This window comes from Pseudomonas sp. 8(2025) (genome assembly GCF_052665325.1).
On sequence record NZ_JBQOIE010000002.1, the window covers coordinates 342,141 to 399,149 of the forward strand.

The following is a 57,009-nucleotide window of genomic DNA, read 5'->3' on the forward strand; positions in this document are numbered from 1 at the left end:
ATGGCCAACACCGCGGTCCATGAAGGCCTGATGACCTACGACCAGCGCCACGGCTATCGCGGCCCGGAATCGCGCCTGCCAGGCAAGACCCAGGCGGCCTGGGCCAGCGAACTGACCAAGCAGCGGACCATCAGCGGCCTGGAACCGGCGATCGTCACCCTGGTAGAGAAGAATGGCCTCCAGGTGCTGACCCGCAACGGCGAAGAACATGTGGCCTGGGACAGCATGAAATGGGCCCGGCCGTTCCTCAATACCAACAGCATGGGCCCGGTCCCGCGCCAACCGGCGGACGTGGCCCAGGTCGGCGACCTGATCCGCGTGCAGCGCCAGGCGGACAACTCGTTGAAGTTCAGCCAGATCCCGGTCGCCCAGGGCGCCCTGGTGACGCTGGACCCGCAGAACGGTGCGATCCGCGCCCTGGTGGGCGGCTTCGCCTTCGAGCAGAGCAATTACAACCGTGCGATGCAGGCCAAGCGCCAGCCCGGCTCCAGCTTCAAGCCGTTCATCTATAGCGCCGCCCTGGATAACGGCTACACCCCGGCCAGCCTGGTGAACGACGCACCTATCGTGTTCGTCGACGAATACCTGGACAAGGTCTGGCGCCCGAAGAACGACACCAACACCTTCCTCGGCCCGATCCGCATGCGCGAGGCGCTGTACAAGTCGCGCAACCTGGTGTCGATCCGCCTGCTGCAGAGCATGGGCGTGGACCGCACCATCGACTACATCAGCAAGTTCGGCTTCAACAAGCAGGACCTGCCGCGCAACCTGTCCCTGGCCCTGGGTACTGCAACCCTGACGCCGATGGAAATCGCCACCGGCTGGAGCACCTTTGCCAACGGCGGCTACAAGATCACCCCGTACATCATCGACAAGATCGAAAGCCGCAACGGAGAGCTGCTGTTCAGCGCCAACCCGCCAAGCGCCCCCACCGGCAATACGGCCACCAGCGGCATCGCCGCCCCTGAGCACAACTTCACGATCAACAACGTGGCCGGTGAAACCTCAGCTCCGGCAGCGACGCAAGCCCCGGCGGTTGCCGAGCGGATCATCGATGGCCGTACCACCTACATCCTCAACAGCATGCTCCAGGACGTGATCAAGCTGGGTACCGGACGCCGCGCACTGGCCTTGGGCCGTACCGACCTGGCGGGCAAGACCGGTACCACCAACGAGTCCAAGGATGCCTGGTTCTCCGGCTACAACGCCGACTACGTGACCACCGTATGGACCGGTTTCGACCAGCCGGAAAGCCTGGGGCGCCGCGAATACGGCGGCACCGTGGCACTACCGATCTGGATGAGCTTCATGGGCGCCGCCCTCAAGGACAAGCCGCCACACACCCAGCCAGAGCCGGAAGGCATTCTCAGCCTGCGGGTAGACCCGGTCAGCGGCCGCGCCGCCACACCCGGCACGCCCAATGCCTACTTCGAACTGTTCAAGAGCGAAGACACTCCGCCCTCGGTCAATGAACTGGGCAATGGCGCCGTACCAGGCAGCCCGCTGCCGGCGGACGAAGCGGCGCCGATCGATCTGTTCTAGCGCCAGGGGAGCCGCGAACGCGGCAACCTTCGCCGGCGTGCCCGATCCTACAGCGGACAAGCGCCCACAAAAAAGCCCCGGCTCTCGCGAGCCGGGGCTTTTTGCATGACGCTACGAACGCTTAACCGTTGAACACATCATCCACGCTCTTGAGCGGGTAGTTCTTCGGGTACGGCAGGGTAGCCACGCCGGTCTCGATGGCGGCCTTGGCCACGGCATCGGAGATCACGGTGATCAGGCGGGCATCCATTGGCTTGGGAATGATGTACTCACGGCCGAATTCCAGCTTGATGCCACCGTAGGCGTCGCACACTTCCTGAGGAACCGGCAGCTTGGCCAGGTCACGCAGGGCGTTGGCCGCGGCGATCTTCATTTCTTCGTTGATGCGCTTGGCGCGTACGTCCAGGGCACCACGGAAGATGAACGGGAAGCCCAGGACGTTGTTCACCTGGTTCGGGTAGTCCGAACGGCCGGTAGCCATGATCACGTCGTCGCGGGTGGCGTGCGCCAGTTCCGGGGCGATTTCCGGATCAGGGTTGGAGCAGGCGAACACGATCGGGTTCGGCGCCATGGATTTCAGGCCTTCAGCACTCAGCAGGTTCGGGCCGGACAGACCGACGAACACGTCGGCGCCTTGCAGGGCGTCGGCCAGGGTGCGCTTGTCGGTGGCGTGGGCGAACACCGCCTTGTACTGGTTCAGATCATCGCGGCCGGAGTGGATCACGCCGGTACGGTCGACCATGAAGATGTTTTCGATCTGTGCACCCATGCTCACCAGCAACTTCATGCAGGAGATGGCGGCAGCACCGGCACCCAGGCAGACGATCTTGGCGTCGGCCAGGGTTTTGCCAGCGATTTCCAGGGCGTTGATCATGCCGGCGGCGGTAACGATCGCGGTGCCGTGCTGGTCATCGTGGAACACCGGAATGTCGCACTGCTCGATCAGAGCGCGCTCGATCTCAAAGCACTCGGGTGCCTTGATGTCTTCCAGGTTGATGCCACCGAAGGTGATGGAAATGCGCTTGACGGTGTCGATGAAAGCCTGCGGGCTTTCGGAGTCGACTTCGATGTCGAATACATCGATGCCGGCGAAACGCTTGAACAGCACGCCCTTGCCTTCCATCACTGGCTTGGAGGCCAGTGGGCCGAGGTTACCCAGGCCGAGAATCGCGGTGCCATCGGAAATGACGGCAACCAGGTTGCCTTTGCCGGTGTACTTGTAGGCCAGTTCCGGATCGCGAGCGATTTCGCGTACCGGCTCGGCTACGCCGGGGCTGTAGGCCAACGCCAGATCACGAGCGGTAGCAGTGGCCTTGGTGAGCTCGACACTCAGCTTTCCTGGACGAGGATTGGCATGGTATTCGAGAGCGGCAGTTTTCAAATCAGACATGTGGGCATTCCGCTTTTTGCTGTTGGACAGACGGACCGCCGAGGATACTCGTGTCGCATAGTCCCCACAAGACTGCCCAGTCACCCCTGTCAAGGCCCCTAGCGTACGACTTTGGGCCAAGAGCCACGGGGTACAAGGCTTTCAACTGTTCACAATCCATTAAAAAAATGTCTACAATTTTTCTTTATCAGATAAGTCCGAGCATGGAAGGGTCTGTCACGGACAACATCCAGCGCGGATGTGCAGATTGCCGGCCAAGCTGACGCGAGCGATCGACAACCCAGCCCCGAGCCTCGATCCGGCGCCCTGAAAGGCCACTGAGCAGCCGGCGATCGAAGCGCCGCAGGACATTGGGTGCAATGCGCAATACAACCTGCCCCTGCAATGTGATCCAAAGACCACCGCGATTGCGCTGCACCTTGCTCACTCGCCCTTCGAACAGGGCAAAGCCCGCGCGATGGATCTGCTGCGCCTTGAGTACAGGTGAACGTCGCCAAAGCCCCAGCCCGGCTCGGCGCGCATGGTTCTCGGCAGCCTTCTGGCAGCTCGCCAGGGCGACGTTTGGCAGCACGGCAATCCGATAGGCCAAGCCTTCCGCGATCAACCGGGCTTCGAAGTTGATACCAGTGACGCCATAGACATGGGCCAGGACACGACCGTAGCGATCCTGCCTTTCACGCCCCGGCAGCAGGCCGACCCGCCCACCACTCTGTGCCACCAGTTGTCGCAGGCGCTGCCGCGCCGCCTCGGCGAAGGGCTCGGCAGGGCGCCCCTTGCCCGCCAGCTCCGGGGCATTGAGGCCGATCATGCGCAACCTGCGGCCATCCTTGAGGTGCAGGGTGTCGCCGTCCACCACGCGGAGCACCGTTGCCGGCAACAGCCCCTTGGGCGCCGGGCAAAACGCCTCGGCCGCTGTCAGCCAAATCGCGCCCACAAAAAAGGCGCCCACTAGGGACGCCTTTTTCATCAGCGAGGAAAGTCGGTATCGGCTTTCCAGAACGATCAGCCTCAGGCCTTCTTCGTTGCGCCGAAAGCACCGAAGCGCGACTTGAACTTGTCGACACGACCGCCAACGTCCAGAGTCTTTTGCTTGCCGGTGTAGAACGGGTGGCACTCGTTGCACACGTCCAGGCTCAGAGGCTTGGCCAGGGTGGAGCGAGTTTCGATGACGTTACCGCAGCTGCAGGTAGCGGTAATGGCTTCGTATACTGGATGGATATCGGCTTTCATGGTGTATTCCTCAGGCTAGCGTGCCGCCACCCAACACTATTGTTGAATACCGCACGAATTAGGGCGCGAATTCTACCAGACCGCGTCAAACGCGCAAGCGATCCTGAGTGCAGCCCATCAGAAAAAGCCGGTGCAACCTTGACAGCCCAGGCTTTGCCACCCCCTGAACTGAAGAAACGGCTTCATGCCCGGGCAGACCCCGCAGGTACAGGGGCCACGCACGCTTATACAGGACACTCCACCGCTGCTCTGTTAGGCTCCGGGGCCTATTTACCCTCTGCTCAACGAGATTGTCCCGCGTGCCCGACGCCATCCTGCGCCTCGCCCTGCCCTCGCCTCTGCGCCGCCTGTTCGACTACCGTGCTCCGGCCGGGGTGCTGCGTGCCCAGTTGCACCCCGGCATGCGCCTGCGGGTGCCATTCGGCCGCCGGGAAATGATCGGCATCCTGGTGGAGGTGGCGGATCACAGCGAGGTCCCGGCGGAAAAACTCAAGCCGGCCCTGGCCCTGCTGGATCCCACGCCTCCGCTACCGCCGGCCCTGTTCAAGCTGTGCCTGTGGACCGCCCAGTACTACCAGCACAGCCTGGGAGACACCCTGAGCTGGGCATTGCCAGTGCTGTTGCGCCAGGGCGAGCTGGCCGAGGCCCGCCAGGAACGCTTCTGGTCGATCGCCCCCGGGGCCCGGCTCGACGACCCGCGCATCGCTCGCGCCCCACGCCAGCGCGAAGCCCTGGCAACCCTGGCCCAGCACCCACACGGCGTGCCCCATACCCTGCTGAGCAAGTTGATGCTGAGCAAGGACAGCCTCGACCTGCTGCTGGCCAAGGACCTGGTGCAGGTGGAGGTGCGCAAGCACGCGCCGGGCGTGCGCCACGAACACTGGCTGGCCCAGCCCGAACTGCCGCTCAACAGCGAGCAGCGCGCCGCCTATGAAGCCATCCGCGCCGGGTTCGACAGCTATCACGCGTTTCTCCTGGCCGGGGTCACCGGCAGCGGCAAGACCGAGGTCTACCTGCAACTGATCCGCGAAACCCTGGAAGCCGGCAAGCAGGCCCTGGTGCTGATTCCGGAGATCAACCTCGGCCCGCAGACCCTGGCGCGCTTCGAGCAACGCTTCAACGCCCGCATCGCCCTGCTGCACTCGGCGGTCAATGACCGCGAACGCCTGGACGCCTGGCTGGCTGCCCGGGACGGCGAGGCCGACATCATCATCGGCACCCGCTCGGCCCTGTTCACGCCGATGAAGAACCCTGGCCTGATCATCATCGACGAGGAGCACGACGGGTCCTATAAACAGCAGGAAGGCCTGCGTTACCACGCCCGCGACCTGGCTCTGGTACGTGCGCGCCAAGAAAACATTCCCATCGTCCTGGGCTCGGCCACGCCGTCCCTGGAAAGCCTGCACAACGCCTACACCGGCCGCTACGGCCTGCTGCGCCTGAACGAGCGGGCCGGCGGCGCCAAGCAGCCGCGTTTCCTGCGCCTGGACGTGAAGAGCCGCCCGCTGGACAGCGGCATTTCCGGCCCCATGCAGCAAGCCATCGGCCAGACCCTGGCCGCCGGCCAGCAGGTCCTGGTGTTCCTCAACCGCCGCGGCTTCGCCCCGACCCTGCTCTGCCACGACTGCGGCTGGATGTCCGAGTGCAAGCGCTGCGATGCACGCATGACCGTGCACCAGCGTTCCGGCGAGCTGCGCTGCCACCACTGCGGCCATGTGGAGCGGGTTCCGCGCCATTGCCCGCAATGCGGCAAGGTCGACCTGCGCCCCGTGGGCGCCGGCACCGAGCGGGCGGAAGAGCGCCTGGGCATCCTGTTCCCCGATTACCCGGTGCTGCGGGTGGACCGCGACAGCACCTCGCGCAAGGATGCGATGAACCAGCTGTTCGCCACTATCCAGAAAGGCCAGCCGTGTATCCTCGTGGGCACCCAGATGCTGGCCAAGGGTCATCACTTTCCCCGGGTGACCCTGGTGTCGATCCTCGATGCCGATGGCGGCCTGTTCTCCGGCGACTTCCGCGCCAGCGAGCGCATGGCGCAACTGATTGTCCAGGTCGCCGGGCGGGCCGGCCGGGCCGAAGAGCCGGGCAAGGTGATCATCCAGACCCACCTCGCCGACCACCCGTTGCTGGTGCAGTTGACCGAGCAGGGCTACTTCGCCTTCGCCGAACAGGCCCTGAGCGAGCGCCGCGCCGCCGGCCTTCCACCTTTCGCCCACCTGGCGCTGCTGCGGGCCGAAGCCCACAAACCGGGCCAGGCCGAGGGGTTCCTCGATGAAGCCTGCAGCGAGGCCGAGCGCCTGCTGGCGGAACAGAACCTGGGGGGCATCGAACTATTGGGCCCGGTGCCGGCTCCGATGGAGCGGCGCGCCGGACGTTATCGCGCGCAATTGCTGCTGCAGGCCAATGCCCGAGCGCCCTTGCATCGGTTGCTCAGCAGTTGGCTGCTGGTGCTGGAACAGATGCCCAGCGGGCGGCAGGTCCGCTGGTCGCTGGATGTGGATCCCGTGGATCTGTATTGATCGAGGTCGTGCTTTCGCGGGCAAGCCCGCTCCTACAATGGGCAGCATCAAACCCGCAAGAGCGGGCTTGCCGGCGAAGGCAATCGAATGCCGCCATCGATCCCCAAGCAGTCCTCTATAGTTGGCAAGCCCGTTCCAGCAACGGATAATGCCCAGTTTTTCCACCTGCGCACTGAAGCGCCGCCGCACCAGCGGTCGAAAGAGAAGACCATGAAAGACACCATTCGCCAGCTCATCCAGCAAGCCATCACCCAACTCGTCACCGAAGGTGTGTTGCCAGAAGGCCTGACGCCGGCGATCCAGGTCGAAAACACCCGCGACAAGACCCACGGCGACTTCGCCAGCAACATCGCCATGATGCTGGCCAAGCCGGCCGGCATGAAGCCGCGCGACCTGGCGGAGAAAATCATCGCCGCCCTGCCGGCCCATGAAGACCTGAGCAAGGCGGAAATCGCCGGCCCCGGCTTCATCAACTTCTTCCAGAACACCCAGGCCCTGGCCGCGCGCCTGGACGCCGCTCTTGGCGACGACCACCTGGGTGTACGCAAGGCCGGCCCGGCGCAGCGCACCGTGATCGACATGTCGGCGCCCAACCTGGCCAAGGAAATGCACGTTGGCCACCTGCGCTCCACCATCATTGGCGACGGCGTGGCCCGGGTCCTGGAGTTCCTCGGCGACACCGTGATCCGCCAGAACCACGTGGGCGACTGGGGCACCCAGTTCGGCATGCTGATGGCCTACCTGGAAGAAAACCCCATCACCAGTGACGAGCTGTCGGACCTGGAGAACTTCTACCGCGCCGCCAAGCAGCGCTTCGACGAGTCCGAAGCCTTCGCCGACCGCGCCCGCGGCCTGGTGGTCAAACTGCAGGCCGGCGACCCGGACTGCCTGGAGCTGTGGACCAAGTTCAAGGACATCTCCCTGTCCCACTGCCAGAAGATCTACGAGCTGCTCAACGTCAAGCTGACCATGGCCGACGTGATGGGCGAGAGCGCCTACAACGACGACCTGATCAACGTGGTCAACGACCTCAAGGCCCAGGGCCTGCTGGTGGAGAGCAACGGCGCCCAGTGCGTGTTCCTCGACGAGTTCAAGAACGCCGAAGGCGAGCCGCTGCCGGTGATCATCGTCAAGGCTGACGGCGGCTACCTGTACGCCACCACCGACCTGGCGGCCGTGCGCTACCGCAGCGGCAAGCTCAAGGCCGATCGCGCCCTGTACTTCGTCGACCAGCGCCAGGCCCTGCACTTCCAGCAAGTGTTCGCCGTGGCCCGCAAGGCCGGTTTCGTGACCCATCCGATGGAAATGGAGCACATGGGCTTCGGCACCATGAACGGCGCCGACGGCCGTCCGTTCAAGACCCGCGACGGCGGCACCGTGAAGCTCATCGACCTGCTGACCGAAGCCGAAGAGCGTGCCTACGCCCTGGTGAAGGAAAAGAACCCGCAACTGCCGGAAGCCGACCTGCGCAGCATCGCCAAGGTGGTGGGCATCGACTCGGTGAAGTACGCCGACCTGTCCAAGCACCGCACCAGCGACTACAGCTTCAACTTCGACCTGATGCTCAACTTCGAAGGCAACACCGCGCCGTACCTGCTGTACGCCTACACCCGCGCCGCCGGTGTGTTCCGCAAGCTGGGCAAGGACTTCAGCGAAGTCGGCGGGCAGATCGAACTGCACGCGGCCCAGGAACTGGAGCTGGCGGCCAAGCTGGCGCAGTTCGGCGAGATTCTCAACAACGTCGCCGAGAAGGGCACGCCACACATCCTCTGCACCTACCTGTACGACGTGGCCGGGCTGTTCTCCAGCTTCTATGAAAACTGCCCGATCCTGGCAGCCGAGACGCCGACCCAGATGCACAGCCGTCTGCGCCTCACCGAGCTGACCCGGCGCACCCTCAAGCAAGGTCTGGAACTGCTGGGCCTCAAAGTCCTGGAGCAAATGTAAGTTGGCTGCCAAGAAAAAACCTGCACCCAAGCGTGGCGCCAGCCGTTACCAGGCCCCGGCCAAGAAGCCGATTCCGGGCTGGTTGTGGCTGGCCATCGGCCTGACCATCGGTGCCTTCATCGTGTTCCTGATGAAGCTCGAGCCCGGCAAGGGCGGCGACAGCGTCAAGCGCGAGAAGATCGAACAGCAGAAAGCCACCAAGATCGCCGAGGCCAACAAGACCCCGCCGAGCCCCCAGCAACCGGTGAAGCCGAAATACGACTTCTACACCCTGCTGCCGGAATCGGAGGTCATCGTGCCGCCGGAAGCGGTGCCGGAAAAAACCCTGCCGACGCCACAGGTGCCACCAGTGCCGACCACCCCGGTAACCCCGGCGGAAGCGGCCAAGATCGACACTGCCCGTGCCCAGGCAGCCCTGGCCGGGATCACCCCGCCACCAGCGCCACCCGTGGCCAAGGCGGCGCCGGTGACCAAGTTCTTCCTCCAGGCCGGTTCGTTCCGCAAGGAAGCCGATGCCGACAAGGTCCGGGCGCAGATCATCCTGCTGGGCCAGTCGGTCTCGGTGGAATCCGGCACGGTGAAGGATGAAACCTGGTACCGGGTATTGGTAGGCCCGTTCAGCAACCGCGAACAGCTGACCGTGGCGCAGAAACAATTGGCCGGCGCCGGCTTCAGCAACCTGCTGTTACAACAGCGCCAGAGCCGCTAAGCCGACCGCTACGCGATTGATCGCGGGCAAGCCCACTCCTACATGGCCCCCCGTAGGAGCGGGCCTGCCCGCGAAGCGCTTGCAGCATGCAACAATGACCGCCGGTCCCTCGCTGCAGCCTCCGGTTGAAAAACGCCCGACCACCCCCATATGAGTTTCCATCAGGGCACTTTCGCCCCGCTGTGTGGAGACTCCCCCCTTGACCACCATCGTTTCAGTCCGCCGCCACGGCAAAGTCGTCATGGGCGGCGACGGCCAGGTTTCTCTCGGCAACACCGTGATGAAAGGCAACGCGAAAAAAGTCCGCCGCCTCTATCACGGCCAGGTCATCGCCGGCTTTGCCGGGGCCACCGCCGACGCTTTCACCCTGTTCGAGCGCTTTGAAGGCCAACTGGAGAAACACCAGGGCCATCTGGTCCGTGCCGCCGTAGAGTTGGCCAAGGAATGGCGCACCGATCGCTCCCTGAGCCGCCTGGAAGCCATGCTGGCCGTGGCCAACAAGGATGCGTCCTTGATCATCACCGGCAATGGCGACGTGGTTGAACCCGAGGACGGGCTGATCGCCATGGGCTCCGGTGGCGCCTACGCCCAGGCCGCTGCCAGCGCCCTGCTGAAAAAGACCGACCTGTCGGCCCGTGAAATCGTCGAGACCGCACTCGGCATCGCCGGCGACATCTGTGTATTCACCAACCACACTCAAACCATCGAGGAGCAGGATCTCGCGGAATAAGCCTGTTGCGGCGCTTGCGCCACGGCATTCATTCTTGCTTGAGGACCGCCAACTACTATGTCCATGACACCCCGCGAAATCGTCCACGAACTCAACCGCCATATCATCGGCCAGGACGATGCCAAGCGCGCCGTCGCTATCGCCCTGCGCAACCGCTGGCGCCGCATGCAGCTGCCTGCCGAGCTGCGCGTTGAAGTGACCCCCAAGAACATCCTGATGATCGGCCCGACCGGTGTCGGCAAGACCGAGATCGCCCGCCGCCTGGCCAAGCTGGCCAATGCGCCCTTCATCAAGGTCGAGGCCACCAAGTTCACCGAAGTCGGCTATGTGGGCCGCGACGTTGAATCCATCATCCGCGACCTGGCCGACGCGGCGATCAAGATGTTCCGCGAACAGGAAATGATCCGGGTTCGCCATCGCGCCGAAGACGCCGCCGAAGAACGCATCCTCGATGCCCTGCTGCCCCAGGCACGCACCGGTTTCAACAGCGACGACGCGGCTCCGGCCCAGGACTCCAACACCCGCCAGCTGTTCCGCAAGCGCCTGCGCGAAGGCCAGCTGGATGACAAGGAAATCGAGATCGAAGTGGCGGAAGCTGCAGGCGTCGACATTTCCGCGCCACCGGGCATGGAAGAAATGACCAACCAGCTGCAGAGCCTGTTCGCCAACATGGGCAAGGGCAAGCGCAAGAACCGCAAGCTCAAGGTCAAGGAAGCGCTGAAACTGGTACGCGACGAAGAAGCCAGCCGCCTGGTCAACGACGAAGAACTCAAGGCCAAGGCCCTGGAAGCCGTCGAGCAGCACGGCATCGTGTTCATCGACGAGATCGACAAGGTGGCCAAGCGCGGCAACGCCGGCGGTGTGGACGTCTCCCGCGAGGGCGTGCAGCGTGACCTGCTGCCGCTGATCGAAGGCTGCACCGTCAACACCAAGCTGGGCATGGTCAAGACCGACCACATCCTGTTCATCGCCTCCGGTGCCTTCCACCTGAGCAAGCCCAGCGACCTGGTACCGGAGCTGCAAGGCCGTCTGCCGATCCGCGTGGAACTCAAGGCGCTGTCGCCGCAAGACTTCGAGCGCATCCTCAGCGAGCCGCACGCTTCGCTGACCGAGCAATATCGCGAGCTGCTGAAGACCGAAGGCCTGAACATCGAGTTCCTGCCCGAAGGCATCAAGCGCCTGGCGGAAATCGCCTGGCAGGTCAACGAGAAGACCGAGAACATCGGTGCCCGTCGCCTGCATACCCTGCTCGAGCGCCTGCTGGAAGAGGTGTCGTTCAGTGCCGGTGACCTGGCCAGCGCCCACAGCGAAGAGCCGATCCGCATCGACGCCGCCTACGTCAACAGCCACCTGGGCGAATTGGCGCAGAACGAAGACCTTTCCCGTTATATCCTGTAAACCTTCGCCACCCATGCAGGGACTGGCTTGCCAGCGATAGGGCCTCCCCCGATCGCCGGCAAGCCGGCTCCTGCCGGAAGGACTACAGGTCATGAGCAAACTTCCCACCGGTATCAACCTGCACAAAGCCTCGAAAACCCTGACCCTGACTTACGGGCCGGACGAGGTCTATCACCTGCCTGCAGAACTCCTGCGGGTGCATTCTCCCTCCGCCGAGGTCCAGGGCCACGGCAAACCCATCCTGCAATTCGGCAAGCTCGGCGTCGGTCTGACCAAGGTTGAACCGGCGGGCCAGTACGCACTGAAATTGACCTTCGACGACGGTCATGACAGCGGATTGTTCACCTGGGACTACCTCTACCAACTGGCGCTGCGCCAGGACGAGCTGTGGAACGACTATCTGGCGGAGCTCAAGGCTGCCGGAAAATCCCGCGATCCGAACGAGTCCATCGTCAAGCTGATGCTCTAGCTCAAGGCTCCGATGGTTTAGAGGGCATTTTCTAATTTCATCTGTTTGAATGCTTGGCTGTATGGCCAATGAATGGCCTGCTTGCGGAAAAAATTAAACTCGGGTAACCAATGGAGCTGGCAAGTTCCCTGCAGAGCTTTCGGAACAAAAAGCAGCGGTGCGCAATCAACGGTCACCCGAGCAGTAGTACCTGGCATCGTGCTGTGTGACTGCACAGCAGGTCCGGTACTCGTCTCAGGACAATGGAGCGTCGTAGATGAGTAACAAGAATAACGATGACCTGAAACGCCAAGCCTCGGAAAACACCCTGGGGCTCAATCCGGTCATTGGCTTGCGTAGAAAGGACCTGCTTACTTCCGCTCGAATGGTGCTTGCCCAGGCCATCAAACAACCCATCCACAGCGTCAAGCACGTCGCCCATTTCGGCATCGAACTTAAGAACGTGATGTTCGGCAAATCCACCCTGCAGCCGGAGAGCGACGACCGTCGCTTCAACGACCCCGCGTGGAGCCAGAACCCGTTGTACAAACGCTACCTGCAAACCTACCTGGCGTGGCGCAAGGAGCTCCACGACTGGATCGACGACAGCAGCCTGTCCGAGCAAGACATCAGCCGCGGCCACTTCGTGATCAACCTGATGACCGAAGCCATGGCCCCGACCAACAGCGCGGCCAACCCCGCAGCGGTCAAGCGCTTCTTCGAAACCGGCGGCAAGAGCCTGCTGGACGGCCTGTCCCATCTGGCCAAGGACCTGGTGCACAACGGCGGCATGCCCAGCCAGGTCAACATGGACGCCTTCGAAGTGGGCAAGAACCTGGGCACCAGTGAAGGCGCGGTGGTGTTTCGCAATGACGTGCTGGAGCTGATCCAGTACCGGCCGATCACCGAGCAGGTGCATGAGCGCCCGCTGCTGGTGGTGCCACCGCAGATCAACAAGTTCTATGTCTTCGACCTCAGCCCGGACAAGAGCCTGGCGCGCTTCTGCCTGCGCAACAACGTGCAGACCTTTATCGTCAGCTGGCGCAACCCCACCAAGGCCCAGCGCGAATGGGGCCTGTCCACCTACATCGAAGCCCTGAAAGAAGCGGTCGACGTAGTGACCGCGATCACCGGCAGCAAGGACGTGAACATGCTCGGTGCCTGCTCCGGCGGCATCACCTGCACCGCGCTGCTGGGCCACTACGCGGCGCTGGGGCAGAAGAAGGTCAACGCCCTGACCCTCCTGGTCAGCGTACTGGACACCACCCTGGACACCCAGGTAGCGCTGTTCGTCGACGAGCAGACCCTGGAAGCGGCCAAGCGCCACTCCTATCAGGCCGGAGTCCTGGAAGGCCGCGACATGGCCAAGGTGTTCGCCTGGATGCGCCCCAACGACCTGATCTGGAACTACTGGGTCAACAACTACCTGCTGGGCAACGAGCCGCCGGTGTTCGACATCCTGTTCTGGAACAACGACACCACCCGCCTGCCCGCCGCCTTCCACGGCGACCTGATCGAAATGTTCAAGAACAACCCGCTGGTGCGCGCCAATGCACTGGAAGTGTGCGGCACGCCGATCGACCTCAAGCAGGTGACCGCCGATATCTTCTCCCTGGCCGGCACCAACGACCACATCACCCCGTGGAAGTCCTGCTACAAGTCGGCGCAGCTGTTTGGCGGCAACGTCGAGTTCGTGCTCTCCAGCAGCGGCCATATCCAGAGCATCCTCAACCCGCCTGGCAACCCCAAGGCGCGCTACATGACCAGCACCGACATTCCGGCCTGCCCCGACCAGTGGCAGGAAAACTCGATCAAGCACACCGATTCCTGGTGGCTGCATTGGCAGGCCTGGCAGGCGGAACGCTCAGGTGACCTGAAGCCGGCGCCCACCAGCCTGGGTAACAAGAAGTTCGCAGCCGCCGAGGCGGCGCCCGGGACCTACGTCCACGAGCGCTGAGCCCCGGCCATCGACACGGCGGCGCCAGGAGGCTCCGCCAAGCCCTATTCTTGACAAGAGGCTCGGCCTCAGGAAATCCGCAGGACGCCCGGGATGGCGGCTGCGACGGTTTAATTCACAGGGCTACGGCATGCCACACTCATTCATATTCCGCACCGTCGACCTGGATGGCCAGACCATCCGCACCGCGGTACGCCCAGGCAAGCCGCACTTGACGCCGCTGCTGATCTTCAACGGCATCGGCGCCAACCTGGAGCTGGTGTTTCCCTTTGTCCAGGCCCTGGATCCGGACCTCGAGGTGATCGCCTTCGATGTCCCCGGTGTCGGCGGCTCCTCCACGCCGAGCCGGCCCTACCGCTTTCCCGGGCTGGCCAAGCTGACCGCGCGGATGCTCGACTACCTGGACTACGGCCAGGTCAATGCAGTGGGTGTGTCCTGGGGCGGCGCGCTGGCCCAGCAGTTCGCCTACGACTACCCCGAGCGCTGCAAGAAGCTGGTGCTGGCCGCCACCGCGGCCGGGGCGTTCATGGTCCCAGGCAAACCCAAGGTGCTGTGGATGATGGCCAGCCCACGGCGCTACGTGCAGCCCTCCCATGTGATGCGCATCGCGCCGCTGATCTATGGCGGCTCCTTCCGCCGCGACCCGAGCCTGGCAGCGGAACACGCAGCCAAGGTGCGCTCGGCCGGCAAGCTCGGCTATTACTGGCAGCTGTTCGCGGGCCTGGGCTGGACCAGCATTCACTGGCTGCACAAGATCCATCAGCCGACCCTGGTGCTGGCCGGCGATGACGACCCGCTGATTCCCCTGATCAACATGCGCATGCTGGCCTGGCGCATACCCAATGCCCAGTTGCACATCATCGATGATGGCCACCTGTTCCTGATCACCCGGGCCGAGGCCGTCGCCCCGATCATCATGAAGTTCCTCCAGGAAGAACGCCAAAGGGCGGTGATGCACCCGCATCCCGAACCTGTGCGCCCTACCAAGTAAAAGATACCTGTCGACAGGATCGTCGCGCGCAAGAAGGGCCAGGACCGACTATGTTGTCTGTCTTGGATTGGTCTGCTTGTTAGTGGTTTGACGAAGGAGTGTTGACTCATGCAAGACAAACCTGCGACGGGCTCATTGCCGTCACCCGCCGCGTATATCAATGCGCAGAGCGCGATCACCGGCCTGCGCGGCCGGGATCTGTTCTCCACCTTGCGCAGCCTGGCGGCCCACAGCCTGCGCAATCCGTTGCACAGTGCCCGGCATACCCTGGCCCTGGGCGGCCAGCTGGGGCGTGTGCTGCTGGGGGAAACCCTGCACAAGACCAACCCCAAGGACAACCGCTTCGCCGACCCGGCCTGGAGCCTCAACCCCTTCTACCGGCGCGGCCTGCAGGCCTACCTGAGCTGGCAGAAGCAGGTGCGCCACTGGATCGACGACAGCGGCATGAGCGAAGACGACCGGGCCCGGGCACACTTTGCCTTTTCCCTGCTCAATGATGCCGTTGCGCCTTCCAATACCCTGCTCAACCCCCTGGCCCTCAAGGAGATCTTCAACACCGGGGGCAACAGCGTGGTGCGGGGCATCGGCAACCTGCTGGATGACCTGCTGCACAACAACGGGTTGCCCAGCCAGGTGACCAAGCACGCCTTCGAGGTGGGCAAGAACCTGGCGGTCACCCCGGGCTCAGTGGTGTTTCGCAATGAATTGCTGGAGCTGATCCAGTACAGCCCCATGAGCGAAAAACAGTACGCCAAGCCGCTGCTGATCGTGCCGCCGCAAATCAACAAGTACTACATTTTCGACCTGAGCCCGACCAACAGCTTCGTCCAGTACGCGCTGAAAAACGGCCTGCAGGTGTTCATGGTCAGCTGGCGCAACCCGGATGTGCGGCACCGCGAGTGGGGCCTGTCGACCTACGTCGAGGCGGCCGAAGAAGCGCTGAACGTCACCCGGGCGATTACCGGCAGTCGCGAAGTCAACCTGGTGGGAGCCTGTGCCGGAGGGCTGACCATCGCCGCCCTGCAAGGCCACCTGCAGGCCAAGCGCCAGCTGCGCCGGGTATCCAGCGCGACCTACATGGTGAGCCTGCTGGACAGCCAGATGGACAGCCCGGCAACGCTGTTCGCCGACGAGAAGACCCTCGAAGCGGCCAAGCGTCGCTCCTATCAGCAAGGGGTACTGGACGGTCGCGACATGGCCAAGGTGTTCGCCTGGATGCGCCCCAACGACCTGATCTGGAACTACTGGGTCAACAACTACCTGCTGGGCAAGGAGCCGCCGGTCTTCGACATTCTCTACTGGAACAACGACAGCACCCGGTTGCCGGCCGCACTGCACGGCGATCTGCTGGACTTCTTCAAGCACAACCCCCTGAGCCATGTCGGCGGGCTGGAAGTCTGCGGCACGCCGATCGACTTGCAGAAGGTCACGGTGGACAGCTTCAGCGTGGCCGGGATCAACGACCACATCACGCCCTGGGACGCGGTCTACCGCTCGACCCTGCTGCTGGGCGGCGAACGGCGCTTCGTGCTGTCCAACAGCGGCCACGTGCAGAGCATCCTCAACCCGCCGAGCAATCCCAAGGCCAACTACGTGGAGAACCGCAAGCTCAGCAGCGACCCGCGGGCCTGGTACTACGATGCCGAGCATGTGGACGGCAGCTGGTGGAGCCAGTGGCTGACCTGGGTCCAGGAGCGTTCGGGGGCGCAGCGGGAAACCCTCACCACCCTGGGCAACCAGAACTATCCGCCGATGGAGGCTGCGCCCGGCACCTACGTGCGCGTGCGCTGAAGACACTTTGCACCACGGTTCCACGCCGGAGCCGTGCCCCTTCAATGGACCGACAAGAAGTCAGGATGAAGACCCGCGACCGGATACTCGAATGTGCCCTGCAACTGTTCAATCAAAAGGGCGAGCCCAATGTCTCCACCATGGAGGTGGCCAATGAAATGGGGATCAGCCCCGGCAACCTCTACTACCACTTCCATGGCAAGGAGCCGCTGGTGCTCGGCCTGTTCGAGCGCTTTCAGAACGAACTGACGCCGTTGCTGGACCCACCGTCCGACGTCCAGCTGGCGGCGGAAGACTACTGGTTGTTCCTGCACCTGATCGTCGAGCGCCTGGCCCACTACCGCTTTCTGTTTCAGGACCTGTCCAACCTGGCCGGGCGCCTGCCAAAACTGGCCAAGGGCATTCGCAACCTGCTCAATGCCTTGAAACGCACCCTGGCCTCGTTGCTGGCCCGGCTCAAGGCTCAGGGGCAACTGGTCAGCGGCACCCAGGCCCTGGGGCAGCTGGTGGAACAGATCACCATGACCCTGCTGTTCTCTCTGGATTACCAGCGGATTCTCGATCGCGAAGGCGAAGTCCGACTGGTGGTCTACCAGATCATGATGCTGGTGGCGCCACACCTGCTGCCGCCGGCAAAGATGGCCACCGAACAGATGGCGCTGCGCTACCTGGATGAGCAGGGCTAGAACGCCTCAATAAAAAACGCCCGGCCTTCCCAGGCCGGGCGTTTTTTATTCCTGATGCGATCAGGACTGGCTGCTTGGCGTCGCTGGAGCTGGCGCGGCAGTCGGGGTTGCAGCCGGGCTCGGGGCTGCGGCGGAGTTCGCCGAGCTGGCCGGGGCCGGGGCTGCAGGCTTGGCCGCAACAGCGGGCTTGGCTGCTGGTTTGGCCGCTGGCTTGGCAGCCACAGGCTTCTTGGCCACAGGCTTTTTCGCCACTGCAGGCTTGGCGGCCGGTTTGGCCGCTGGCTTGGCCGCTGCGGTTTTCGCCGCGGGCTTGGCTGCTGGCTTGGCAGTGGGCTTGGCCGCTACAGGCTTGGCAGCCGGTTTGGCCGCTGGTTTGGCGGCTGCGGTTTTCGCGGCCGGCTTGGCTGCGGGTTTAGCGGCGGCCTTGGCGACAGGCTTAGCGGCAGGCTTGGCCAGAGGCTTGGCTGCGGGTTTTGCAGCAGGCTTGGCAGCTGCAGTTTTGGCTGCAACCGGCGCAACCTTGGCACCTGTGAGTTTTTCAATCTGCTTGGTCAGGGTATCGACCTTGTCGTGCAGGGCCTTGACTTCGTTGCGGCTAGGCACGCCCAGACGCGAGATGGCGCTGTTCAAGCGCTTGTCGAAAGCGCCTTCCAGTTCATCCCACTTACCCAGGGCGCGATCCTTGACGTCGCTGATACGCGACTTGGCCGAAGTTGCGGAATCTTTGGCCGCATCAACTTTCTTGCCGACTACGCTCTTAGTCAGTTTCTCGGCTTTCTCACCATCTTTGACCAATGTCTCGAAAAGCTTGCTGCCGTCAGAGTCGATTTTCGAGTACACGCCTAAACCAGCAAGCCAAATTTTACGGGAGTACTCTTCGACTTTCCCGATCCACGAGCTGCCTTCTTTTTCAGTATTCTTTTTACCAGCCATCCCGTTCTCCTTAATGTTTACGCGCGACACGTTCGAGCAACGCCGTCAGCTCATCGAGCTTAGCAGAGAGTGTCTCAACGTCATGTTTAGACGGAATGCCGATACGATTCAAGGCACTGGCGACGCGCGTGTCAAAAGCCTTCTCGACCTTGTCCAGCTGCACTTCGACTTTGCCTTTAAGAGTGCTGACATCCCCTTTAACGCCATCTATCTGACTGTTGGCTGCTTCAAGTTGTTCAGTGACAACTTTTTTGCCTTTCTTTTCAACGGATTGACCAGCCTTGATCAACTCCTGGAAGTACTCGCTGCCTTCCTGACCGACTTTGGCGTAGGCCCCCAGGCCTGCCAGCCAGATCTTGCGGGCATAGGATTTGACTTCACTCAGAGCAGTCGATTGGGCATCAACTTTTTTCTTCAGAATTACTTTGGCCATGGTGCACCTCACGCGCAGAAGGTTTGAGGAACTGCCCTCGGAAAGAGGACCTGAGGCACAACCTAGAGAGAAAAATTAGAATCGGCACCCTAACGACTGTCATGAATTCATGTAGGAGCCGGTTCAGACCAGAGCCTTGTCCAGAGCCTTTTCGATTTCCGACTTGATGGTGCCGCTCATGGCCGACATCAACATCCCCAGTTCCACGTCGATGCGGATCGACTCTTCACCCACATGCACCGCGCCTTTGACGCCCGAGCGCTTGAGGTTCAGGGTATCGCCTGCCCACTGTGGCTCCAGGCCATATTGATCGGCGAGTTTCTGCGCCAGTTTGTCGGCCTTTTCACGGGCTGCCTGCTTGCCCAGGCCATGGGCACGTTCAACACTAATACGGGCCATTGAAGGTCTCCTGCTGTTTCGGGACTTGCCTGAAGCATCTTGACCCTGCGTGCGTCAAAACGTCCCGGCGGATCGCTATCTTACATTCAGCCTTGCCAAGACAAAGACCGCCACCGGCATTAGAATGTCCCGCATTCTCTTTTGGTGACAGCGATATGACTGATCAGCGCAAAGGCAGCGATGCCGAACCCACCACTCACTTCGGCTTCAAGAATGTTCCTGAAAGCCAGAAAGCGGAAAAAGTCGCTGAGGTGTTCCACTCGGTAGCGGCCAAGTACGACTTGATGAACGACGTGCTGTCCGGTGGCATGCACCGCCTGTGGAAACGCTTCACGATCGAGCTGTCCGGCGTGCGCGCCGGCAATCGCGTACTGGACATCGCCGGCGGCACGGGTGACTTGACCAAGCGTTTCTCCCACCTGGTGGGCCCGACCGGCCAAGTGGTACTGGCCGACATCAACGAATCCATGCTCAAGGTCGGTCGTGACCGCCTGCTGGACCTGGGTGTGGCCGGCAACGTCGAGTTCGTCCAGGCCGATGCGGAAAAACTGCCGTTCCCGGACAACCATTTCGACTGCGTGACCATTGCCTTCGGCCTGCGCAACGTGACCCACAAGGAAGACGCCCTGCGCTCCATGCTGCGGGTGCTCAAGCCCGGCGGTCGCCTGCTGGTGCTGGAGTTCTCCAAGCCCACCAACGCGCTGATGTCCAAGGTCTACGACGCCTACTCGTTCGCCTTCATGCCCCTGGCCGGCAAGCTGATCACCAACGACTCGGAAAGCTACCGCTACCTGGCCGAATCGATCCGCATGCACCCCAACCAGGAAACCCTGAAGTCGATGATGGTCGAGGCCGGTTTCGACCGCGTGACCTATCACAACATGACCGCAGGCATCGTCGCCCTGCACCGCGGCATCAAGCCCTGATGTTGCTCAGCGGCCTGCTCGCCAGCGTCGAGACCGGCATCAATCGGGTGCTGCGTCTGGACAGCACGGCGCTGCCGCGCCTGCAGCACCTCAATGGCAAGGTGATCGCCGTGGAATGCCGCAACCCGGCGCTGCAGCTGTTCATCCTGCCCAGCGATGAAGGCCTGATGCTCGCCAGCCAGTGGGCCGCGGACCCGGACTGCACCCTGCGCGCACCGGCCTCGAGCCTGCTGCGCCTGGCCCTGAGCAAGGACAAGACCGCGGTCCTGCACGGCCCCGAAGTGGAGCTGGAAGGCGATAGCGGCGTGCTGCTGGACCTGGCAGCAACCCTTCAGGACCTGGAGCTGGACTGGGAATACGAACTCTCGCGCTGGCTGGGCCCCGTGGCCACCCAGCTGTTCAGTGGCCATGTGCGCAGCCGCGCCCGCTGGTATCAGCAAGGATTTGCCAGCCTCAACCAGAACCTCGCCGAATTCCTCGCCGAAGAATCGCGGACCCTGGTGGGTCAGCGTGAAGCCGAAGCGCGCTTTCGCGAGCTGGATCAGGCCAAACTCGACCTGGAACGTCTCGAGGCGCGCTTGGAGCGCCTTTCCCGATCCCTTGACCCAAGCGATAACGCATGAAGCTGCTTGCCGTCCGCCGTCTGTTGCGCATCCAGCGCGTCGTGATCCGCTACCGCCTCGATGACCTGCTGTTCGACCTGCCCCTGCCCTGGTTCCTCCTGGCCCTGCGCTTCGCCCTGCCCTGGCGCTGGTTCCCGCGCAAGCCGCTGGACCTGAGCCGCGGTGCACGCCTGCGCCTGGCGTTGCAGGACCTGGGGCCGATCTTCATCAAGTTCGGGCAGATCCTCTCGACCCGCCGCGACCTGCTGCCGGAAGACATTGCCGACGAGCTGATGCTGCTGCAGGACCGGGTGCCGCCGTTCGACTCGCAAAAGTCCGTGGCCCTGATCGAAGCGCAGCTGGGCAAGAAGATCAGCGACGTGTTCAGCCGCTTCGACATCGAGCCCCTGGCGTCGGCGTCGGTGGCCCAGGTGCACGCCGCCAAGCTCAAGACCGGCGAAGAAGTGGTGGTCAAGGTGATCCGCCCAGGGCTCAAGCCGATCATCGCCCAGGACCTGGCGTGGCTGTTCATCCTCGCCCGGGCCGCGGAAAAGCTCTCAGCCGACGCGCGCCTGCTGCACCCGGTGGACGTGGTCAGCGACTACGAAAAAACCATCTACGACGAGCTCGACCTGCTGCGCGAGGCGGCCAACGCCAGCCAGCTCAAGCGCAACTTCGAAGGCTCGCCGCTGCTCTACGTGCCCCAGGTCTACTGGGACTGGTGCCGGCCCAAAGTGCTGGTGATGGAGCGCATCTACGGCATTCAGGTCACCGACCTGGCCACCCTGGCCGACCAGCGTACCGACATGAAGATGCTCGCCGAGCGTGGCGTGGAGATCTTCTTCACCCAGGTGTTCCGCGACAGCTTCTTCCACGCCGACATGCACCCGGGCAACATCTTCGTCAGCACCGTGCAGCCCTGGAGCCCGCAGTACATCGCCATCGACTGCGGCATCGTCGGCAGCCTGACCCCGGAAGACCAGGACTACCTGGCCCGCAACCTGTTTGCCTTCTTCAAGCGCGACTACCGCCGCGTGGCCCAGTTGCACATTGATTCCGGCTGGGTCCCGGCGGAAACCAAGCTCAACGAATTCGAGGCGGCGATTCGCACCGTGTGCGAGCCGATCTTCGAAAAACCGCTGAAGGACATTTCCTTCGGCCAGGTGCTGATGCGCCTGTTCCAGACCGCTCGGCGCTTCAACATGGAAGTGCAGCCGCAACTGGTGCTGCTGCAGAAGACCCTGCTCAACATCGAGGGCCTGGGCCGCCAGCTGTACCCGGACTTGGACCTGTGGAACACCGCGCAACCCTTCCTCGAACGCTGGATGCGCGAACGGGTCAGCCCCAAGGCCGTGCTCGGCAACATCCACAGCCAGATCGAACAGTTGCCGCACCTGGCCAACATGACCCGCGACCTGCTGGAGCGCATGTCCCAGCCCCATGCCGCCGATCCGCCGGCGCCCTGGCACAAGCGCAAGGACGACTGGTTCCTGCGCCTGCTGGGCACTGCCCACCTGGGCGGTGGCGCGGTCCTGGCCGCCGGCGGTCCATTGCATGAGCTGGGGCACTGGCCTGCTGGCATCATGATTGCGGTCGGTTTGTATCTGATCGTTCGCCGATAGCCAGTGGCGCGACCTGCTGGCAAACTGTCGAAATCGCCGAGGCGTCACCAGCGGGTTGAGCCCGGTTGTCGGAGTCGAAAATGAAAGATTGGCTGGACCAGATCAAATGGGATGCGGACGGCCTGGTGCCGGCCATCGCCCAGGATCACAAGACCGGGCGCGTACTGATGATGGCCTGGATGAACCGCGAGGCCCTGAGCCTGACCGCTGCCGAGAATCGCGCCATCTACTGGTCACGTTCCCGTGGCAAGCTGTGGCGCAAGGGCGAAGAATCCGGGCACGTGCAGAAGCTTCATGAAATGCGCCTGGACTGCGACGCCGATGTGATCATCCTGATGGTTGAGCAGATCGGCGACATCGCCTGCCATACCGGCCGCCACAGCTGTTTCTACCGCGTCTATGAAGATGGCGAGTGGAAAACCGTCGAACCGGTCCTCAAGGACCCGCACGCGATCTATTCTGCAGGACACTGACATGAGCGATACCCTCACCCGTCTGGCCCAGGTGCTGGAAGAGCGTAAAGACGCCGCAGCCGACAGCTCCTACGTCGCCAGCCTGTACCACAAGGGCCTGAACAAGATTCTGGAAAAAGTCGGCGAAGAATCGGTGGAAACCATCATCGCCGCCAAGGACGCCGCCATCAGCGGCGACTGCAGCGATGTGATCTACGAAACCGCGGACCTGTGGTTCCACACCCTGGTCATGCTGGCGCAGCTGGGGCAGCATCCCCAGGCCGTGCTCGATGAGCTGGACCGCCGCTTCGGTTTGTCCGGACACGCCGAGAAAGCCTCGCGTCCGTCCGCCTGAACAACTTTCTAAGAGGAAACGCAGCATGGGCATTTTTGACTGGAAACACTGGATCGTCATCCTGGTGGTCGTGGTACTGGTATTCGGCACCAAGAAGCTCAAGAACCTGGGCACCGACGTCGGCGAGTCGATCAAGGGCTTTCGCAAGGCCATGAATGACGACGAAAAGCCTGCCGAACCCGTGGTCCCGCCAGCGGCGCAGCCTGTGCCACCGGTTCAGCCGCAGCAGAGCGCGCCGTTGAACCAGCCGCACACCATCGACGTGCAGGCGCAGAAAGTCGAAGAGCCGACCCGCAAAGACTCGTGAGCACTGACTAATGTTTGGTATCAGCTTCTCTGAACTGCTGCTGGTGGGCCTGGTGGCCCTGCTGGTGCTCGGCCCCGAGCGCCTGCCCGGCGCTGCGCGCACCGCCGGCCTGTGGGTCGGGCGCCTCAAGCGCAGCTTCAACGCGATAAAACAGGAAGTTGAACGTGAAATCGGTGCCGACGAGATCCGCCGGCAACTGCACAACGAGCACATTCTGTCCCTGGAGCAGGAAGCGCGGAAAATCCTCGCCCCGACCCAGCAGCAACCGACTCCGGTAGAGCCTGTGGCCGAGCAGACGATTCACGCGCCAGGCGCCGCTACGGTCGCCGAAGCGCCGCCAGCCAGCGAAGTGCCCGCGCCTCTGCCATCGACACCAGCACCGGCACCGACCGCAGAGCCCGCAGCCCCAGTGGCAACACCCGCCACCACGGCCCCCCACGACTCCACCTTGCCGCCGCGAGCACCATGAGCGATATCCCAGAGAACGACCAACACATGCCGCTGGTGTCGCACCTCACCGAGCTGCGCACCCGCCTGCTGCGCTGCGTAGCGGCGATCTTCATCATCTTCGCCGGGCTGTTCGCCTTCACCCAGCAGATCTACACCATCGTCTCCACACCGCTGCGCCAGTACCTGCCGGTCGGCGCGACGATGATCGCCACCGACGTCGCCTCGCCGTTCCTCACGCCGCTGAAGCTGACCATGATGGTCTCGCTGTTCCTGGCGATCCCGGTGATCCTGCACCAGATCTGGGGCTTTATCGCACCCGGCCTGTACAAGCATGAAAAGCGCATTGCCGTGCCCTTGCTGGTGTCGAGCATCCTGCTGTTCTACATCGGCATGGCGTTCGCCTACTTCCTGGTGTTCCCGCTGATCTTCAAGTTCTTCGCCGCCGCCACCCCGGCCGGCGTGGAGATGATGACCGATATCACCAGCTACCTCGATTTCGTCATGACCCTGTTCTTCGCCTTCGGCGTGGCCTTCGAGATCCCGGTGGCCGTGGTCCTGCTGGTGTGGATAGGCGTGGTCAACGTGGCGTACCTGCGCAAGATCCGCCCTTACGTGATCATCGGCTGCTTCGTGGTGGGCATGATCCTCACCCCGCCGGACATTTTCTCCCAGACCCTGCTGGCCGTGCCCATGTGGCTGCTGTTCGAGATCGGCGTGCTGTTCGGCGGGCTGATCAGCAAACGTGGCGAGCACCCGGACGATGAACCGGCCGACGACCACAACGACCAGCCGCCAGCGACTCAAGCGTGAACCTGCTGCTTCTGGAAGAGGCCGACTTCATTGCGGCCGACCGGGTAGTGCTGCGCGACCGACGCCTGACCCACATGCAGGACGTGCATCGGGTGGCGGTCGGCGACAGCCTGCGGGTCGGGCGCATTGGCGGCTTGATGGGCAGTGCCCAGGTACTGCGCCTGGAGCCTGCTGAAGCCGAACTGCAAGTGACCCTCGATCAGCCGCCACCGGCCAAGCTGCCGTTGACCCTGGTGCTGGCCCTGCCGCGCCCGAAAATGCTTCGCCGGGTGTTCCAGACCATAGCGACCATGGGCGTGCCGCGGCTGGTGCTGGTGAACAGCTACCGGGTAGAAAAGAGCTTCTGGCAGACCCCGTTCCTGGAGCCCGAAACGATTCGCGAACACCTGGTGCTCGGCCTGGAACAGGCCCGTGACACCGTGCTGCCCGACGTCCTGATCGAAAAACGCTTCAAGCCCTTCGTCGAAGACCGCCTGCCGGCCCTCAGCGCTGGCACCCTGGGGCTGGTGGGCCACCCTGGCCCATATCCGCCCTGCCCTCGCGGGCTGGACCAGGCCGTCACCCTGGCCATTGGCCCGGAAGGCGGCTGGATTCCCTACGAGATCGATCTTCTGGGCAAGGCCGGCCTGCAACCGGTGCAACTGGGCGAACGCATCCTGCGGGTCGAAACCGCGGTCACCGCACTGCTTTCGCGCCTGTTCTGAGCCCCCATGTGCGTGCTGGCCAAGTGGCCAGCCGGACCTCACGGTCGTAATGGCAACTAGCCAGTCAAGCTACAGAATCCCCCACTCCCGCCGATAGCCTATGGTTAAGCGCACATTGCTAAAAGGGAGTTCGCAGAATGTACCGTTGGCTAGCCAGAAACCTGGGAAACGTAAGCGTCAGCCTCAAGCTGGGTATCGGCTTCGGCCTGGTACTGCTCCTCACCCTGCTGATCACCGCCACCGGCTGGACCGGCCTGGGCCGGGTGATCGACCGGGGCGACAAACTGGGCAATATTTCCGTTATCTACGCCCTGACCAAGGACCTGCGCATCGCCCGCCTCAACTACGAGATGAGCCGCGGTGAACACGGCCCGGCCGCGGTCAACGACTTCCTCAAGCAACTCAACGACGGCCTGCAGGACGCTCGCGCGCAACTGCAGCAACCGGAAAGCATCACCATGGTCGACCAGCAACTGGACGCCGTGGCCGAATACCAGAAAGCCTTTGCCGACATGACTCGCGCCACCGCCAACCGCGAGGCCGCGAGGTCCCAGCTTGGCGCCACCGCGGACAATGCCGTGGCCCGGGTCGCGGAGGTTGAGAACTCACTGCTGCAAGGCGACAGCGTGGCGCAGTTCAATAGCGTGATCGACCTGTCCAAGCTGATCCAGCAGGCACGCTTCCAGGTACGCGGCTACACCTACAGCGCCAAGCCCGAGGCCAAGCAGCCGGCGCTGGACGCCATCGACAACGCCCTGAACAACCTCACCAGCCTGCCTTCACGCCTGCCCGAGCAGCACGTTGCCAACCTGCAACAAGCCAGCGACTCGCTGAAGGCCTACCGGATGGCCGTCAGCGCCTACAGCGACGCCGAAGAAGCCAGCGCGGCTGCGCTCAAGCGCATGGCCGCCCAGGGCGACCGGCTGATGGACCTGAGCAAGCAGCTGACCGTGGCCCAGACCACCAAGCGTGACAGCGACGCCGCGCAGGCCAAGAGCACCCTGCTGATCGCCACCTTGCTGGCCATGCTGTTCGGCCTGATCGCCGCCTGGGCCATCACCCGGCAGATCACCCAGCCGCTGCAGCAGACCCTCAAGGCCGCCGAGCGCGTGGCTTCCGGGGACCTGAGCCAGAACCTCGCCGTGGAGCGCCGCGACGAACTGGGCCAACTGCAGAAAGCCATGCAGCGCATGACGGTGAGCCTGCGGGAACTGATCGGCGGCATCAGCGACGGGGTGACCCAGATCGCCAGCGCCGCCGAGCAACTGTCCGCGGTGACCGAGCAGACCAGCGCCGGGGTCAACAGCCAGAAAGTCGAAACCGACCAGGTGGCCACGGCCATGAACGAAATGGCCGCCACCGTGCAGGAAGTGGCGCGCAACGCCGAGGAGGCCTCAGAGGCCGCTGTGGCGGCCGACCAGCAGGCCCGCGAGGGTGACCGGGTGGTGAACGAAGCCATCGCCCAGATCGAGCGCCTGGCCAGCGAGGTGGGCCATTCCACCGAGGCCATGGGCCATCTCAAGCAGGAAAGCGACAAGATCGGCAGCGTCCTGGATGTGATCAAGTCGGTGGCCCAGCAGACCAACCTGCTGGCCCTGAACGCCGCCATCGAGGCCGCCCGGGCCGGTGAAGCCGGGCGGGGTTTTGCCGTGGTGGCGGATGAAGTCCGCAGCCTGGCGCAACGTACCCAGCAATCCACCGAAGAAATCGCTGAACTCATCGTTGGCCTGCAAAGCGGCACCCAGCAGGTGGCCAGTACCCTGGATACCAGCCGCAGCCTGACCGACAGCAGTGTCGAGCTGACACGCCGGGCTGGTGGTTCCCTGGAAAACATCACCCGTACCGTGTCGGCGATCCAGGCGATGAACCAGCAGATCGCCGCGGCAGCAGAGCAGCAGAGCGCGGTGGCGGAAGAGATCAACCGCAGCGTGTTGAATGTGCGGGATGTGTCTGAACAGACGTCATCGGCCAGCGAGGAAACCGCCGCGTCCAGCGCCGAGCTGGCGCGGCTGGGGATTCACCTGCAAAGCCTGGTGGGGCGTTTCCGGGTCTGAGCCGCTTCGCCGGCAAGCCGGCTCCTACCGGGAAATGCAGGAGCCGGCCTTACAGCACCTGGCGCAGGAAAGCCTGGGCCCGCGGGTCTTGCGGCGCGTCGAAGAACACCTGCGGCGCCGCGTCTTCCAGCAATTTGCCGTGATCGAAGAACAGCACCCGATCCGCCACTTCCCGGGCAAAGCCCATCTCGTGGGTCACGCAGACCATGGTCATGCCTTCCAGGGCCAGGGTCTTCATCACATCCAGCACCTCGCCGACCATTTCCGGGTCCAGGGCCGAGGTCGGCTCGTCGAACAGCATCACCTTGGGTTCCATGGCCAGGGCCCGGGCGATGGCCACACGCTGCTGCTGGCCACCGGAAAGCCGCGAAGGAAACTCGTGGGCCTTCTGGGCGATCCCGACCTTTTCCAGCAACGCCAGGGCCTTGGCCTCGCGCTCCTGCTTGCCGCGCTTGCGTACCACCTTCTGCGCCAGGCAGAGGTTTTCCAGCACGGTCATGTGCGGGAACAGGTTGAAGTGCTGGAACACCATGCCGACTTCCCGGCGGTAGGCGTTCACATCGGTCCTCGGGTCGGCCAATTGCAGGCCGTCGATGCTCACCGAGCCGGAATCGAACTCTTCAAGGCCATTGAGGCAACGCAGGAAGGTCGACTTGCCGGAGCCGGACGGGCCGATCACCACCAGCACCTCGCCCTTGGCCACCTGGGTGGTGACGTTATCCACCGCGCGCACCACCTGGCCGCGGGTGTCGAAGACTTTTACCAGATCGCGGACTTCAATCACTTTGCGCGAGCCTCCGCTCAAGCCGGCTGGCCATCTTCGACAGCGGCAGGTTGATCAACAAATACAGGCCTGCCACGCAGAACAGGATCTCGAATGGCGAGAACGACGTGGTGATGACTTCCCGGCCGCTCTTGAGCAGTTCGGTAATGGCGATCACCGACACCAGGGAGGTGTCCTTGACCAGGCTGATGAACTGCCCGGCCAGCGGCGGCAGCACCCGCTTGAAGGCCTGGGGCAGCACCACATGGCGCATCGACTGGCCCGCGCTGAGCCCCAGGGAGCGCGCGGCTTCGTTCTGCCCGCGGGCGATGGACTGCACCCCGGCGCGAACGATTTCCGCCACATAGGCCCCGGTAAACAGCGACAACGCGGCGATCCCGGCGAACTCCCGGGACAGATTGAGCACCGTGCCAATAAAGAAATAGAAGATGAAGATCTGCACCAGCAGCGGCGTGCCCCGCACCAGTTCGACATAGATCGTCGACAGGTCGCGCAGGGTCGGGTTGCTGGACAACCGGCACAGGCCGGTACCCAGGCCGATCAGCAGCCCCAGCACGCCGGACACCACCGACAGCCACAAGGTGGTCCACAGGCCCCACAACAGCGGGCCCGCGGCCCAGTGCCGGGTCACGCCGATGACATCGCCTTCGGCCACGTCATCGCCGCTAGCCACCTGCAAGCTGCTTTCATCGACGCTCAGATGCTGCTCGGCACCCGAGTCACCGCGCAGCGTGACTTGTGCCTTGCCGCCCTGGCGCACCACCTCGGCGACGGTGGAGATTTCCGCCGCCCGCTGGGACTCTTCGGCCTGATAGGCGAAGTACTGGGGGACACGGTTCCAGCGCCACTCGTAGGACATCAACGAGGTGGCGTAGTACAGCGCGCCAGCCAGACCGATCAGCACCAGCACGGTCAGCACGTGCCAGGGCCATTGGGCTTTCTTGTGTTTGTTCACTTTGCAGGTTCCAGCGGTTTGCAGCGGGGAGGTTCGGCAGAGCCCGGGTAGGCATCGTCGCGAGCAGGCTCGCTCCTACAAAAACGCTATGCGTCCTGTAGGAGCGAGCTTGCTCGCGATCAACCAGAAGTCAGTTGCCTGACACCTATTCCATGTCCTTGAGCCACTCGGTGCTCTTGAACCACTTGTCATGGATGCGATCGTAGGTGCCGTCTTCGTGGATCTGGTGCAGGAAGTTGTTGATGAAGTTGATGCTGTCGTAATCGCCCTTCTTCAAACCGAAGGCCAGGGGCTCGTAGGTGAACGGCTTGTCGAGGAATACCAGCTTGCCATTGCCCACTTTGTTGACGGCCACCACGTTGTACGGAGCGTCGTAGATGAAGGCGTCGGCCTTGCCGTTGACCACGTCCAGCACCGCTTCCTGCTCGTTGTCGTAGCCGTGGTACTTGGCCTTGGCGATCAGCTTCTTGGCGACCATCTCACCGGTGGTGCCCAGCTTGGAGGTGATGCGGTAGTCGGCGCTGTTCAGGTCCTTGTAGGACTTGATGGTGCCTTCCAGGTCCTTGCGGATCAGCAGGGTCTGGCCGACCACGATGAAGGGTTCGCTGAAGTTCAGGCGCAGGTTGCGTTCCTGGGTCAGGGTCATGCCGCTGCCGATCATGTCGAACTTGTCGGTCAGCAGGGCCGGGATGATGCCGTCGTAGCCAGTGGAAACCATCTCCAGCTTGACCCCCATGGACTTGGCCATGGCCTTGAGCAGGTCGACTTCGAAACCGATGATTTCGCCACGCTTGTTGGTCATTTCGAACGGCATGTAGGTCGGGTCCATGCCGACTTTCAGCGTGCCGCGCTTGACCGCGTCGTCGATAGCGCCGGCCTGGGCCGTGTTGACCGCCAGCAGGGCCGCGGCACCCGCCAGCAGCAGCGAAAGATACTTCTTCATCTCAAGTCCCCTGAAGCCATTTTATTGTGGTGTCTGCGCACGGCGATCATCTGCTTGAGTGCTTCGAATGGCAGGCCGTTGTCGATTGCGCGCAGAAATTTGCGGGTGCGATGCTAACGCACTCGGCCATTTGCACAAGGATTTTTGTTGTTTCAGGGGGAGCGACCGGTGGCCGCTGCCACAGCCTCCGGCAAGGCGTAGGCGGCCATTGGCGCCATAAAGCAAAACGCCCTTGAGCAAGAGCTCAAGGGCGTTGGCTTCAGGCCGGTTGCGGCGCCGCGTTCAGCGGCTGCAACGGCAGCAGCGGTGCATGGGGATCGGCATCCACCGACTGGCGCCAGGCGCTCAGCCATTCGCTGTGCCCCTCGCTCCAGACCTGCTCGTGCAGGCGTCCCAGGGCTACCGGGTCGCTCAACAGCGCCAGCCGCTCGCTGTTGTTCAGGGCCGCCGGGCCGACTTTCAGAGCATGCCGTACACGCTCCTGGCGCAGCCACTCGATGGGCTCGGCCTGGGTGTGGCGCGAGGTCGCCAGGGCACAGGCCAGGGCGTTCTGCTGCGGATCCACCACGGCCCGGACAAAGCCGTCGTTGAGCGCATGCCAGCGGTTTTCATGGGTGTACTGGTCGGTTGCCAGCAGCGCCTGTGGCGGAGCGTATTCCTCGGGGATCAGGAACAGGCTTTCGTCACGGGACTTCAGGCCCAGGCCCACGCGGCTGGAGATCACCGACACCGGGATCGACAGCATCAACGAACCGACGATCGGTACCAGCCACCAGAGGAAGCTCGGGTTCAACCAGATCACCAGCAGCGCCCAGCAGAAGCCCAGCAGGGTCTGCGGACCGTGGCGCTTGACCGCTTCGCTCCACGGCGTGGAGTCGTCGTCACGCTGTGGCGAGTTCCAGGTCGCGGCCCAGCCCAGGAACGCGGCCAGTACGAAACGGGTGTGGAAAATCATCCGCACCGGCGCCAGCAGCATGGAGAACAGCATCTCCAGGAGCATCGACAGGGTCACCTTGAACTTGCCACCGAACTCTTTCGCACCCTTGGCCCAGATCAGGATGATGCTCAAGAGCTTGGGCAGGAACAGCAGCACGATGGTGGTGGAGAACAGCGCGATGGCCTTGTCCGGATGCCACTGCGGCCACAGCGGATACAGCTGCCGCGGCTCGAGGAAGTACTGCGGCTCCATCAGGGTGTTGACCGCCAGCAGGGCCGTGGACAGCACCAGGAAGAAGAACCACAGCGGCGCCGACAGGTAGGACATCACCCCGGTGAGGAACACCGCGCGGTGCACCGGGTGCATGCCCTTGACCAGGAACAGGCGGAAGTTCATCAGGTTGCCGTGGCACCAGCGCCGGTCACGCTTGAGTTCGTCCAGCAGGTTCGGCGGCAGCTCTTCGTAGCTGCCCGGCAGGTCGTAGGCAATCCACACGCCCCAGCCGGCACGGCGCATCAGCGCGGCTTCGACGAAGTCGTGGGAGAGGATCGCACCGGCGAAGGCACCCTTGCCCGGCAACGGCGCCAGGGCACAGTGCTCGATGAACGGCTGCATGCGGATGATCGCGTTGTGCCCCCAGTAGTGGGATTCCCCCAACTGCCAGAAGTGCAGGCCGGCGGTGAACAGCGGGCCGTAGACCCGGGTGGCGAACTGCTGCATGCGCGCATACAGGGTGTCCATGCCCGAGGCCCGTGGCGCGGTCTGGATGATCCCCGCGTCCGGCGTGGCTTCCATCAGGCGTACCAGGCTGGTCAGGCATTCGCCGCTCATGACGCTGTCAGCGTCGAGCACGACCATGTACTTGTAGTCACCGCCCCAACGACGGCAGAAGTCGTCGAGGTTGCCGCTCTTGCGTTTCACTCGGCGGCGACGGCGGCGATAGAAGATCTTGCCGAAGCCCTTGGCTTCGCGGCAGACATCCAGCCAGGCCTGCTGCTCGGCCACGCAGATATCGCTGTCGTTGCTGTCGCTGAGGACGAAGAAGTCGAAACGGTCCAGGTCACCGGTGGCCGCCACCGACTCGAAGGTCGCGCGCAGGCCGGCAAACACCCGGGGCACGTCTTCGTTGCAGATCGGCATCACCAGTGCGGTGCGCGCATCCTTGGGAATCGGCTCGTTGCCGGCGCTGGCCCCAGAGATGCGGTACTTGTCGTGGCCGGTCAGCAGTTCCAGGAAGCCCATCAGCGCGGTCCAGAAACCTGCCGAGACCCAGCAGAACAGGATCCCGAACAGAATCAGGATGCTGGTCTGCAGGGCATAGGGCAGCACTTGCTGGGCGGTCTGCATCAGCGGCTGGTGCATGACCTCTTCCAGGTCGACGAAGGACCAGCCCTGGTACGGCATGATGCCTTTCATGTACCAGCCGGCGACGATGGTCTGGCCGAGCATCAGCACCAGCAGGATGTAGCGGCGGATAGAACCGACGGTACGCCAGCGAGCGGCCGGCAGTACCCGTTCGTCCTTCTTCGGCGCTGGCGGGTTGGTACGCCCGGTCAGGCGCCGCCAGCCGCGCACCAGAATATTGGTGCGCCACGGCTCCGGGACCACCTTGGTGCGGCGGATCGGCGGCGTGGCCTTGAGGCAGACCCGGCCCTCGGCGTCCACCGCGAGCATTTCCGCTTCTTCCAGCTCAGCGGCGGTGCTCAGGGTCAGGCGCTGGCCCACCGAGGCCTGGGCGGCATCGGTGGGGCCATCGAAGGTGCTGGACGACAGGCGTTGGTGCAATTCGCTGAAGGACTGGCAGCCCGCGAGTTCCGCGCGCTGCTGGTCCGACATCGGCAAATGCGCCAGGTACTCGGCAAGAGACTCTGGCTGTAGTTGAGAGTTACTCATCGGCAGGCAACTGATAGCTCCAGGTCTCGGTCAGGACTTGCTCCGTTTTAACCGGTTCCGGTGTGGCTGGGGCCGCGTCCGCAGCAGCAGGCTGCTTGGCGTCTTTGTGGTCCTTGTCCTTGGCGTTCTTGGCGTCTTTAGCCTCTTTGCCCGGCTGGGCTTGCGCCTGCTTGGCGGCTGCCGCTGCGGCTTCCTTCTCTTTCTTCTCCTGCTGCTTGGCGGCGATCTTGTCGGCCTTGGCGATGGAGGAGTTGGAGTTCGGCGTCGAGGCCTTGGCCGGCTCGGGCTGCGCAATGTCGCGGACCAGAGCGGCACGCATCTCGGTGGACTTGCTCGCGTCCTTGATCTTCATCCGCAGGGTCAGGCGCCAGCCCTTGGTTTCCGGGTTGTAGCGAACGCTGTTTTCCACCAGCTCGGCGTTGTCACCCACGCTGACCTGGCTGCGAACGTCGGCGTTTTCCGGCAATGCCGCCAGGGACGGGCCTTCGAAGTCCACCAGGTAGGCCACGCTGCCGTCGGGCTGACGGATCAGGTTGGACTGCTTGACGTCACCGGTGGAGCGCAGGGTCTGCTGTACCCAGGCGCTGTCAGGGGAATGCAGGGCGGCTTCGTCGATGGTCCAGTGCAGGCGATAGGCGAAATCCAGCGGCTGGCCTGGCTCAGGCTGCTTTTCCGGGTTCCAGAACGCCACGATGTTGTCGTTGGTTTCGTCCGCGGTCGGGATCTCTACCAGGTCGACGGTGCCCTTGCCCCAGTCGCCCTTGGGCTCGATCCAGGCGCTTGGGCGCTTGTCGTAGCGGTCGTCGAGGTCTTCATAGTGGCTGAAGTCGCGGCCACGCTGGAGCAGGCCGAAACCACGCGGGTTCTCCACCGAGAAGTTGCTCACGGCCAGATGTTTCGGGTTGTTCAGCGGGCGCCAGATCCATTCGCCATTGCCGGCGTGGATCGACAGGCCGCTGGAGTCGTGCAGTTCGCGACGGTAGTTGAGGACCTTCGACGGCTGGTTGGCGCCGAACAGGTACATGCTGGTCAGCGGGGCCAGGCCCAGCTTGCCGACCTTGTCACGCAGGAACACCCGGGCCTTGACGTCGACAATGGTGTCGGCGCCCGGCCGCAGGGTCAGGCGATAGGCGCCGGTGGCCCGTGGCGAATCCAGCAGGGCGTAGATCACCAGGTGCTTGTCGGTAGCCTTGGGCTGCTGGATCCAGAACTCGCTGAAACGCGGGAATTCCTCGCCGGATGGCAGGGCGGTGTCGATTGCCAGGCCCCGGGCGGACAGGCCATAGGTATGGCCCTTGCCAACGACGCGGAAATAGCTCGCGCCGAGCATGGTCATGATCTCGTCTTGCTTGTCAGCCTTGTTGATCGGGTACAGAACGCGGAAACCGGCGTAGCCGAGCTTCTCGGTGGCCTTGGGATCGAACTTCACGTCGCCGAAATCGAAACGGTTCGGGTCGTACTTGATCTCGGTAACGGTGTTGGCGCTGATCTCGTTGATCTTCACCGGCGTGTCGAAGTGCATGCCCTGGTGGTAGAACGACAGCTTGAACGGGGTCTTCTGGTCGGCCCATTCGGCTTTTTCGGTGAGGAAGCGGATTTTTTGGTAATCCGCGAACTTCATCTCACGGAACTCGTTCGGCAGGTTACTGCGCGGGGCCTCGTACTTCTGCCCGGCCAGGTCCTTGGCCTTGACCGATACATCATCCAGATTGAATGCCATGAGTTGACCGGCGCCGAGCAGGCAGACCAGCGCAGAGCCCATCACCAGTGCGTTTCGTAACCGTTTGGCAAACAAGTTTGGTGCATTACAGGGACTAACAATCACGAGCAACCCTCGCCGAAAACAGATCAAAAAACCAACGGCCAGCTATCTATATGCCAGGTTGGCGAGCATTGTTCCGACTCCGATGGGGCTAAATGATTCCCCAAACGGCCGTGGACAAGTCTCTACTTAAGTCAAAATGGACCAACGAACGCTGATCCCCGTAGCGCGCGATTATCTAGTAGCCCGCGTTACAACGCATCAGGGGTAACAAAGTATTTATCGCGAAAAACAGCAGTTTCCGGCCCAAATCGGTGGAAAAAGCTGTTTCAGGCGTTTTCAGGTCTGTAACAGGAAGGTTACCGGGCCATCATTGACCAGGTGCACCTGCATGTCCGCGCCAAAACGCCCTGATGCCACTTTGCCATGCAACTGTTGCGCCTTCACTACCAGGTAGTCAAAAAGCTCTTCGCCAAGGGCCGGCGGCGCGGCTGTGGAAAAGCTCGGGCGCAGCCCGCTCTTGGTGTCCGCCGCCAGGGTGAATTGCGACACCAGCAGCAAGCCGCCCTGCACATCCGCCAGGGACAGGTTCATCTTGCCCTCGGCATCACTGAACACCCGATAGTTAAGCAGCTTATGCAGGAGTTTGTCGGCACTGGCCCGGGTGTCCTCGGGCTCCACCGCCACCAGTACCAGCAATCCCTGGTCCACCGCGCCGACTATTTCCCCGGCGACTTCCACCCGCGCGCCACGCACGCGCTGCAACAGGCCCTTCATGCTTCTTCGGGCGGCAGGTCGAGCAGACGGCGCGCCATCTGGTCGGTGGCGCGTACCAGAGCATCGGTGATACCCGGCTCGGAGGCGGCGTGGCCAGCGTCGCGGATCACCTGCAGCTCGCTGTTGGGCCAGGCCTGATGCAGCTCCCAGGCGTTGTCCAGCGGGCAGATCACATCGTAGCGGCCATGGACGATGACCCCGGGCAGATGGGCGATCTTGCCCATGTCGCGGATCAGCTGGCCAGGTTCGAGGAAGGCGTTGTTGGTGAAGTAATGGCATTCGATCCGGGCAATCGACAGCGCCCGCTGCGGCTCGGAGAAACGGTCCACCACCAACGGGTTGGGGCGCAGGGTCGCGGTGCGCCCTTCCCAGCCCGACCAGGCCTTGGCCGCATGCATCTGGGCGATCTGGTCGGTGCCGGTCAGGCGCTTGTGGAAGGCGCTGACCAGGTCATGCCGCTCTTCCAGGGGAATCGGCGCCACATAGTCCTGCCAGTAGTCGGGGAACAGGCGGCTGGCGCCACACTGGTAGTACCACTGGATCTCCTGGGGCCGGGCAAGGAAGATGCCCCGCACGATCAGGCCGAGCACGCGCTCCGGGTGGGTCTGGGCATAGGCCAGGGCCAGGGTCGAACCCCAGGAGCCGCCAAACAGCACCCACTTGTCGATGCCCAGGTGCTGGCGAATGCGCTCAAGGTCCGCCACCAGGTCCCAGGTGGTGTTGTTTTCCAGGCTGGCGTGGGGGGTGGAACGCCCGCAACCGCGCTGGTCGAACGTGACGATGCGATACAGATTAGGGTCGAAGTAGCAGCGGCTGGCCCCATCGCAGCCCGCCCCCGGCCCGCCATGAATGAACACCACCGGCAAACCTTCCGGTGAACCACTTTCGTCGACATACAGCACGTGCGGCTCGTCGACGGCCAGATCGTGCCGGGCATAGGGTTTGATCTGCGGGTACAAAGTCTGCATTACGCGCTCCGTGGAGGTCGGGTTCATCCCTGGCGGGGACTACATTTATTCTGCCGTCCGGCATCATAAACCCGAATTACGCAATGAGCATGTCCTTGGAGAAAACAGGGTTGTTTCAGGTTTTGCGCGGGGGTCGAAGGCGCTTCGCGAGCAAGCGCGCTCCTACACAAAGGCGTGTACCCGCTGTAGGAGCGCTTGCTGTCAGGCGTAACGTTCCTGCCCCCAGGCCAGCAGCCCCTGGAGCAATTCCTTGAGCACCACCTGGGTCGGTGCTGCCAGGTCCTCGCGATAGCGGAACGGTTCGAACTCTTCCATGTAGGCGCTCTGTGCCAGCTCCAGTTGCACGGCATGGATATGCTCGTCCGGGTTGCCGTAGTGGCGGGTGATATGCCCGCCCTTGAAGCGCCCGTTGAGCACATGGGTGTAGTCGCCGTGGCCGGCGCAGATCGCCTCCAGCCGGCTGGCCAGTTGCGGATCGCAGCTGGCGCCATTGAAAGTGCCGAGGTTGAAGTCCGGCAGCTTGCCTTCGAACAGGTGCGGGATCAGCGAGCGGATGGAGTGGGCATCGAACAGCAGGGCATAGCCGAATTCGGCCTTGAGCCGCGCCAGCTCTTCCTGGAGGGTGCGGTGGTAAGGCCCCCACACCTCGTGCAGGTACTGCTCGCGCTCCTCACTGGACGGCGCCTGACCTTCGACGAACAAGGGCTCGCCGTCGAACAGGGTGGCCGGGTACAGGCCCGTGGTGGCCCCCACGTACAGGGGCTTGTCATCGGACGGGCGGTTCAGGTCGATGACAAAACGCGAATATTCGGCCGCCAGGGTACTGGCCCCCAGCTCCTGGGCGAACTGGTACAGCCGTGGAATGTGCCAGTCGGTGTCCGGCAGGCTCTGCGCCTGGGGCACCAGCCCGGCCGCCACCGCCGGGGTCAGGCGCGTACCGGCGTGGGGCATGCTGATCAGCAGCGGCACCCGGCCTTGTTTGAAATTCAGAACCTTATCCACAACCCTTCTCCTACACAGTCACTTCAACGCCGTGTCGCACGACGCGCTTTTCCAGATCGCCGCCCAGCCAGTAAGCCAGGTCGGCAGGACGATCGATCTGCCAGGCGACGAAGTCCGCCACCTTGCCCACCTCCAGCGAACCATGGGTCTTTTCCATGCCCAGGGCCTGGGCCGCATGCAGGGTAACCCCGGCCAGGGCCTCCTCGGGGGTCATACGGAAACAGGTACAGGCCATGTTCAGCATCAGCCGCAGCGACAACGCCGGTGACGTACCGGGATTGAGGTCGCTGGCCACGGCGATCTTCACCCCGTGCTTGCGCAGGGCTTCCATTGGCGGCAGCTGGGTTTCCCGGAGGAAATAGAAGGCCCCCGGCAGCAACACCGCCACGGTCCCGGACGCCGCCATGGCTATTGCATCCTCCTCGGTCATGAACTCCAGGTGATCGGCGGACAGCGCATGGTAGCGGGCCGCCAGGCTCGAACCATGCAGCGACGACAGTTGCTCGGCGTGCAGCTTGACCGGCAGGCCGAGCTGTTGCGCGACAATGAACACCCGCTCCACCTGCTCCGGGGAGAACGCCAGGTATTCACAGAAGGCATCCACCGCGTCCACCAGCCCCTCGGCCGCGAGGGCCGGGAGCATCTCGCTGCAGATATGCTCAATGTAGGCATCGCTGCGCTCGGCGTATTCCGGCGGCAGGGCGTGGGCCGCCAGGCAGGTGCTGCGCACGCTGACCGGCAACTCTTCGCCCAGGCGACGGATCACCCGCAGGATCTTGCGCTCGCTGGCCAGGTCCAGGCCGTAGCCGGACTTGATCTCGACGCTGGTCACGCCATCGCGCAACAGGCTCAGCAGACGCTTGCGGGCGCTGCTGAACAGTTCCTCCTCGGTGGCGGCCCGAGTAGCCCGTACGGTACTGGCGATACCACCGCCGGCAGCGGCGATCTCGGCATAGCTCACCCCTTGCAGGCGCTGCTCGAACTCACCACTGCGGTTGCCGCCAAATACCGTGTGGGTGTGGCAATCGATAAAGCCCGGGGTTACCCAGGCTCCAGCCAGGTCATTGACCTGGGCGTAGTCGCCGGCCGGCGCCTCCGAGCGCCGGCCGATCCACTCGATGTGCGCCCCTGACGTCACCATGGCCGCATCCTCGATGATCGAGTAAACACCCGAGGCCATGCTGGCGACGTTGCAGTGTTGCCAAAGAGTTTTCATCCAACCTCCATTAATGGTCAGTAGGTAAAGGAGCGTCACTCATGATCGCCTGGGCCTGCCCCGCCATGGGCTTGACCCACAGCATATAGGCCACGATCAGTAGAGCGATCCACACTACGCCGACGATCAGCGCTCCCTGGGTTTTCGGGAAATAGCCCAGCACGCCGAAGATGAACAGCATGAAGGCAATGGCCGCCGCCGGGGCCCAAGGCCAGAATGGCACCTTGAACTGCAACTGGGCCACCTGCTCGGCGGTCATCGAACGGCGCATGGCCACGTGAGTCAGGAGAATCATCAGCCACACCCAGACCGTGGCGAACGTGGCCAGGGAAGCGATCAGCAGGAAGATGTTTTCCGGGATCAGGTAGTTCAGCACCACCCCGATCAACAGAGTCACGGCCATCACCACCACGGTCATCCACGGCACCCCGTGCTTGGACACCTGGGCAAAGCCCTTGGGCGCCTGCCCTTGCCGGGCCAGGCCATACATCATCCGGCCGGCGCCGAAGATGTCGCTGTTGATGGCCGATACCGCCGCCGAAATCACCACGATATTGAGGATAGTGGCGGCCGAGCTGATGCCCAGGCTGTCAAAGATCTGCACGAACGGGCTGCCCTGGGTACCGATCTGTGGCCAGGGGAAAATCGACATCAGCACGAACAGGGTCAGCACGTAGAACAGCAGGATACGCAGCGGCACGGCATTGATCGCCTTGGGAATGACCCGCTTCGGATCCTGGGCCTCGCCCGCAGTGACCCCGATGATCTCGATGCCGCCAAAGGCAAACATCACCACGGCAAACGAGGCGATCACCCCACTGATGCCATTGGGCATGAAGCCGCCGTGGGCCCAGAGGTTGGCGGCGCCAGTGGCCTGGTCCTGCGCGGCGCTGCTGATACCGAAGAGCATGATGCCCAAGCCCCCCAGGATCATCGCGACGATCGCCCCGACCTTGAGCAGCGACAGCCAGAACTCCATCTCGCCGAACACCTTGACGTTGCACAGGTTCAGGCCACCGATGAACAGCACGATGCCCAGCACCCAGATCCAGCGCGCCACTTCGGGAAACCAGAAGCCCATGTAGATGCCGAAGGCAGTCACGTCCGCCAGGCACACGATCAACATCTCGAAGGCGTAGGTCCACCCCAGGATGAAGCCCGGCAACGGCCCCAGGTACTGGCTGGCGTAATGCCCGAACGAACCGGACACCGGGTTGTGCACGGCCATCTCCCCGAGGGCGCGCATCACCATGAAAACCGCCGCGCCACCGATCAGGTAGGCCAGCAACACGGCGGGCCCGGCCATCTGGATGGCCGAGGCCGAACCGTAGAACAATCCTGTACCGATGGCCGACCCCAAGGCCATGAAGCGTATATGGCGGGCTGTCAGCCCTCGGCGTAGTCCACTGTCTTGCGATTGCATGTCATCGTCCCTTTTATTGTTATCGGACAAGTCCGCCCCGCGCAGGGGTGCGGGGCGGAGGAAGCAGACGCTCCGCGCCTGTCTTGCAGGTAAAGCCAACCAGCACGGGCCGCAGCTCCACGCCGAGCGCGAAGCTGCCTGGCGGCCCGGCGTGCATTACAGGCTCGGCAACAACCGGGCTGGCAGCAGCCCGTTCAGGCAACGCGAAGCCAGCAACTCACCGGCGGCGTTGATGTCCGGTGCAAAGAAGCGGTCCTTCTCGTAGTACGCCACTTTCTCGCGCAAGGTGGCACGGGCCTTTTCCAGGGTCGGCGAGGTTTTCAGGCCTTCGCGCAGGTCCAGCCCCTGGCAGGCCGCCAGCCATTCCACAGCCAGGACACCACGGGTGTTCTCGGCCATTTCCCACAAGCGCTTGCCGGCGGCCGGGGCCATGGAGACGTGGTCTTCCTGGTTGGCAGAGGTAGGGATGCTGTCCACCGAGTGCGGGTGGGCCAGGGCCTTGTTCTCGCTGGCCAGGGCCGCGGCGGTGACCTGGGCGATCATGAAGCCGGAGTTGACCCCGCCATTGGCCACCAGGAACGGCGGCAGCTGGGACATGTGCTTGTCCATCATCAGCGAGATCCGCCGTTCGCTCAGGGAGGCGATCTCGGCGATGGCCAGGGCCATGTTGTCGGCGGCCATGGCCACCGGCTCGGCGTGGAAGTTGCCACCGGAAATCACGTCACCTTCGGCGGCGAACACCAGCGGGTTGTCCGACACGGCGTTGGCTTCCACCACCAGCACTTCGGCAGCCTGGCGCAACTGGGTCAGGCAGGCGCCCATCACTTGTGGCTGGCAACGCAGGGAATACGGGTCCTGGACCTTGTCGCAATTCTTGTGCGACGCGGATACCTCGGTGCTGTCCCCCAGCAACGCGCGATAGGCCGCGGCGGTATCGATCTGCCCGCGCTGACCACGAGCGGCGTGAATCCGCGGGTCGAATGGCGAGCGCGAACCCAGCACCGCTTCCACGGTCAGGCCGCCGCACACCAGGGCGCCGGCGAACAGGTCTTCGCCCTCGAACAGACCGCGCAAGGCGTATGCGGTGGAAACCTGGGTGCCGTTGAGCAGCGCCAGGCCTTCCTTGGCGGCCAGGGTCAACGGCTTGAGGCCGGCCACTTCCAGGGCCGCTGTCGCTTCCAGCCACTGCCCCTTGTAGCGCGCCTTGCCCTCGCCCAGCAGCACCAGGGACATGTGGGCCAAAGGCGCCAGGTCGCCGGAAGCACCCACCGAGCCCTTGAGCGGGATGTGCGGGTAGACCTCGGCGTTGATCAGGGCGATCAAGGCGTCGATCACCTGGCGGCGGATCCCGGAGAAGCCACGGCTCAGGCTGTTGACCTTGAGCACCATGATCAGGCGTACCAGGTCATCGCTGATAGGCTCGCCAACACCGGCGGCGTGGGACAGCACCAGCGAGCGCTGGAGGTTTTCCAGGTCGGCGCTGGCAATGCGGGTCGAGGCCAGCAGGCCAAAACCGGTGTTGATGCCATAGGCAGTACGATTCTCGGCGAGGATCTGCTCGACACAGGCGACGCTGGCGTCGATCTGCGCCGAGGCGCTGCCATCCAGGGTCAGGGTCAGCGGCTGCTGATAGATGGCCCGCAGTTGGGCCAGGGTCAGTTGGCCGGGAATCAGGTTTAGCGCAGTCACATTCATGCTCCTTTTGAGAGTTTTGTAATAACTAGCCAGTCGCTCCGGAAGCTTCCGTTGTCCGTCGCCACCCGCAGCTTGAGCAGGTGGCGCCTTGGCACGCTGGCGATGGGGAAATCCGTTTTATTGCACCTTGGAAAAGCGTTTGTTGAGCAATCGCGGGTCCTTGAGCAAGGCCGCCACGCTGGCGATATCCGGGGCCAGCCAGCGGTCCTGGTCGTAGGCCGGAACCCGCTCGCGCAGCAGGCACCAGGCAATGCCGGTGCCGGTGCCGAAGCGCTGCTCCTTGAGAAATTCGAATGCCTGGGCCGCCAGCAGGTACTCGATGGCGAGGATCTGGGTGCAGTTTTCCAGCACCTGCAGCAGCTTCAGGGCGGCGTTGGTGCCCAGGCTCAGGTGGTCTTCCTGCAGGCCCGAGGTGACGAAGTTGTCGAGCACCGCCGGCTGTGCCAGCTGGCGGTTCTGCGCGCACAGCGAGGCCGCCACGTACTGCACGATCATCATCCCGGAGTTGACCCCGGGCTCGGCCACCAGGAACGCCGGCAGGCCACTGACATGGGGGTTGATCAGGCGGTCCAGGCGGCGCTCGGCGATGGAGCCTATCTCGGCCATGGCAATCGCCAGCACGTCCGCCGCCAGGGCCACCGATTGGCCGTGGGGGTTGGCCTGGGACACCACCCGATAGTTGTCCGGGGTGCCCAGCAGCAACGGATTGTCGGTGGCGGCATTGAGCTCGGTTTCCACCTGCCTGGCCGCGTGGGCCAGTTGATCCCGGGCAGCACCGTGCACCTGGGGAATCGAGCGAATGCTCAGGGCGTCCTGGGTACGGATGCCCTTGCTGGAAGCGATCACCTCGCTGCGGTCGAGCAAGGCCCGCAGGTTGCTGCCCACCACTTGCATGCCGGGGTGCGCCTTGAGGGCGATGATCTCGGCATCAAAGGCGGCGATCTGGCCGCGCAGGGCCTCGAAGCTCATGGCGCCGATCACGTCGGCCCACTGCAACAGGCGGCTGGCATCGGCCAGGGCCAGGCAACCGAGGCCGGTCATGCACGGCGTGCCGTTGACCAGACACAGACCATCCTTGGCCCCCAGTTGCACCGCTTGCAGCCCCTCCTCGGCCAGGGCCTGCTCGGCGCTGACGATGTGCCCGCGATAGCTGACCTGACCGACGCCGAGCAGCGCCACGCCGATATGGGCCATGTGGGTCAGGTAGCCCACCGAACCCTGCGACGGCACCTGCGGGGTGATCCCGCGATTGAGCAGCGCCAGCAGCGCCTGGACCACCTGCCGGTGGATCCCGGACTTGCCGTGGCTGTAGTTGATGATGGCCGCACAGATGATCGCCCGGGTCTGTTCGTCGGCCAGCACCGGGCCAACTCCGCAGGCATGGCTGAGCAGGGTATTGCGCGACAGCTGGCTGAGCTGCTCGCCGGCCAGCAACACATTGCACAAGGCCCCAAGGCCGGTGCTGATGCCATAGGCGCGCTCGCCGCTGTCCACCACTTTGCGCACGATGGCCTGGGCATTGTCGATCCGCGCCCAGGCCTGCTCCGAGAGTTCGAGCTCAGCACCGTGGCGGGCGACGGCGACAACATCCTGCCAACCCAGGGGGGCGTCGGCGATTACGATCTTTTCAGCCTGGAACATCGTTAACCTCGTGGTGAAATCCGGGGGCCTCTTCGCTGGCAAGCCAGCTCCTACGGGCCCGGGGCTTGTGGGCTGTTGAACTACACCGTCGCGGCACGACGCTGGACGAAACGGTCGACGTACTCATCCGCCGGTGAATGCAGGATCTCCCTGGGCGTGCCCACCTGGATCAGGCGGCCGTCCTTGAGGATCGCGATGCGGTTGCCGATGCGCACGGCCTCGTCCAGGTCATGGGTGATGAAGACGATGGTCTTGTGCAGCGTCTTCTGCAGCTCCAGCAACTGGTCCTGCATTTCTGCGCGGATCAGCGGGTCGAGGGCGCTGAAGGCCTCGTCCATGAGAATGATGTCGGTGTCCGCCGCCAGGGCCCGGGCCAGGCCGACCCGCTGGCGCATGCCGCCGGACAGCTGGTGCGGGTACTTGTTCTCGTAGCCCTTGAGGCCCACGGTGTTGATCCAGTGCAAGGCACGCTCGGCACACAGTGCCTTGCTCTCGCCGCGCACCTTGAGGCCGTAGGCAACATTGTCCTGCACGTTGCGGTGGGGCAGCAGGCCGAAGCTCTGGAACACCATGCTGATCTTGTGCCGGCGAAACTGGCGCAGGGCCTCCATGTCGTATTGCAGGATGTCCTCGCCGTCCACCAGGATCGCGCCGCTGGTGGGGTCGATCAGGCGGTTGAAGTGGCGCACCAGGGTCGACTTGCCAGAGCCGGACAGGCCCATGATGACGAAGATCTCGCCGGTGCCGATGCTCAGGGACAGGTCGTTGACCCCGACCACACAGCCGGTCTCGGCCAGCACCTGGTCCTTGCCCTTGCCTTGGCGGATCATCGCCAGGGCATCGGCAGGGCGACTGCCGAAAATCTTGAAGACGTTCCTCACTTCGATCTTGCTGATGGCAGCGCTGCTCATTTGCTCACCTCATGGCGCGGACGACCGTAGGCCTGGGTAATGCGGTCGATCACCACCGCCAGAATCACGATCGCCAGCCCCGCTTCCAGGCCGCGCCCGACGTTGAGGGTCTGGATCCCCACCAGCACATCCTCGCCCAGGCCACGGGCACCGATCATCGAGGCGATCACCACCATCGACAGGGCCATCATCGTGGTCTGGTTGATCCCGGCCATGATGCTCGGCAGGGCCAGGGGCAGTTGCACACCGAACAGCTGCTGCCAGCGGTTGGCGCCGAAGGCGTTGATCGCCTCCATCACCTCGCCGTCCACCTGGCGGATCCCCAGGTCGGTGAGGCGGATCAAGGGCGGCGCGGCGTAGATCACCGTAGCGAAGATCGCCGGCACCTTGCCCAGGCCGAACAGCATCAGCACCGGGATCAGGTACACGAAGCTGGGCATGGTCTGCATGATGTCCAAGAGCGGCATCAGCACTGAGCGCAGGCGGTTGCTGCGGGCCGAGAGGATCCCCAGGGGGATGCCGATCAGCACCGAGATCAGGGTGGCCACCAGCATCAGCGCCAGGGTCTGCATCAGCTTGTCCCACAGCCCCACCGCGCCCACCAGGAACAGCAGGCCGACGATCACCGCGGTGGTCAGCAGCTTGCGGGTGGCGTGCCAGGCGATACCGCCGACAATCGCCAGCATCAGCCACCAGGGCGCCATGCGCAGCAGGCCTTCGAGGTTGACGATGGCCCACAGCAGGGTGTCGGAAATGTGCCGGAACACATCGCCATAATGGGTCACCAGGGCGTCGACCCAGCCGTTGACCCAATCGGCGATGGAAAACGTGAAGCTTTCTGGAAACATAGGAAACTCTCGCTCAAAGGAGGTTGCTGTCCGGTTCCCGACGGCCCTTGGAGCCGCCGGAAAAGCCCGGGCTACAGGGCCGCGTCGATTTTCCCGGCGGCCTCTTCACTGACCCATGGGTGCCAGACTTCAGGATGTTCCTTGAGAAAGAGTTTCGCCAGTTTCGGCGACTCGATGCGCTCGCGGCTCATGCGCGCCAGATTCTGGTTGAGCAGGTCGATCGGCAGGTTGACCTTTTCCAGTACCGCCACCAGCTCCGGGGCCTCGTCGTGGAAGACTCTGGACAAGCCGACCTTGATGCTCACGCTCTTGTCGACGCCAGGTTTCTCATCGAGCTTGACCAGGTCCACCTGGCCCATCAGCGGGGTCGGCGACCAGTAGTAGAAGAGGATCGGCTCGCCGCGCTTGTAGCTCGACAGTACCGCCGCATCCAGGGCCGGGCCGGTGCCCGGGCGGAAGTTGGTGTAGCTGCTTTCCAGGCCGTAGCTCTTGAGCATCTCGCTGTTGTCCAGCTCGCAGGTCCAGCCCGCCGGGCAGTTGTAGAAACGCCCCTTGCTCGGTTCTTCCGGGTCCTTGAACACGCTGGCGTACTTGCCCAGGTCGGCAATGTTCTTCAGGTCCGGGGCCTTGGCTTCGAGCTTGCGCTTGGCGTCGCCTTCGATCACGTAGCGCGGGACGTACCAGCCTTCGACAGCACCCACCACCGGCGCGCCGACGCCCACCACCTTGCCGGCCTTCTCGGCCTTGTTCCACACCTCGCTGCGGCCCACCCACTCTTCGGCGAAGATCTGGATGTCATTGCTGCCCAGAGCGTTTTCCATGGTGATGGAGTTGCCCGGCAGGCTGTCGGTCTTGCAGCCGTAGCCCTTCTCCAGGACCAGCTGCAGCACGTCGGTCAGCAACATGCCGCTTTCCCAGTTCAGGCCGGCGAACTTCACCGCCTTGCCCGACTCGCACCAGCCCGCGGCCTGGGCGCCGGAAGCGGCCAGCAGGCCCATGGACAGCAACGTGGTCAGCAGGGTCTTATGCATTTTCATTGTGTGACGCTCCTAATCATGAGTTGGCTTACGGCAGTTAAGAGGCATCCAGCCCTGTCCACGTCCAATCAAGACTCATACCGCTGCAGCGCGGGTGGTCCCACTCGTTTTTTGTTCGGTGGGCGCGCCCTGCTCTACTGGCAGGATCAGGTGCTCGGGCACCGCGCCATGCCACTTCTTCGCACAGGCGTAGTACAACGCCGCGGGCACCACCAGGCCGATGATCCAGGAGATGTCGGTATCTCCGAGGCTCGCCACCAGGGGGCCGGTGTAGAAGTGGGTGGAAATGAACGGCATCTGAATCAGCACGCCGAACACATAGATACTGATGCCCATGACATTCCAGCGACCGTAGCGACCGTCCGGATTGGACAGCGCGGGGATGTCATAGCGCTCCTTGGTAATGCAGTAGAAATCCACCAGGTTGATCGCACTCCAGGGCGTGAAGAACGCCAGCAGGAACAGGATGAAGGCGGAGAAATCCTTGAGGAACGAATCCTTGCCCAACAGTGCCAGGGTGGCGGCAAGCGAGACCATGATGAAGATGTAGAACAGGCGCACACCGCTGCCGATATGCCGGCTGCCGCGAAAGCCGCTGATGATGGTGGCGATCGACATGAAGCTGCCGTAGGCATTCAGCGTGGTCACCGTGACCTTGCCGAAGGCCACGGCGAAATACAGCAGGCCGGCGACGATACCGGTACCGCCGAGGCTGACGATGAACGACACCTCGTGGTGGGCGAACTGGGACCCGGCCAGGGCCGCCGCGAAGACCCCGAAGACCATCGCGGCCTGGGCCCCGATCACCGAACCCAGGCCTACGGCCCAGAAGGTTTTCGCCGCCGAGGTGCTGCGCGGCAGGTAGCGCGAGTAGTCCGCCACATAAGGGCCGAAGGCGATCTGCCAGGAGGCCGACAGCGATACCGCCAGCAGGAAGCTGGCCAGGGAAAAATGCTTGTTGCCGAGCAGGGCCGCGATGTCGTTGCCTGCCAGCAGCTTGTAGAACAGGTAGATGAAGGCCACCACGCCAAGCACGCTGGCGATCCGCCCGATGCCGTGGATGACCCGGTAGCCGAAAATGGTGAAGACCATGATCGAGCCGGCGAACAGCAGGATGCCGGCCCAGTCTTCGACGTGCAGCAGTTGCGCCACCGCCTGCCCCGCCAGCAGCGAACCGCTGGCGGAAAAGCCGACGTACATCAGGCACACCAGCACCAGGGGAATCACCGCACCGTACACGCCGAACTGCACGCGGCTGGAGATCATCTGCGGCAGCCCCAGTTGCGGGCCCTGGGCGGCATGCAGGGCCATGACCCCGCCCCCCAGCAACTGACCGACCAGCAAGCCGATCAGCGACCAGAACACATCACCGCCCAGGACCACTGCCAGGGCGCCGGTGACAATGGCGGTGATCTGCAGGTTGGCGCCCAACCACAGGGTGAATTGACTCAAGAGACGACCGTGTCTTTCCGCTTCCGGGATGTAGTCGATCGAACGCCTTTCGATCAACGGTTTGTTGCTTGCACGATCATTCGCTAAAGCCATGGACGTCGAACCTCTAGTGGGCACTGCAGACGATTTCCCCTGTAGGAGCGAGCGGGCTCGCGAGGCGGTGTGCCTGATGCACCGCGGTGCATGCTTGGCCAGCAAGCTGGCTCCTACAGAGAGCGGTGGTTACTTGCCGGTGATCATCGGCAGATTCAGGCCCTGTTCCTTGGCGCAATCGATGGCGATCTGGTAGCCGGCATCGGCGTGACGCATCACCCCGGTGGCCGGGTCGTTGTGCAGCACCCGGGCAATACGCTCGGCCGCTTCATCGGTGCCGTCGCAGACGATCACCATCCCCGAATGCTGGGAGAAGCCCATGCCGACGCCGCCGCCGTGGTGCAGGGAAACCCAGGTCGCGCCACTGGCGGTGTTCAACAGGGCATTGAGCAGCGGCCAGTCGGACACGGCATCGGAACCGTCCTGCATGGATTCGGTTTCACGGTTCGGGCTGGCCACGGAACCGGAGTCCAGGTGGTCGCGACCGATGACGATCGGTGCCGACAGCTCGCCGCTGCGGACCATTTCGTTGAAGGCCAGGCCGAGCTTGGCGCGCAGGCCCAGGCCAACCCAGCAGATCCGTGCCGGCAAGCCCTGGAAGCTGATGCGCTCGCGCGCCATGTCCAGCCAGTTGTGCAGGTGGGCGTCGTCGGGGATCAGTTCCTTGACCTTGGCGTCGGTCTTGTAGATGTCCTGCGGATCGCCGGACAGCGCCGCCCAGCGGAACGGGCCGATGCCACGGCAGAACAGCGGACGGATATAGGCCGGGACGAAGCCGGGGAAATCGAAAGCGTTTTCCACGCCCTCTTCCTGGGCCATCTGGCGGATGTTGTTGCCGTAGTCGAAGGTCGGAACCCCCATTTTCTGGAAGTCCAGCATGGCTTGGACGTGCACGGCCATGGACTGCTTGGCCGCCTTGATCACCGCCGCCGGCTCGGTCTGGGCGCGGTCACGGTACTGCTCCCAGGTCCAGCCCTTGGGCAGGTAGCCGTTCAGCGGGTCGTGGGCGCTGGTCTGGTCGGTGACCATGTCCGGGCGCACGCCGCGGCGTACCAGTTCCGGCAGGATCTCGGCAGCGTTGCCGCACAGGGCAATGGAGATGGCACGGCCTTCGGCGGTGTATTTCTTGATCCGCGCCAGGGCGTCGTCCAGGTCGGTGGCCTGCTCGTCGACGTAGCGGGTCTTGAGGCGGAAGTCGATGCTGGTCTGCTGGCACTCGATGTTCAGCGAGCAGGCTCCGGCCAGGGTCGCGGCCAGTGGCTGGGCACCGCCCATGCCGCCCAGACCCGCAGTCAGCACCCAACGGCCCTTGAGGTTGGAATCGTAATGCTGGCGGCCGGCTTCGACGAAGGTTTCATAGGTGCCCTGGACGATGCCCTGGCTGCCGATGTAGATCCAGCTGCCGGCGGTCATCTGGCCGTACATGGCCAGGCCCTTGGCATCCAGTTCGTTGAAGTGCTCCCAACTGGCCCAGTGCGGCACCAGATTGGAGTTGGCGATCAGTACCCGCGGGGCGTTGCTGTGGGTCTTGAACACGCCCACCGGCTTGCCGGACTGCACCAGCAGGGTTTCGTCGTCGTTCAGATGAGTCAGGGCCTCGACGATCTTGTCGTAGCACTCCCAGTTGCGCGCCGCGCGGCCGATGCCGCCGTACACCACCAGCTCCTTGGGGTTCTCGGCAACTTCCGGGTCGAGGTTGTTCATCAGCATGCGCAGCGGCGCTTCGGTCAGCCAGCTCTTGGCGGTCAGCTTGTTGCCGCGTGCAGCACGGATTTCGACGTTACGGTATTTAGTTGGCTTGCTGTCGGTCACGGAAAAACTCCTCGGCGATGAGTCCAAGGTGCGAAGAGGATTCCATCGACTCTTACGCACACATATTTACTTGTACATACAAGCATATGCAATCAAGCGGCCAACTCCCTTGAGATCATTCTCATAAACCTGACGAACACATCGCAGGCCTTGTAGAACGGGGCTCTCAACCAAAGATAAATTTTCAGCGAAGGTTTTTTGCCACGCGCGCGGCTGTTACCAGGATGGGCTTTTGCGCCGAGCTGGGGCGTTCGGTAACAAATGAGTGCGCGCAAGAAACAACAGGCGCGCCGGCGCAGGCACGCAGGACCCCGCACGAAGCCGAGGGCAACCAAGCACGAATAAAGAAAGGAGGTTTGCAGCATCCGCAGGCCGTATCCCGGCCTGCGGCAAGACGCGATGAATCAGCGGGCGGTGAGTTCGATCACGCAGCACAGCCCGTCCAGGGCGACTTCCAGCAGCCCGCGATTGCCTTCCAGGCGCAGGCAGTCATAACGCCCCAGTGCTTGCACCGGTGCGCTACCGGTATCCACCCAGGCTTGCTCGGCAGCACTGAACAGCAACAAGGTGTGCGCCTGGGTGAAAAACCGCTGCTGGCCATCGAGCCACTGCAAACGGGCGACGTAGCGCTGTGGGCAATAGATCAGGTTGAAGTCGCGGATCGCCCCCTCCAGCAGTGTGCAATCGACCTGGCTGGCGCCGCTGAAGGCAAAGGCGTCCAGAGGCAACAGCGGCCGCACATCCTCGCCATCGATGGTCAGTTGCATGCCCGCGCCCTGGAGCACGGTGATGACCCGCTGGTAACCGGCAAAACTGGAAAACCCGCCGGACTCGGCGATATCGGCAATCGACAGGCGCCAGCCGAAACCGTCCAGGCCGTCACCGGTATCCCGGGCAATCTCTTCGGTGCTGCCTCCACCGTTTTTCCAGGGCATGCGTGGGTAGTCGGCGGCACGCAGATGGGTGAGCTGGATCATTTGTGAAAGCGCCCTTCCAGACGATGACGGGAACCGGGGTGGATCAGCCGCGCGGCGGTCACCGGCTGGCGCCCGGACCAGGTGCGACGGCGAATCAGCAGGCAAGGCTCGCCCCGTTCGATCTGCAGCAGCCGGCATTCTTCGGCTTCGGCGAGAATCGCCTCCACCACATGCTCGCCCTCGGTCAGGGGCGCGACCTGGGACAGATAGGCGTAGGGAGTCTGCAGGGTGAAGTCCTGCTTGAGGTACTCCGGCGCCACCAGGGCGTTGACGAAACGGTCCTCGATCTGCACCGGGATGTCGTTCTCGAAATGCACGATCAGCGAGTGGAAGACCTTCTGCCCTTCACGCATGTCCAGGGCCAGGGCACGCTCGGAACCGGCGGCCTCCTCGCCCAGGGTGATCACCTGGCAAGTGTGGCGATGACCGCGGGACGCGATCTCGTCGGCAATGTTGTGCACTTCGAACAGGGCGGACTGGCTCTTGGGTTCGGCGACGAACGTGCCCACGCCCTGCATCCGCACCAGCATGCCTTCGGCCGTCATCTCGCGCAGCGCGCGGTTGATGGTCATGCGGCTGAAACCCAGCTGATTGACCAGCTCGCTTTCCGAGGGAACACGGTAGTGCGGCGGCCAGTTTCCGCTCTCGATCTGCTGGGTGATCATCTGTTTGACGCGGGCGTACAAGGGCGCCGGACTATCGCCCAAGTGGGCAGCCAGCGGCGATTTGGCAGGCGGAGTCGGCACAGGAAATCCTTGTTGATCGATAAAGGTGGCTAGCTTGCCGGAGTTTACCGGGCAGGCAAACGTCTGTATATGTATATACAAATAACAAACGATAGGGTGCTTGAACCATGTCCGCCTTTTTCGCCGAACGTGCACTGCTGCCTGATGGCTGGGCCAACCATGTACGCCTTGAAGTCAGCGCTAACGGCCAACTGACACAGATCCAGGCCAACGCCAGCGCAGACGGCGCGGAACGGCTCAAGGGCCCGCTGCTGCCGGGCATGCCCAACCTGCACTCCCATGCATTCCAGCGGGCCATGGCCGGGCTGGCGGAAGTGGCCGGCAACCCCAATGACAGCTTCTGGACCTGGCGCGACCTGATGTACCGCCTGGTGGGCAAGATCAATCCCGAGCAGTTGGAAGTCATCGCCCGGCAGCTGTATATCGAAATGCTCAAGGCCGGCTACACCTCGGTAGCTGAATTCCACTACGTGCATCACGACAGCGACGGCAAGCCCTACGCCGACCCCGCCGAACTGTCCCGACGCATCAGCCAGGCCGCCGCCGGCAGCGGTATCGGCCTGACCCTGCTGCCAGTGCTCTACAGCCACGCAGGCTTTGGTGGCCAGGCACCGAATGACGGCCAGCGCCGCTTCATCAACAGCACGGAAAACTACCTCAAGCTGCAACAGCACTTGCAGCCGCTGCTGGCGCAGCAGGCCAACCAGCAACTGGGCCTGTGCTTTCACTCGTTGCGAGCGGTCACGCCACAGCAGATCAGCGAAGTGCTGGCTGCCAGTGATCGCCATTGCCCGGTGCATATCCACATCGCCGAGCAGCAGAAGGAAGTCGACGACTGCCTGAGCTGGAGCGGCCGGCGTCCATTGCAGTGGCTGTATGAAAACGTCGCGGTGGATCAGCGCTGGTGCCTGGTCCACGCCACCCACGCCAACCCCGAGGAAGTCAGCCTCATGGCCAGAAGCCGGGCCATCGCCGGCCTGTGCCTGACCACCGAGGCCAACCTGGGCGACGGTATTTTCCCGGCGGTGGACTTCCTGGCCCAGGGCGGGCGCCTGGGCATCGGCTCCGACAGCCATGTGTCCTTGAGCGTGGTGGAAGAACTGCGCTGGCTGGAGTACGGCCAGCGCCTGCGGGACCAGCGCCGCAACCGCCTGTACCGCGCCGACCAGCCCATGGTCGGCCGGACCCTGTACGACGCCGCGCTGGATGGCGGTGCCCAGGCCCTGGGACAAGGCATTGGCGCCCTGGCCGTGGGTACCCGCGCCGACTGGCTGGTGCTGGATGGCAACGACCCCTACCTGGCCACCGCCGACGGCGACGGGATTCTCAACCGCTGGCTGTTCGCCGGCGGCGACCGTCAGGTGCGCGATGTGATGGTGGGTGGGCAGTGGGTCGTGCGCGACGGGCGTCACGCCGCCGAAGAAGACAGCAGCCGGGCCTTCACCCAGGTCCTGCGTGACCTGCTCAACTAACCCCGACCTGTAGGAGCCGGCTGGCCGGCGAAAGCATTCTCACGAGCGCCTTCGCCGGCCAGCCGGCTCCTGCGGATGAGCTTATTTCGAGGTCTTGGCCATGGCCGAGTCCGACACCCGCCAGATCAGCCGCGTGGTGTCATACCCCTGCTGGCGAGCCTTGCTCAGCAGCTCCTCGCGCACCGTTTCGTTGACCTCCTTGGTCCGCGACAGCAGCCACAGGTAACGGCGGTTCGGGTTGCCGACAATCGCGGTCTTGTAGTCATCGCTGACGTACAACACCCAGTAGTCGCCCTTGGTAGCGCCCGGCAGCAGCCGCGAGAACCAGTTATCGAACTCCACCCACAGCTTGTCGGTCTTGCCCGGCACTTGAGGCGTGGCCGTACCACGGGCCTCTTCCCATTTCCATTCCGGCGTCAGGCAGCGATTGAGCACCGCCACGTTGCCCTCCGGCAGCAGGGTATAGCGAGCCTCGGATTGCGCACAGTTGCGCTGGAAGTACATGGGCAACCGCGCCAGCTCGTACCAGGTGCCCTGATAACGCTTGAGATCGACGTGGTTGACGGTCTTGGGCGCCAGCGAATCGTCCCGGGACGTGGCGCAGCCGGCCAAGAGCAGGCCGACCAGAAGAGTGACAGCAAAACGCATCATTATTTTTCTCCCGTGGGCCCGAAGCCCCGGTTTTTACTTCAGGCCTTGCCCGGAAAACATCAGAACCTTGTCACCGGCGTACTGCACGCTGATAAAGCTGTTCTTGTCGCCCCAGGTGCAGCTGGACATGCCCAGCGCGCCCGAACAGTCAGTCGGCTTGCCCAGGAGTTGTTCGACCTCGGCCTTGGGCATACCCGCCGACAGCTTGGAATAGTTTTCCTGATTGACCTTGCTGCACGCGGCCAGCAGCACGCAGAACGACAACAGAGCGAGAGAACGCAGGGACATGGTGAACTCCTGGACAAAAGGGGGAAGGCCTGTCAGCCAACCAGAAGCTTAGAAGAGAAAACCCCCTTCTGGTTCCCCGGGGCGACGGGTATTTCTTGCCTGGCAAACCGGGCAATTGCCTCGTAAATCAAGGACCTTTTTGCCGCACCTGACAGTTCGTCGGCTTTGTGCATCTGTCCCTCATTTTCCGTGGTGGCCAGTCGACATAAGATGCAGCGCAAAGCCCTCCACTGTGGCAAATTGACGCCCCTCGTTGACCAGCCCCTCGCGGTAGTTCATTTAATGACCAGAAATATGAAATTCAGCCACAAGATCCTGCTTGCCGCCGCCCTTGTGGTTGCCGTTGCGTTCGCCTGTTTTATTCTGTTCAACGACTATCGACAGCGAGAGGCCCTGCGCAGCAGCACCGAAGCCTCGATGCAGGAACTGGGCAGCCTGACCACCAGCAACATCCAGACCTGGCTGGAGAGCCGCATCCAGCTCCTGCAATCCCTGGCCCAGCAGATCGCCGTGGACGGCAGCGGCGCCGATAGCCTGAAACGCAGCGTCGGCCTGCCCGCCTACACCGGCAACTTCCAGCTCAGCTACTTCGGGGGCCAGGACGGCGTGATGTTCTCGGTACCGGCCGGCAACCGCGCCGCCGATTACGACCCCCGTGCCCGCGGCTGGTACAAGGCAGCCACCGGCGCCCAGCGGACCATCGTCACCGAACCCTACATCGCCGCCTCGTCGGGCAAGCTGGTGATCACCGTCGCCACCCCGGTACAGCACCAGAACCAGATGATCGGCGTGGCCGGTGCCGACATCGACCTGTCGAGCGTCAGCGCCATCATCAACTCACTGAACTTCGGCGGCCACGGCCATGCCTTCATCGTCAGTGCCGAGGGCAAGATCCTCATCCACCCTGACAGCAAGCTGGTGCTCAAGAACCTGAGCGAGGCCTACCCCAACGCAGCGCCGAACGTCAGCCCGGGCCTGAAAGAAGTACAGCAGGGCGGCAAGACCCAGTTCATTTCCTTCACCCACGTCAATGGCGTGCCCTCGGCCGACTGGTACGTGGCCCTGGTCCTGGACCAGGACACCGCCTTCGCCATGCTCAGCGAGTTCCGCACCTCGGCCATCATCGCCATGGCCATTGCCGTGGTGATCATCATCAGCCTGCTGGGCATGCTGATCCGCATGCTGATGCAGCCCCTGCACCTGATGGGCCGGGCCATGCACGATATCGCCGAAGGTGAAGGCGACCTGACCAAACGCCTGGTGATCCACGGCCACGACGAATTCGGCACCCTGGGAGTGTCGTTCAACCGTTTCGTCGAACGCATCCACAGCTCGATCCGCGAAGTGTCCTCGGCCACCGGCCAGGTCAACGAAGTGGCCCTGCGGGTCGTGGCTGCCTCCAATTCGTCGATGTTCAACTCCGACCAGCAGGCCTCGCGCACCAGCAGCGTGGCCGCAGCCATCAACCAGCTGGGCGCCGCCGCCCAGGAAATCGCCCAGAACGCAGCCCTGGCCTCGCAGCACTCCAGCGACGCCCGCAGCCTGGCGGAAGACGGCCAGCAGGTAGTGGACAAGACCATCGCCGCGATGCACCAGCTGTCGGCCAAGATCAGCAGCTCCTGCGACAACATCGAAACCCTCAACAGCAGCACGGTGAACATCGGCCAGATTCTGGAAGTGATCACCAGCATCTCCCAGCAGACCAACCTGCTGGCCCTCAACGCCGCCATCGAAGCCGCCCGCGCCGGTGAAGCCGGGCGCGGCTTCGCAGTGGTAGCGGACGAAGTGCGCAACCTCGCCCACCGCACCCAGGATTCGGCGCAGCAAGTGCAGAAGATGATCGAGGAACTGCAGGTAGGCGCCCGTGAAGCGGTGGGCACCATGACCAAAAGCCAGCGCGAGAGCGAGAACAGCGTGGGCATTGCCAACCAGGCCGGCGAGCGCCTGGGCAGCGTGACCCAGCGCATCGGCGAGATCGACGGCATGAACCAGTCGGTGGCCACCGCCACCGAGGAGCAGACCGCCGTGGTGGAGTCGATCAACGTCGACATCACCGAGATCAACACCCTCAACCAGGAAGGCGTGGAAAACCTCCAGGCCACCTTGCGCGCCTGCGCCGACCTGGAGCAGCAGGCCAAGCGCCTGCAGCATCTGGTGGGCAGTTTCCGTATTTAAAGGAACAGCTTCGCCGGCTTGCCGGCGAAAGCGCTCTTAAAAACGCGAACCGGGCTCGCGCAGGAAAGCCAGTTCCTCGGCCGTGGATTCGCGGCCCAGGATGGCATTGCGATGGGGGAAGCGCCCAAAGCGGGCAATGACTTTCTGGTGCCGTTCGGCGTAGTCCAGGTTGTCGGCAAACACTGCACGCTCGTCCGCTGGCTGCTCATCGTGCAGGGCGGTAAAGCGTGAAACGCTCTCGTTCTGCACCGCCAGGTTTTCGCAGTGCTCGAACACCAGGTAGATGAAGCAACGCTGCATGGCCGGCAGGCGCCGGTCAAAATCCGCGGCGATACCCTGGGCCACCAGTGCCTGGGCACGCAGGTCGCCGGCAAATGCCTTGGGAGTGTCGCGATAGATCATCCGTGGCAGTTGGTCGAGCAACAGCACCATGGCCAGCCAACCTTGGGGGCTTTGCGCCCATTCGGTCAAACCGCCAGCCAGGGCCTGCTCCACCAGGCCGGCGAAACGCTGACGCGCTTCGAGGTCCTGGCTGTCGCGCTTGCCAAACCACAACCGGCCCTTGGCAGCGACAATCTCCGCCGGCTTTTCGGCTGAACCGAACCACCAATCAAGCAGAGGCTGCCAGGGCGCGCTCATGATTTATTCCTTGTGGTAGCCGGTCACGCGGGCCACTTCTTCCTTCGAGCCGAGGAACACCGCCACACGCTGGTGCAGGCCTTCAGGCTGAATGTCGAGAATGCGCTTGTGACCATCGGTGGACGCGCCGCCGGCCTGTTCCACCAGGAACGACATCGGGTTGGCTTCGTACATCAGGCGCAGCTTGCCCGGTTTTTCCGGCTCGCGGCTGTCACGTGGGTACATGAACAGGCCGCCACGGGTCAGGATACGGTGCACGTCAGCCACCATCGCCGCGACCCAGCGCATGTTGTAGTTCTTTTTCAGCGGGCCGGTGTCGCCCGCCAGCAGTTCTTCCACGTAGCGCTTGACCGGGGCTTCCCAGTGACGCTCGTTGGACATGTTGATGGCGAATTCCTGGGTGGATTCCGGAATCTTGATGTCTTCGTGGGTCAGGACGAAGCTGCCCATTTCGCGGTCCAGGGTGAAGCCTTTGACGCCGTCGCCCAGGGTCAGCACCAGCATGGTCTGCGGGCCGTAGATGGCGT

At 63.5% G+C, this 57,009-nt stretch carries 52 protein-coding genes and 2 pseudogenes (2 of these 54 running past the window's edge); 25 read left to right on the forward strand and 29 right to left on the reverse strand.

Features of this window, described 5'->3' with window-relative positions; all coding sequences use genetic code 11:
* Positions 1-1,542: the 3' portion of a penicillin-binding protein 1A gene (locus ACUXVH_RS05415; RefSeq protein WP_370505886.1), read on the forward strand. It extends 891 nt beyond the left edge of the window; 1,542 of the gene's 2,433 nt are visible here — the last part of the coding sequence; its start codon lies beyond the left edge, outside the window; its stop codon occupies positions 1,540-1,542.
* 121 nt (positions 1,543-1,663) lie between these two features.
* Here ACUXVH_RS05415 and ACUXVH_RS05420 read toward each other — a convergent pair whose 3' ends face one another.
* The 3 genes from ACUXVH_RS05420 to rpmE form a co-directional block, all read right to left on the reverse strand.
* Entirely contained in the window at positions 1,664-2,932 is a 1,269-nt protein-coding gene (locus ACUXVH_RS05420; protein WP_011058817.1) for a malic enzyme-like NAD(P)-binding protein, read from the reverse strand.
* A gap of 187 nt (positions 2,933-3,119) precedes the next feature.
* The gene (locus ACUXVH_RS05425; RefSeq protein WP_065364837.1) at positions 3,120-3,899 is read right to left on the reverse strand and encodes a thermonuclease family protein; all 780 of its coding nucleotides are present in this window, start codon (positions 3,897-3,899) and stop codon (positions 3,120-3,122) included.
* Positions 3,900-3,940: 41 nt separating this feature from the next.
* Entirely contained in the window at positions 3,941-4,162 is a 222-nt protein-coding gene (gene rpmE / locus ACUXVH_RS05430; protein WP_011058815.1) for a 50S ribosomal protein L31, read from the reverse strand.
* A 299-nt stretch (positions 4,163-4,461) separates the two neighbouring features.
* On the opposite strand from rpmE, the gene ACUXVH_RS05435 reads away from it, so the two are divergent.
* From ACUXVH_RS05435 to ACUXVH_RS05480, 10 genes are all read left to right on the forward strand, one after another.
* A complete protein-coding gene (locus tag ACUXVH_RS05435; protein WP_065364836.1) occupies positions 4,462-6,681 on the forward strand; it encodes a primosomal protein N' in 2,220 nt (739 codons plus the stop codon).
* Positions 6,682-6,891: 210 nt separating this feature from the next.
* Positions 6,892-8,628, forward strand: coding sequence for an arginine--tRNA ligase (argS, locus tag ACUXVH_RS05440; RefSeq protein ID WP_011058813.1), 1,737 nt, complete (start codon positions 6,892-6,894; stop codon positions 8,626-8,628).
* Position 8,629: 1 nt separating this feature from the next.
* Positions 8,630-9,337, forward strand: coding sequence for an SPOR domain-containing protein (locus tag ACUXVH_RS05445; RefSeq protein ID WP_011058812.1), 708 nt, complete (start codon positions 8,630-8,632; stop codon positions 9,335-9,337).
* A 199-nt stretch (positions 9,338-9,536) separates the two neighbouring features.
* The gene (gene hslV / locus ACUXVH_RS05450) at positions 9,537-10,067 is read left to right on the forward strand and encodes an ATP-dependent protease subunit HslV (protein WP_003186641.1); all 531 of its coding nucleotides are present in this window, start codon (positions 9,537-9,539) and stop codon (positions 10,065-10,067) included.
* A 57-nt stretch (positions 10,068-10,124) separates the two neighbouring features.
* A complete protein-coding gene (gene hslU / locus ACUXVH_RS05455; RefSeq protein WP_011058811.1) occupies positions 10,125-11,465 on the forward strand; it encodes an ATP-dependent protease ATPase subunit HslU in 1,341 nt (446 codons plus the stop codon).
* A 91-nt stretch (positions 11,466-11,556) separates the two neighbouring features.
* On the forward strand, positions 11,557-11,934 hold the full coding sequence (locus ACUXVH_RS05460) for a gamma-butyrobetaine hydroxylase-like domain-containing protein (protein WP_011058810.1): 378 nt from the start codon (positions 11,557-11,559) through the stop codon (positions 11,932-11,934).
* Positions 11,935-12,190: 256 nt separating this feature from the next.
* Positions 12,191-13,870: a class II poly(R)-hydroxyalkanoic acid synthase gene (phaC, locus tag ACUXVH_RS05465; protein ID WP_015633859.1), complete on the forward strand. Its 1,680-nt coding sequence runs from the start codon at positions 12,191-12,193 to the stop codon at positions 13,868-13,870.
* Positions 13,871-14,000: 130 nt separating this feature from the next.
* Complete coding sequence (phaZ, locus tag ACUXVH_RS05470; RefSeq protein WP_011058808.1) at positions 14,001-14,861, forward strand: poly(3-hydroxyalkanoate) depolymerase; 861 nt, start codon at positions 14,001-14,003, stop codon at positions 14,859-14,861.
* 108 nt (positions 14,862-14,969) lie between these two features.
* Positions 14,970-16,652 (forward strand): class II poly(R)-hydroxyalkanoic acid synthase, encoded by a 1,683-nt coding sequence (gene phaC, locus ACUXVH_RS05475; protein ID WP_011058807.1) that lies wholly within the window; start codon positions 14,970-14,972, stop codon positions 16,650-16,652.
* A gap of 65 nt (positions 16,653-16,717) precedes the next feature.
* On the forward strand, positions 16,718-17,338 hold the full coding sequence (locus ACUXVH_RS05480) for a TetR/AcrR family transcriptional regulator (protein ID WP_011058806.1): 621 nt from the start codon (positions 16,718-16,720) through the stop codon (positions 17,336-17,338).
* A 60-nt stretch (positions 17,339-17,398) separates the two neighbouring features.
* Here ACUXVH_RS05480 and ACUXVH_RS05485 read toward each other — a convergent pair whose 3' ends face one another.
* The 3 genes from ACUXVH_RS05485 to ACUXVH_RS05495 form a co-directional block, all read right to left on the reverse strand.
* Positions 17,399-18,271 carry a phasin family protein gene (locus tag ACUXVH_RS05485; RefSeq protein ID WP_445494152.1) on the reverse strand — a complete coding sequence of 291 codons (873 nt, stop codon included), beginning with the start codon at positions 18,269-18,271 and terminating at the stop codon, positions 17,399-17,401.
* Positions 18,272-18,281: 10 nt separating this feature from the next.
* Positions 18,282-18,704, reverse strand: a complete 423-nt coding sequence (locus tag ACUXVH_RS05490) for a phasin family protein (protein WP_011058804.1) — start codon at positions 18,702-18,704, stop codon at positions 18,282-18,284.
* A 123-nt stretch (positions 18,705-18,827) separates the two neighbouring features.
* The gene (locus ACUXVH_RS05495; RefSeq protein WP_011058803.1) at positions 18,828-19,103 is read right to left on the reverse strand and encodes a polyhydroxyalkanoic acid system family protein; all 276 of its coding nucleotides are present in this window, start codon (positions 19,101-19,103) and stop codon (positions 18,828-18,830) included.
* Positions 19,104-19,258: 155 nt separating this feature from the next.
* On the opposite strand from ACUXVH_RS05495, the gene ubiE reads away from it, so the two are divergent.
* The 11 genes and pseudogenes from ubiE to ACUXVH_RS05550 all read left to right on the forward strand — a co-directional run bounded on the left by ubiE (position 19,259) and on the right by ACUXVH_RS05550 (position 27,385).
* On the forward strand, positions 19,259-20,029 hold the full coding sequence (ubiE, locus tag ACUXVH_RS05500; protein WP_011058802.1) for a bifunctional demethylmenaquinone methyltransferase/2-methoxy-6-polyprenyl-1,4-benzoquinol methylase UbiE: 771 nt from the start codon (positions 19,259-19,261) through the stop codon (positions 20,027-20,029).
* Positions 20,029-20,652: a ubiquinone biosynthesis accessory factor UbiJ gene (locus ACUXVH_RS05505; RefSeq protein WP_015633857.1), complete on the forward strand. Its 624-nt coding sequence runs from the start codon at positions 20,029-20,031 to the stop codon at positions 20,650-20,652. The genes ubiE and ACUXVH_RS05505 overlap by 1 nt, the downstream gene beginning before the upstream one ends.
* A complete protein-coding gene (ubiB, locus tag ACUXVH_RS05510) occupies positions 20,649-22,253 on the forward strand; it encodes a ubiquinone biosynthesis regulatory protein kinase UbiB (RefSeq protein WP_011058800.1) in 1,605 nt (534 codons plus the stop codon). The genes ACUXVH_RS05505 and ubiB overlap by 4 nt, the downstream gene beginning before the upstream one ends.
* Positions 22,254-22,333: 80 nt before the next feature.
* Positions 22,334-22,726 carry a phosphoribosyl-AMP cyclohydrolase gene (gene hisI, locus ACUXVH_RS05515; protein ID WP_011058799.1) on the forward strand — a complete coding sequence of 131 codons (393 nt, stop codon included), beginning with the start codon at positions 22,334-22,336 and terminating at the stop codon, positions 22,724-22,726.
* A 1-nt stretch (position 22,727) separates the two neighbouring features.
* Positions 22,728-23,060: a phosphoribosyl-ATP diphosphatase gene (locus ACUXVH_RS05520; protein ID WP_011058798.1), complete on the forward strand. Its 333-nt coding sequence runs from the start codon at positions 22,728-22,730 to the stop codon at positions 23,058-23,060.
* A gap of 25 nt (positions 23,061-23,085) precedes the next feature.
* Complete coding sequence (locus tag ACUXVH_RS05525; RefSeq protein ID WP_011058797.1) at positions 23,086-23,367, forward strand: twin-arginine translocase TatA/TatE family subunit; 282 nt, start codon at positions 23,086-23,088, stop codon at positions 23,365-23,367.
* 10 nt (positions 23,368-23,377) lie between these two features.
* Positions 23,378-23,836 carry a Sec-independent protein translocase protein TatB gene (tatB, locus tag ACUXVH_RS05530; protein WP_011058796.1) on the forward strand — a complete coding sequence of 153 codons (459 nt, stop codon included), beginning with the start codon at positions 23,378-23,380 and terminating at the stop codon, positions 23,834-23,836.
* Positions 23,833-24,627, forward strand: a complete 795-nt coding sequence (tatC, locus tag ACUXVH_RS05535; protein ID WP_011058795.1) for a twin-arginine translocase subunit TatC — start codon at positions 23,833-23,835, stop codon at positions 24,625-24,627. Before tatB ends, tatC begins: the two co-directional genes overlap by 4 nt.
* The gene (locus ACUXVH_RS05540) at positions 24,624-25,331 is read left to right on the forward strand and encodes a 16S rRNA (uracil(1498)-N(3))-methyltransferase (protein WP_011058794.1); all 708 of its coding nucleotides are present in this window, start codon (positions 24,624-24,626) and stop codon (positions 25,329-25,331) included. The genes tatC and ACUXVH_RS05540 overlap by 4 nt, the downstream gene beginning before the upstream one ends.
* Positions 25,332-25,468: 137 nt before the next feature.
* Positions 25,469-26,530: pseudogene (locus ACUXVH_RS05545) on the forward strand (methyl-accepting chemotaxis protein); the annotation flags it as partial.
* A gap of 141 nt (positions 26,531-26,671) precedes the next feature.
* Positions 26,672-27,385 (forward strand): methyl-accepting chemotaxis protein, encoded by a 714-nt coding sequence (locus tag ACUXVH_RS05550; RefSeq protein ID WP_370511284.1) that lies wholly within the window; start codon positions 26,672-26,674, stop codon positions 27,383-27,385.
* A 49-nt stretch (positions 27,386-27,434) separates the two neighbouring features.
* Here the strand turns inward: ACUXVH_RS05550 and ACUXVH_RS05555 are convergent, their stop codons facing one another.
* From ACUXVH_RS05555 to hutC, 19 genes are all read right to left on the reverse strand, one after another.
* The gene (locus ACUXVH_RS05555) at positions 27,435-28,169 is read right to left on the reverse strand and encodes an amino acid ABC transporter ATP-binding protein (protein ID WP_011058792.1); all 735 of its coding nucleotides are present in this window, start codon (positions 28,167-28,169) and stop codon (positions 27,435-27,437) included.
* Positions 28,162-29,124 carry an amino acid ABC transporter permease gene (locus ACUXVH_RS05560; RefSeq protein WP_011058791.1) on the reverse strand — a complete coding sequence of 321 codons (963 nt, stop codon included), beginning with the start codon at positions 29,122-29,124 and terminating at the stop codon, positions 28,162-28,164. The genes ACUXVH_RS05555 and ACUXVH_RS05560 overlap by 8 nt, the downstream gene beginning before the upstream one ends.
* Before the next feature lie 145 nt (positions 29,125-29,269).
* The gene (locus ACUXVH_RS05565) at positions 29,270-30,067 is read right to left on the reverse strand and encodes a transporter substrate-binding domain-containing protein (protein WP_019095754.1); all 798 of its coding nucleotides are present in this window, start codon (positions 30,065-30,067) and stop codon (positions 29,270-29,272) included.
* A gap of 259 nt (positions 30,068-30,326) precedes the next feature.
* The gene (gene mdoH / locus ACUXVH_RS05570) at positions 30,327-32,897 is read right to left on the reverse strand and encodes a glucans biosynthesis glucosyltransferase MdoH (protein WP_011058789.1); all 2,571 of its coding nucleotides are present in this window, start codon (positions 32,895-32,897) and stop codon (positions 30,327-30,329) included.
* On the reverse strand, positions 32,890-34,659 hold the full coding sequence (locus ACUXVH_RS05575; RefSeq protein WP_445494162.1) for a glucan biosynthesis protein G: 1,770 nt from the start codon (positions 34,657-34,659) through the stop codon (positions 32,890-32,892). The genes mdoH and ACUXVH_RS05575 overlap by 8 nt, the downstream gene beginning before the upstream one ends.
* Before the next feature lie 339 nt (positions 34,660-34,998).
* Positions 34,999-35,436 carry a D-aminoacyl-tRNA deacylase gene (gene dtd, locus ACUXVH_RS05580; RefSeq protein WP_015633852.1) on the reverse strand — a complete coding sequence of 146 codons (438 nt, stop codon included), beginning with the start codon at positions 35,434-35,436 and terminating at the stop codon, positions 34,999-35,001.
* Positions 35,433-36,404, reverse strand: a complete 972-nt coding sequence (gene pip, locus ACUXVH_RS05585; protein WP_445494165.1) for a prolyl aminopeptidase — start codon at positions 36,402-36,404, stop codon at positions 35,433-35,435. The genes dtd and pip overlap by 4 nt, the downstream gene beginning before the upstream one ends.
* A gap of 201 nt (positions 36,405-36,605) precedes the next feature.
* On the reverse strand, positions 36,606-37,406 hold the full coding sequence (gene hutG / locus ACUXVH_RS05590; RefSeq protein ID WP_401262804.1) for an N-formylglutamate deformylase: 801 nt from the start codon (positions 37,404-37,406) through the stop codon (positions 36,606-36,608).
* A 10-nt stretch (positions 37,407-37,416) separates the two neighbouring features.
* Positions 37,417-38,622: an imidazolonepropionase gene (hutI, locus tag ACUXVH_RS05595; protein WP_065364832.1), complete on the reverse strand. Its 1,206-nt coding sequence runs from the start codon at positions 38,620-38,622 to the stop codon at positions 37,417-37,419.
* 10 nt (positions 38,623-38,632) lie between these two features.
* Positions 38,633-40,045, reverse strand: coding sequence for an amino acid permease (locus tag ACUXVH_RS05600; protein ID WP_015633849.1), 1,413 nt, complete (start codon positions 40,043-40,045; stop codon positions 38,633-38,635).
* A gap of 156 nt (positions 40,046-40,201) precedes the next feature.
* On the reverse strand, positions 40,202-41,740 hold the full coding sequence (gene hutH / locus ACUXVH_RS05605; RefSeq protein WP_100255271.1) for a histidine ammonia-lyase: 1,539 nt from the start codon (positions 41,738-41,740) through the stop codon (positions 40,202-40,204).
* 117 nt (positions 41,741-41,857) lie between these two features.
* Positions 41,858-43,381 (reverse strand): HAL/PAL/TAL family ammonia-lyase, encoded by a 1,524-nt coding sequence (locus tag ACUXVH_RS05610; protein WP_011058781.1) that lies wholly within the window; start codon positions 43,379-43,381, stop codon positions 41,858-41,860.
* A gap of 80 nt (positions 43,382-43,461) precedes the next feature.
* Positions 43,462-44,292 carry a quaternary amine ABC transporter ATP-binding protein gene (locus ACUXVH_RS05615; protein WP_011058780.1) on the reverse strand — a complete coding sequence of 277 codons (831 nt, stop codon included), beginning with the start codon at positions 44,290-44,292 and terminating at the stop codon, positions 43,462-43,464.
* A complete protein-coding gene (locus tag ACUXVH_RS05620; RefSeq protein WP_011058779.1) occupies positions 44,289-45,140 on the reverse strand; it encodes an ABC transporter permease in 852 nt (283 codons plus the stop codon). The genes ACUXVH_RS05615 and ACUXVH_RS05620 overlap by 4 nt, the downstream gene beginning before the upstream one ends.
* Before the next feature lie 71 nt (positions 45,141-45,211).
* Positions 45,212-46,177, reverse strand: a complete 966-nt coding sequence (locus ACUXVH_RS05625) for an ABC transporter substrate-binding protein (protein ID WP_011058778.1) — start codon at positions 46,175-46,177, stop codon at positions 45,212-45,214.
* A gap of 75 nt (positions 46,178-46,252) precedes the next feature.
* Positions 46,253-47,722 carry a purine-cytosine permease family protein gene (locus ACUXVH_RS05630; protein ID WP_011058777.1) on the reverse strand — a complete coding sequence of 490 codons (1,470 nt, stop codon included), beginning with the start codon at positions 47,720-47,722 and terminating at the stop codon, positions 46,253-46,255.
* Between the two features lie 129 nt (positions 47,723-47,851).
* Positions 47,852-49,534, reverse strand: a complete 1,683-nt coding sequence (gene hutU, locus ACUXVH_RS05635) for a urocanate hydratase (RefSeq protein ID WP_011058776.1) — start codon at positions 49,532-49,534, stop codon at positions 47,852-47,854.
* 404 nt (positions 49,535-49,938) lie between these two features.
* Entirely contained in the window at positions 49,939-50,511 is a 573-nt protein-coding gene (locus ACUXVH_RS05640) for a HutD/Ves family protein (RefSeq protein ID WP_011058775.1), read from the reverse strand.
* Positions 50,508-51,257, reverse strand: coding sequence for a histidine utilization repressor (hutC, locus tag ACUXVH_RS05645; RefSeq protein ID WP_011058774.1), 750 nt, complete (start codon positions 51,255-51,257; stop codon positions 50,508-50,510). The genes ACUXVH_RS05640 and hutC overlap by 4 nt, the downstream gene beginning before the upstream one ends.
* Positions 51,258-51,364: 107 nt before the next feature.
* Here hutC and ACUXVH_RS05650 point away from each other — a divergent pair, with 107 nt between their 5' ends.
* Complete coding sequence (locus ACUXVH_RS05650; RefSeq protein WP_011058773.1) at positions 51,365-52,729, forward strand: formimidoylglutamate deiminase; 1,365 nt, start codon at positions 51,365-51,367, stop codon at positions 52,727-52,729.
* Positions 52,730-52,810: 81 nt separating this feature from the next.
* Here ACUXVH_RS05650 and ACUXVH_RS05655 read toward each other — a convergent pair whose 3' ends face one another.
* Together ACUXVH_RS05655 and ACUXVH_RS05660 are read right to left on the reverse strand one after the other, a co-directional pair.
* The gene (locus tag ACUXVH_RS05655; protein WP_011058772.1) at positions 52,811-53,380 is read right to left on the reverse strand and encodes a lipocalin family protein; all 570 of its coding nucleotides are present in this window, start codon (positions 53,378-53,380) and stop codon (positions 52,811-52,813) included.
* Between the two features lie 33 nt (positions 53,381-53,413).
* Positions 53,414-53,668, reverse strand: coding sequence for a hypothetical protein (locus ACUXVH_RS05660; protein WP_011058771.1), 255 nt, complete (start codon positions 53,666-53,668; stop codon positions 53,414-53,416).
* A 294-nt stretch (positions 53,669-53,962) separates the two neighbouring features.
* Here ACUXVH_RS05660 and ACUXVH_RS05665 point away from each other — a divergent pair.
* Both ACUXVH_RS05665 and ACUXVH_RS05670 read left to right on the forward strand, forming a co-directional pair.
* Positions 53,963-54,985: pseudogene (locus ACUXVH_RS05665) on the forward strand (HAMP domain-containing protein); the annotation flags it as partial.
* 93 nt (positions 54,986-55,078) lie between these two features.
* Positions 55,079-55,843: a methyl-accepting chemotaxis protein gene (locus ACUXVH_RS05670; RefSeq protein ID WP_370505885.1), complete on the forward strand. Its 765-nt coding sequence runs from the start codon at positions 55,079-55,081 to the stop codon at positions 55,841-55,843.
* Positions 55,844-55,879: 36 nt separating this feature from the next.
* Here the strand turns inward: ACUXVH_RS05670 and ACUXVH_RS05675 are convergent, their stop codons facing one another.
* Positions 55,880-56,482 carry a DUF924 family protein gene (locus ACUXVH_RS05675; protein ID WP_011058769.1) on the reverse strand — a complete coding sequence of 201 codons (603 nt, stop codon included), beginning with the start codon at positions 56,480-56,482 and terminating at the stop codon, positions 55,880-55,882.
* 3 nt (positions 56,483-56,485) lie between these two features.
* Positions 56,486-57,009, reverse strand: partial view of a class 1 fructose-bisphosphatase gene (locus ACUXVH_RS05680; RefSeq protein ID WP_011058768.1) — the 3' portion only. Its footprint extends 487 nt past the window's final position; only the last 524 of its 1,011 coding nucleotides appear in the window; its start codon lies beyond the right edge, outside the window; the stop codon is at positions 56,486-56,488.

What these genes read in the sequence shown, in the direction of transcription:
- ACUXVH_RS05420 (WP_011058817.1), bottom strand. Translation starts at nt 2,932, where the DNA reads ATGTCTGATTTGAAAACTGCCGCTCTCGAATACCATGCCAATCCTCGT.
- ACUXVH_RS05425 (WP_065364837.1), bottom strand. Translation starts at nt 3,899, where the DNA reads ATGAAAAAGGCGTCCCTAGTGGGCGCCTTTTTTGTGGGCGCGATTTGG.
- rpmE (WP_011058815.1), bottom strand. Translation starts at nt 4,162, where the DNA reads ATGAAAGCCGATATCCATCCAGTATACGAAGCCATTACCGCTACCTGC.
- argS (WP_011058813.1), top strand. Translation starts at nt 6,892, where the DNA reads ATGAAAGACACCATTCGCCAGCTCATCCAGCAAGCCATCACCCAACTC.
- hslU (WP_011058811.1), top strand. Translation starts at nt 10,125, where the DNA reads ATGTCCATGACACCCCGCGAAATCGTCCACGAACTCAACCGCCATATC.
- ACUXVH_RS05460 (WP_011058810.1), top strand. Translation starts at nt 11,557, where the DNA reads ATGAGCAAACTTCCCACCGGTATCAACCTGCACAAAGCCTCGAAAACC.
- phaC (WP_015633859.1), top strand. Translation starts at nt 12,191, where the DNA reads ATGAGTAACAAGAATAACGATGACCTGAAACGCCAAGCCTCGGAAAAC.
- phaZ (WP_011058808.1), top strand. Translation starts at nt 14,001, where the DNA reads ATGCCACACTCATTCATATTCCGCACCGTCGACCTGGATGGCCAGACC.
- phaC (WP_011058807.1), top strand. Translation starts at nt 14,970, where the DNA reads ATGCAAGACAAACCTGCGACGGGCTCATTGCCGTCACCCGCCGCGTAT.
- ACUXVH_RS05480 (WP_011058806.1), top strand. Translation starts at nt 16,718, where the DNA reads ATGAAGACCCGCGACCGGATACTCGAATGTGCCCTGCAACTGTTCAAT.
- ACUXVH_RS05485 (WP_445494152.1), bottom strand. Translation starts at nt 18,271, where the DNA reads ATGGCTGGTAAAAAGAATACTGAAAAAGAAGGCAGCTCGTGGATCGGG.
- ACUXVH_RS05490 (WP_011058804.1), bottom strand. Translation starts at nt 18,704, where the DNA reads ATGGCCAAAGTAATTCTGAAGAAAAAAGTTGATGCCCAATCGACTGCT.
- ACUXVH_RS05495 (WP_011058803.1), bottom strand. Translation starts at nt 19,103, where the DNA reads ATGGCCCGTATTAGTGTTGAACGTGCCCATGGCCTGGGCAAGCAGGCA.
- ubiE (WP_011058802.1), top strand. Translation starts at nt 19,259, where the DNA reads ATGACTGATCAGCGCAAAGGCAGCGATGCCGAACCCACCACTCACTTC.
- ACUXVH_RS05505 (WP_015633857.1), top strand. Translation starts at nt 20,029, where the DNA reads ATGTTGCTCAGCGGCCTGCTCGCCAGCGTCGAGACCGGCATCAATCGG.
- ubiB (WP_011058800.1), top strand. Translation starts at nt 20,649, where the DNA reads ATGAAGCTGCTTGCCGTCCGCCGTCTGTTGCGCATCCAGCGCGTCGTG.
- hisI (WP_011058799.1), top strand. Translation starts at nt 22,334, where the DNA reads ATGAAAGATTGGCTGGACCAGATCAAATGGGATGCGGACGGCCTGGTG.
- ACUXVH_RS05520 (WP_011058798.1), top strand. Translation starts at nt 22,728, where the DNA reads ATGAGCGATACCCTCACCCGTCTGGCCCAGGTGCTGGAAGAGCGTAAA.
- ACUXVH_RS05525 (WP_011058797.1), top strand. Translation starts at nt 23,086, where the DNA reads ATGGGCATTTTTGACTGGAAACACTGGATCGTCATCCTGGTGGTCGTG.
- tatB (WP_011058796.1), top strand. Translation starts at nt 23,378, where the DNA reads ATGTTTGGTATCAGCTTCTCTGAACTGCTGCTGGTGGGCCTGGTGGCC.
- tatC (WP_011058795.1), top strand. Translation starts at nt 23,833, where the DNA reads ATGAGCGATATCCCAGAGAACGACCAACACATGCCGCTGGTGTCGCAC.
- ACUXVH_RS05550 (WP_370511284.1), top strand. Translation starts at nt 26,672, where the DNA reads ATGAACGAAATGGCCGCCACCGTGCAGGAAGTGGCGCGCAACGCCGAG.
- ACUXVH_RS05565 (WP_019095754.1), bottom strand. Translation starts at nt 30,067, where the DNA reads ATGAAGAAGTATCTTTCGCTGCTGCTGGCGGGTGCCGCGGCCCTGCTG.
- mdoH (WP_011058789.1), bottom strand. Translation starts at nt 32,897, where the DNA reads ATGAGTAACTCTCAACTACAGCCAGAGTCTCTTGCCGAGTACCTGGCG.
- ACUXVH_RS05575 (WP_445494162.1), bottom strand. Translation starts at nt 34,659, where the DNA reads ATGGGCTCTGCGCTGGTCTGCCTGCTCGGCGCCGGTCAACTCATGGCA.
- dtd (WP_015633852.1), bottom strand. Translation starts at nt 35,436, where the DNA reads ATGAAGGGCCTGTTGCAGCGCGTGCGTGGCGCGCGGGTGGAAGTCGCC.
- pip (WP_445494165.1), bottom strand. Translation starts at nt 36,404, where the DNA reads ATGCAGACTTTGTACCCGCAGATCAAACCCTATGCCCGGCACGATCTG.
- hutI (WP_065364832.1), bottom strand. Translation starts at nt 38,622, where the DNA reads ATGAAAACTCTTTGGCAACACTGCAACGTCGCCAGCATGGCCTCGGGT.
- ACUXVH_RS05600 (WP_015633849.1), bottom strand. Translation starts at nt 40,045, where the DNA reads ATGCAATCGCAAGACAGTGGACTACGCCGAGGGCTGACAGCCCGCCAT.
- hutH (WP_100255271.1), bottom strand. Translation starts at nt 41,740, where the DNA reads ATGAATGTGACTGCGCTAAACCTGATTCCCGGCCAACTGACCCTGGCC.
- ACUXVH_RS05610 (WP_011058781.1), bottom strand. Translation starts at nt 43,381, where the DNA reads ATGTTCCAGGCTGAAAAGATCGTAATCGCCGACGCCCCCCTGGGTTGG.
- ACUXVH_RS05615 (WP_011058780.1), bottom strand. Translation starts at nt 44,292, where the DNA reads ATGAGCAGCGCTGCCATCAGCAAGATCGAAGTGAGGAACGTCTTCAAG.
- ACUXVH_RS05620 (WP_011058779.1), bottom strand. Translation starts at nt 45,140, where the DNA reads ATGTTTCCAGAAAGCTTCACGTTTTCCATCGCCGATTGGGTCAACGGC.
- ACUXVH_RS05625 (WP_011058778.1), bottom strand. Translation starts at nt 46,177, where the DNA reads ATGAAAATGCATAAGACCCTGCTGACCACGTTGCTGTCCATGGGCCTG.
- ACUXVH_RS05630 (WP_011058777.1), bottom strand. Translation starts at nt 47,722, where the DNA reads ATGGCTTTAGCGAATGATCGTGCAAGCAACAAACCGTTGATCGAAAGG.
- ACUXVH_RS05640 (WP_011058775.1), bottom strand. Translation starts at nt 50,511, where the DNA reads ATGATCCAGCTCACCCATCTGCGTGCCGCCGACTACCCACGCATGCCC.
- ACUXVH_RS05650 (WP_011058773.1), top strand. Translation starts at nt 51,365, where the DNA reads ATGTCCGCCTTTTTCGCCGAACGTGCACTGCTGCCTGATGGCTGGGCC.
- ACUXVH_RS05655 (WP_011058772.1), bottom strand. Translation starts at nt 53,380, where the DNA reads ATGATGCGTTTTGCTGTCACTCTTCTGGTCGGCCTGCTCTTGGCCGGC.
- ACUXVH_RS05660 (WP_011058771.1), bottom strand. Translation starts at nt 53,668, where the DNA reads ATGTCCCTGCGTTCTCTCGCTCTGTTGTCGTTCTGCGTGCTGCTGGCC.
- ACUXVH_RS05670 (WP_370505885.1), top strand. Translation starts at nt 55,079, where the DNA reads ATGTTCAACTCCGACCAGCAGGCCTCGCGCACCAGCAGCGTGGCCGCA.
- ACUXVH_RS05675 (WP_011058769.1), bottom strand. Translation starts at nt 56,482, where the DNA reads ATGAGCGCGCCCTGGCAGCCTCTGCTTGATTGGTGGTTCGGTTCAGCC.